43 protein-coding genes and 1 pseudogene (2 of these 44 only partly in view) are annotated in these 46,303 nt (G+C 44.7%); 3 read left to right on the top strand and 41 right to left on the bottom strand.

The genetic code is table 11. The features are described 5' to 3' along the window. From tsaD to ACIRUQ_RS15235, 7 genes are all read right to left on the bottom strand, one after another. Nucleotides 1-529 carry the 5' portion of a tRNA (adenosine(37)-N6)-threonylcarbamoyltransferase complex transferase subunit TsaD gene (tsaD, locus tag ACIRUQ_RS15265; RefSeq protein ID WP_055290327.1) on the bottom strand. Its footprint begins 497 nt before the window's first position, so only the first 529 of its 1,026 coding nucleotides appear in the window; the start codon lies at nucleotides 527-529; its stop codon lies off the left edge, out of view. Nucleotides 530-627: 98 nt separating this feature from the next. Further along, nucleotides 628-1,539, bottom strand: a complete 912-nt coding sequence (locus tag ACIRUQ_RS15260; protein ID WP_055290328.1) for a ribonuclease Z — start codon at nucleotides 1,537-1,539, stop codon at nucleotides 628-630. Then, nucleotides 1,533-1,763 carry a hypothetical protein gene (locus ACIRUQ_RS15255; RefSeq protein ID WP_021740678.1) on the bottom strand — a complete coding sequence of 77 codons (231 nt, stop codon included), beginning with the start codon at nucleotides 1,761-1,763 and terminating at the stop codon, nucleotides 1,533-1,535. Before ACIRUQ_RS15255 ends, ACIRUQ_RS15260 begins: the two co-directional genes overlap by 7 nt. Further along, nucleotides 1,760-2,311 carry a ribosomal protein S18-alanine N-acetyltransferase gene (gene rimI / locus ACIRUQ_RS15250; RefSeq protein ID WP_242853607.1) on the bottom strand — a complete coding sequence of 184 codons (552 nt, stop codon included), beginning with the start codon at nucleotides 2,309-2,311 and terminating at the stop codon, nucleotides 1,760-1,762. Before rimI ends, ACIRUQ_RS15255 begins: the two co-directional genes overlap by 4 nt. 1 nt (nucleotide 2,312) lies before the next feature. Beyond that, nucleotides 2,313-3,032, bottom strand: a complete 720-nt coding sequence (gene tsaB, locus ACIRUQ_RS15245) for a tRNA (adenosine(37)-N6)-threonylcarbamoyltransferase complex dimerization subunit type 1 TsaB (RefSeq protein WP_055290329.1) — start codon at nucleotides 3,030-3,032, stop codon at nucleotides 2,313-2,315. Continuing rightward, nucleotides 3,029-3,463, bottom strand: coding sequence for a tRNA (adenosine(37)-N6)-threonylcarbamoyltransferase complex ATPase subunit type 1 TsaE (gene tsaE, locus ACIRUQ_RS15240; protein WP_021740675.1), 435 nt, complete (start codon nucleotides 3,461-3,463; stop codon nucleotides 3,029-3,031). The genes tsaB and tsaE overlap by 4 nt, the downstream gene beginning before the upstream one ends. Nucleotides 3,464-3,484: 21 nt before the next feature. Beyond that, the gene (locus tag ACIRUQ_RS15235) at nucleotides 3,485-5,638 is read right to left on the bottom strand and encodes a Tex family protein (RefSeq protein WP_021740674.1); all 2,154 of its coding nucleotides are present in this window, start codon (nucleotides 5,636-5,638) and stop codon (nucleotides 3,485-3,487) included. Nucleotides 5,639-5,744: 106 nt separating this feature from the next. Between ACIRUQ_RS15235 and ACIRUQ_RS15230 the strand changes: the two genes are divergently transcribed. Continuing rightward, a complete protein-coding gene (locus tag ACIRUQ_RS15230) occupies nucleotides 5,745-6,227 on the top strand; it encodes a DUF4190 domain-containing protein (protein WP_021740673.1) in 483 nt (160 codons plus the stop codon). Here ACIRUQ_RS15230 and ACIRUQ_RS15225 read toward each other — a convergent pair. Further along, nucleotides 6,222-6,659, bottom strand: a complete 438-nt coding sequence (locus tag ACIRUQ_RS15225; protein ID WP_070103966.1) for a DUF2752 domain-containing protein — start codon at nucleotides 6,657-6,659, stop codon at nucleotides 6,222-6,224. The two genes, ACIRUQ_RS15230 and ACIRUQ_RS15225, sit on opposite strands and share 6 nt — an antisense overlap. Before the next feature lie 55 nt (nucleotides 6,660-6,714). On the opposite strand from ACIRUQ_RS15225, the gene ACIRUQ_RS15220 reads away from it, so the two are divergent. Then, nucleotides 6,715-7,452: a DUF975 family protein gene (locus ACIRUQ_RS15220; RefSeq protein WP_021740671.1), complete on the top strand. Its 738-nt coding sequence runs from the start codon at nucleotides 6,715-6,717 to the stop codon at nucleotides 7,450-7,452. Between the two features lie 160 nt (nucleotides 7,453-7,612). Here the strand turns inward: ACIRUQ_RS15220 and ACIRUQ_RS15215 are convergent, their stop codons facing one another. The 31 genes from ACIRUQ_RS15215 to ACIRUQ_RS15065 form a co-directional block, all read right to left on the bottom strand. Continuing rightward, nucleotides 7,613-8,818 carry an aspartate kinase gene (locus ACIRUQ_RS15215; RefSeq protein ID WP_022035981.1) on the bottom strand — a complete coding sequence of 402 codons (1,206 nt, stop codon included), beginning with the start codon at nucleotides 8,816-8,818 and terminating at the stop codon, nucleotides 7,613-7,615. Further along, nucleotides 8,812-10,023 (bottom strand): cofactor-independent phosphoglycerate mutase, encoded by a 1,212-nt coding sequence (locus ACIRUQ_RS15210; RefSeq protein ID WP_021740669.1) that lies wholly within the window; start codon nucleotides 10,021-10,023, stop codon nucleotides 8,812-8,814. Before ACIRUQ_RS15210 ends, ACIRUQ_RS15215 begins: the two co-directional genes overlap by 7 nt. 84 nt (nucleotides 10,024-10,107) lie before the next feature. Continuing rightward, nucleotides 10,108-11,310: a homoserine dehydrogenase gene (locus ACIRUQ_RS15205; RefSeq protein WP_022035982.1), complete on the bottom strand. Its 1,203-nt coding sequence runs from the start codon at nucleotides 11,308-11,310 to the stop codon at nucleotides 10,108-10,110. A gap of 6 nt (nucleotides 11,311-11,316) precedes the next feature. Further along, nucleotides 11,317-11,760: an ACT domain-containing protein gene (locus tag ACIRUQ_RS15200; protein ID WP_021740667.1), complete on the bottom strand. Its 444-nt coding sequence runs from the start codon at nucleotides 11,758-11,760 to the stop codon at nucleotides 11,317-11,319. Nucleotides 11,761-11,988: 228 nt separating this feature from the next. Further along, nucleotides 11,989-12,831 (bottom strand): TPM domain-containing protein, encoded by an 843-nt coding sequence (locus ACIRUQ_RS15195; protein WP_055290330.1) that lies wholly within the window; start codon nucleotides 12,829-12,831, stop codon nucleotides 11,989-11,991. A 21-nt stretch (nucleotides 12,832-12,852) separates the two neighbouring features. Beyond that, nucleotides 12,853-13,941: a TFIIB-type zinc ribbon-containing protein gene (locus ACIRUQ_RS15190; protein ID WP_055290331.1), complete on the bottom strand. Its 1,089-nt coding sequence runs from the start codon at nucleotides 13,939-13,941 to the stop codon at nucleotides 12,853-12,855. Between the two features lie 10 nt (nucleotides 13,942-13,951). Continuing rightward, nucleotides 13,952-15,211 (bottom strand): SPFH domain-containing protein, encoded by a 1,260-nt coding sequence (locus tag ACIRUQ_RS15185; RefSeq protein WP_022035985.1) that lies wholly within the window; start codon nucleotides 15,209-15,211, stop codon nucleotides 13,952-13,954. A 15-nt stretch (nucleotides 15,212-15,226) separates the two neighbouring features. Then, a protein-coding gene (gene prfB, locus ACIRUQ_RS15180) for a peptide chain release factor 2 (protein WP_129900300.1) occupies nucleotides 15,227-16,352 on the bottom strand; the annotation gives its coding sequence in 2 pieces (ribosomal slippage) (nucleotides 15,227-16,276 and nucleotides 16,278-16,352; 1,125 coding nt in all). Between the two features lie 114 nt (nucleotides 16,353-16,466). Next, complete coding sequence (gene glmM / locus ACIRUQ_RS15175) at nucleotides 16,467-17,837, bottom strand: phosphoglucosamine mutase (RefSeq protein ID WP_022035986.1); 1,371 nt, start codon at nucleotides 17,835-17,837, stop codon at nucleotides 16,467-16,469. A 53-nt stretch (nucleotides 17,838-17,890) separates the two neighbouring features. After that, nucleotides 17,891-19,714, bottom strand: a complete 1,824-nt coding sequence (gene cysC / locus ACIRUQ_RS15170) for an adenylyl-sulfate kinase (protein ID WP_022035987.1) — start codon at nucleotides 19,712-19,714, stop codon at nucleotides 17,891-17,893. A 1-nt stretch (nucleotide 19,715) separates the two neighbouring features. Beyond that, on the bottom strand, nucleotides 19,716-20,609 hold the full coding sequence (gene cysD, locus ACIRUQ_RS15165) for a sulfate adenylyltransferase subunit CysD (protein WP_021740658.1): 894 nt from the start codon (nucleotides 20,607-20,609) through the stop codon (nucleotides 19,716-19,718). 20 nt (nucleotides 20,610-20,629) lie between these two features. Beyond that, nucleotides 20,630-20,893: an HPr family phosphocarrier protein gene (locus ACIRUQ_RS15160; protein ID WP_021740657.1), complete on the bottom strand. Its 264-nt coding sequence runs from the start codon at nucleotides 20,891-20,893 to the stop codon at nucleotides 20,630-20,632. 48 nt (nucleotides 20,894-20,941) lie between these two features. Next, nucleotides 20,942-22,237, bottom strand: coding sequence for a YbbR-like domain-containing protein (locus tag ACIRUQ_RS15155; RefSeq protein ID WP_022035988.1), 1,296 nt, complete (start codon nucleotides 22,235-22,237; stop codon nucleotides 20,942-20,944). Continuing rightward, on the bottom strand, nucleotides 22,203-23,111 hold the full coding sequence (cdaA, locus tag ACIRUQ_RS15150; RefSeq protein WP_022035989.1) for a diadenylate cyclase CdaA: 909 nt from the start codon (nucleotides 23,109-23,111) through the stop codon (nucleotides 22,203-22,205). Before cdaA ends, ACIRUQ_RS15155 begins: the two co-directional genes overlap by 35 nt. 41 nt (nucleotides 23,112-23,152) lie before the next feature. Further along, complete coding sequence (locus tag ACIRUQ_RS15145; RefSeq protein ID WP_022035990.1) at nucleotides 23,153-24,196, bottom strand: hypothetical protein; 1,044 nt, start codon at nucleotides 24,194-24,196, stop codon at nucleotides 23,153-23,155. An 18-nt stretch (nucleotides 24,197-24,214) separates the two neighbouring features. Then, nucleotides 24,215-24,595 carry a hypothetical protein gene (locus ACIRUQ_RS15140; RefSeq protein ID WP_404856507.1) on the bottom strand — a complete coding sequence of 127 codons (381 nt, stop codon included), beginning with the start codon at nucleotides 24,593-24,595 and terminating at the stop codon, nucleotides 24,215-24,217. A gap of 163 nt (nucleotides 24,596-24,758) precedes the next feature. After that, complete coding sequence (locus tag ACIRUQ_RS15135; protein WP_055290333.1) at nucleotides 24,759-25,454, bottom strand: ComF family protein; 696 nt, start codon at nucleotides 25,452-25,454, stop codon at nucleotides 24,759-24,761. Nucleotides 25,455-25,457: 3 nt separating this feature from the next. Continuing rightward, on the bottom strand, nucleotides 25,458-27,662 hold the full coding sequence (locus tag ACIRUQ_RS15130; protein WP_022035993.1) for an ATP-dependent RecD-like DNA helicase: 2,205 nt from the start codon (nucleotides 27,660-27,662) through the stop codon (nucleotides 25,458-25,460). Nucleotides 27,663-27,715: 53 nt separating this feature from the next. Then, a complete protein-coding gene (locus ACIRUQ_RS15125) occupies nucleotides 27,716-28,711 on the bottom strand; it encodes a rod shape-determining protein (RefSeq protein ID WP_021740650.1) in 996 nt (331 codons plus the stop codon). A gap of 556 nt (nucleotides 28,712-29,267) precedes the next feature. After that, a complete protein-coding gene (gene uvrA, locus ACIRUQ_RS15120) occupies nucleotides 29,268-32,090 on the bottom strand; it encodes an excinuclease ABC subunit UvrA (RefSeq protein ID WP_055290335.1) in 2,823 nt (940 codons plus the stop codon). Between the two features lie 44 nt (nucleotides 32,091-32,134). Further along, nucleotides 32,135-34,123: an excinuclease ABC subunit UvrB gene (gene uvrB, locus ACIRUQ_RS15115; protein ID WP_055290336.1), complete on the bottom strand. Its 1,989-nt coding sequence runs from the start codon at nucleotides 34,121-34,123 to the stop codon at nucleotides 32,135-32,137. Between the two features lie 335 nt (nucleotides 34,124-34,458). Continuing rightward, complete coding sequence (locus tag ACIRUQ_RS15110; RefSeq protein WP_021739056.1) at nucleotides 34,459-35,751, bottom strand: site-specific integrase; 1,293 nt, start codon at nucleotides 35,749-35,751, stop codon at nucleotides 34,459-34,461. Nucleotides 35,752-35,753: 2 nt separating this feature from the next. Beyond that, nucleotides 35,754-36,971 (bottom strand): site-specific integrase, encoded by a 1,218-nt coding sequence (locus ACIRUQ_RS15105; protein WP_055290337.1) that lies wholly within the window; start codon nucleotides 36,969-36,971, stop codon nucleotides 35,754-35,756. Beyond that, nucleotides 36,968-37,195, bottom strand: a complete 228-nt coding sequence (locus tag ACIRUQ_RS15100; protein WP_055290338.1) for a helix-turn-helix domain-containing protein — start codon at nucleotides 37,193-37,195, stop codon at nucleotides 36,968-36,970. Before ACIRUQ_RS15100 ends, ACIRUQ_RS15105 begins: the two co-directional genes overlap by 4 nt. A gap of 150 nt (nucleotides 37,196-37,345) precedes the next feature. Continuing rightward, a complete protein-coding gene (locus ACIRUQ_RS15095) occupies nucleotides 37,346-37,867 on the bottom strand; it encodes a type II toxin-antitoxin system PemK/MazF family toxin (protein ID WP_055290339.1) in 522 nt (173 codons plus the stop codon). 593 nt (nucleotides 37,868-38,460) lie between these two features. Next, nucleotides 38,461-38,931, bottom strand: a complete 471-nt coding sequence (locus ACIRUQ_RS15090) for an RNA polymerase sigma factor (protein ID WP_055290340.1) — start codon at nucleotides 38,929-38,931, stop codon at nucleotides 38,461-38,463. A gap of 420 nt (nucleotides 38,932-39,351) precedes the next feature. Beyond that, the gene (locus ACIRUQ_RS15085) at nucleotides 39,352-41,832 is read right to left on the bottom strand and encodes an ABC transporter permease (protein WP_055290341.1); all 2,481 of its coding nucleotides are present in this window, start codon (nucleotides 41,830-41,832) and stop codon (nucleotides 39,352-39,354) included. Then, complete coding sequence (locus tag ACIRUQ_RS15080) at nucleotides 41,829-42,503, bottom strand: ABC transporter ATP-binding protein (protein WP_055290342.1); 675 nt, start codon at nucleotides 42,501-42,503, stop codon at nucleotides 41,829-41,831. Before ACIRUQ_RS15080 ends, ACIRUQ_RS15085 begins: the two co-directional genes overlap by 4 nt. 67 nt (nucleotides 42,504-42,570) lie before the next feature. Continuing rightward, the gene (locus ACIRUQ_RS15075; protein ID WP_055290343.1) at nucleotides 42,571-43,704 is read right to left on the bottom strand and encodes a HAMP domain-containing sensor histidine kinase; all 1,134 of its coding nucleotides are present in this window, start codon (nucleotides 43,702-43,704) and stop codon (nucleotides 42,571-42,573) included. After that, a complete protein-coding gene (locus ACIRUQ_RS15070) occupies nucleotides 43,692-44,366 on the bottom strand; it encodes a response regulator transcription factor (protein WP_055290344.1) in 675 nt (224 codons plus the stop codon). Before ACIRUQ_RS15070 ends, ACIRUQ_RS15075 begins: the two co-directional genes overlap by 13 nt. A 45-nt stretch (nucleotides 44,367-44,411) precedes the next feature. Continuing rightward, nucleotides 44,412-44,594: a helix-turn-helix domain-containing protein gene (locus ACIRUQ_RS15065; RefSeq protein ID WP_055290345.1), complete on the bottom strand. Its 183-nt coding sequence runs from the start codon at nucleotides 44,592-44,594 to the stop codon at nucleotides 44,412-44,414. A gap of 104 nt (nucleotides 44,595-44,698) precedes the next feature. On the opposite strand from ACIRUQ_RS15065, the pseudogene ACIRUQ_RS15060 reads away from it, so the two are divergent. Continuing rightward, a pseudogene (locus tag ACIRUQ_RS15060) lies at nucleotides 44,699-44,872 on the top strand (multiprotein-bridging factor 1 family protein); the annotation flags it as partial. Between the two features lie 438 nt (nucleotides 44,873-45,310). Here the strand turns inward: ACIRUQ_RS15060 and ACIRUQ_RS15055 are convergent. Together ACIRUQ_RS15055 and ACIRUQ_RS15050 are read right to left on the bottom strand one after the other, a co-directional pair. After that, nucleotides 45,311-45,727, bottom strand: a complete 417-nt coding sequence (locus ACIRUQ_RS15055) for a sigma factor-like helix-turn-helix DNA-binding protein (RefSeq protein WP_055290346.1) — start codon at nucleotides 45,725-45,727, stop codon at nucleotides 45,311-45,313. Nucleotides 45,728-46,191: 464 nt separating this feature from the next. Further along, on the bottom strand, nucleotides 46,192-46,303 hold the end of the coding sequence (locus ACIRUQ_RS15050) for an ABC transporter permease subunit (protein ID WP_055290347.1). 1,130 nt of this gene lie beyond the right edge of the window; 112 of the gene's 1,242 nt are visible here — the last part of the coding sequence; its start codon lies off the right edge, out of view — the gene reads right to left on this strand; its stop codon occupies nucleotides 46,192-46,194.

The following is a 46,303-nucleotide window of genomic DNA, read 5'->3' as shown; positions in this document are numbered from 1 at the left end:
CACGGGCCACTTTGTCAAAAGCCTCTCCGGCCGCATCATCTCTGGTTCTGCCAAGAATCTCATATTTACCATAATCTGATACTTTTACAAGGTGGGTATGACCGCCGGATACCACCAAACACAAAAATGGCGGCTCCAGATCTTTATTTTCTATATAATTGGCACTGATATGTCCCTCAATGTGATGAACACCAACCAGTGGGATTTTTTTCGCATAGCTGATTGCCTTTGCTGCCGCCACACCTACCAGAAGAGCCCCCACCAGCCCTGGTCCATAGGTGACACCGATAGCATCAATGTCATCCAGGCTCACATGTGCTTCATCCAGTGCTTCCTGAATGACCTGATTAATCTTTTCAATGTGCTTTCTGGATGCAATCTCCGGAACTACACCTCCATATAATGTATGTAATGCAATCTGTGATGAAATCACATTGGACAATACTTCTCTGCCATTTTTGACTACAGCAGCCGCTGTCTCATCACAGGAGCTTTCTATTGCAAGAATCAAAATATCTTTTTCTGCCATAATATTCTCCCATCTGCCGCATCTGATACGACACTTTTATCTGTTTATCCTTTTATCTGTTTATCTAACAGACGCCCTGTCTCTCCATCTGACCATGATCAGTTTTCTTCAAATTCCAGTTCTATGCTGCGGCCGTCTTTTCCAAGGGATGCCTCCGGAAAAATTTTGCGCACTTCGTCCATATAGCTTTCTGCTTTCGTCAGGGATGGGCTGAAATGGGTCAGCCACATAGCTCTGGCTTCTGCACTTTTTGCCAGATTTGCAGCCTCATAAAAAGTCATATGCTTGTACTGACGAGCCTTTGCCTCTTTCTCTTTCTCTGCATACATGCCCTCACAGATAAAGAGATCCGCCTGCTTCGCACATTCTGCGATTACCGGTACCGGGCGCGTATCGGTACAGTACGTCAGCTTGATTCCTTTTCGCTGCGGACCAAGAACCATATCCGGTGTCAAGACGCGGCCTCCATCCTCAATCACCTCACCCTTCTGCAGACGGCTCCAGTATTTCTGCGGAATCTCCTGGTCACGGGCGCGTTCTACATCAAATCTGCCCTGCCGTTTGATCTCCAGCGTATAACCATAACAAAGTACATTATGGTTTACCCGGAACGCATGGATGCAGTATCCATTCATCTCAAAATCCTGTTCACGCTCCGTAATCTCATGATATTCGATTGAGAACGGCAGTTCCGGTGCGATGATCCGCAATGCGTTTACCACACGTTCCAATCCTTTCGGACCGATCATGTGAACCGGTCTGGTACGCTCTGCATTTCCAAGGGTCAGCAAAAGACCCGGCAGTCCGCTGATATGGTCTGCATGATAATGAGTAAAACAGATCACATCCAGGTCATGTACACTCCAGCCTTTTTCCCGGATTGCCACCTGCGTGCCCTCACCGCAGTCAATGAGCAGATTACTTCCATTATATCGCGTCATCAACGCAGTTAATTTTCGGTACGGAAGCGGCATCATACCACCGGTACCAAGTAAACATACATCTAACATTCAAATATTTCCGTCCTTTCCACGGTTTGCGGCGGAATCCGAAACTGTGCGATCCACTGTTCCATGCAAAATTCACAGATATCCGCCGTCTGCCTGGTTCCATCTTTGCCGGAAAAATATCCCCAGGTCTTCTCAAAGTGAAAAAAGTCTTCCGTTTCCCGGCTATATCCCTCCGGAATCTTTTTTCCACAGCAATTACAATATAATATACCTGCCTCTCTCACGCTTTTATCCTCCGTGTCAGATCACAACACATGACAATGGCATGCTCTGTCGGTTTTCGATAAAAATTCTTGCGAAGCCCACAGGACTCAAATCCATGTTTCTCATACAGCTGCTGTGCGGGAATGTTGCTCTGTCGCACTTCCAGATAGATTTTCTCTGCTCCACGCTTCTGTGCTTCCATAAAAACAGTATCTAAAATAGCATCTGCAATCCCTTGTTTTCGACACTCCGGCCGCACAGCCACATTTGTAATCTCTCCTTCATCCAGAGACAGATAAATGCCACAATATCCCACCGGAACCTGCTGTGTATCCTCTGCCACCATCATCAATGCCTCCGGCTGTTTCAGAGCATCTGAAAATGCCTGCTCACTCCACGGTTCTGAGAAACATTCCGCTTCGAGAAGTGCCACCGAAGGAACATCCTCCGGCCGCATCTCACGAACTATCCGTTTTTCTTCTCCAGTCTTCATACTTTTGGAAACGTCCTCATCACATTTCAACGTATTTTCTTCGCATTTTTCCATATTTTTCAAAATGTTACTCATACTATGCCCCGGTATGCTGCTTTTCTAACATTTCCTGACGTTCCCGCTCTGCCTGGGACAGACGCAGATAGTCCGGACAGTGTTCTGCCGCTGTCTCAAATCTGCCTTCTTTTGCATACTGAAGGCCCAGCCATGCCACAGCACCCGCACGCTGCTTGTTCATATGTGCCGGTGCATAATCATGCTGCACCTGACAGTTTTCTTCTATATAGTCGCGGAATACCGCCACACCGTCACCCAAAAAGATCACCGGTTTTCCGATCTCATTAATCTGTGCCACGATATCGCTGATGCCGACGGCACATTGCTGCTGAATGGTCTGCAGCTCTCCGTTTTTAAATTTATAAATACCGGTATAGGTCTGCCGGCGTCTCGCATCCATCAATGGACAGATCAGTGCCTGATGTCCCCAAAGGTTGCAGGCAAGGGCGTCCACAGTCGGAATATGGATCAGTGGTTTATCCAAGGCCAGCCCCAGCCCTTTGGCAGTTGCAGAACCGATACGAAGTCCGGTAAAAGATCCCGGTCCTGCTGCTACTGCAATGGCATCAATGCTGTTCAGATCCAGATCGATCATTTTTGCCACTTCATCCAACATCGGAAGCAGTGTCTGTGAATGCGTTTTTTTATAATTTACCGTATACTCGCCCAGCATGTTGTCATCTTCCACAAGAGCCACACTGGCTACGAGTCCGGAACTGTCTAAGGCTAAAATTTTCATGCGCGATGCACCTCCCTGATGGTTATTGTACGATAGTCAAAGCCTTTTTCCAGATCTTTTTCAATCTGTACTTCCTGGTAATCCTGTGGCAGAATCTCTTCGATCAGGTTCGCCCACTCGATCATGGTGACACCGCTGCCATAGAAATAATCCTCATAACCGATCTCATCCATCTCCTCGATATCACCAATCCGATATACATCAAAATGATAAAACGGAAGTCTTCCTTCCTCATACACCTGCACAATGGTAAAGGTCGGGCTGCTGATGGGTTCTGTAATCCCGAGTCCATCTGCAAATCCCTGGGTAAATACCGTTTTTCCCACACCGAGATCACCGATCAATGTCAGAACATCCCCCGGTTTTGCTTCACTGCCCAGCTTTTTTCCCAATGCATAGGTCTCTTCTGCTGAAAATGTCTCTATCTTCATATATCTGTTTCCTCGTCTGATTTATTTATCTGCTTTTATCTTCATAGTCAGTGCAATCCGTTTCTTTGCCACATCCACGCTAATCACCTGAACATCTACGATATCACCGACGGATACTGCTTCCAGCGGATGTTTGATAAAACGGTCACAGATCTGTGAAATATGCACCAGACCGTCCTGATGAACACCTATATCTACGAATGCGCCAAAATCAATGACATTCCGCACCGTTCCCTTTAAGATCATTCCCGGTTTCAGGTCTTTCATCTCAAGGACATCCGTGCGCAGGATTGGTTTTGGCATGTCCTCACGCGGATCTCTGCCTGGTTTTTCCAGTTCCCCGACAATATCCCGCAGAGTCAGTTCACCGGTTCCAAGCTCCTCCGCCAGTTTTTTATAATCACGGATTTTTTTATGCAGTCCCGGAACTGCACCTTTTTTCAGTTCATCTTTCGAGTAACCAAGCTGTTTTAACAATGCTTCTGCCACTCCATAGCTCTCCGGATGGACGCTTGTGGCATCCAGCGGCTGCGTGCTCTCACTGATGCGCAGGAATCCCGCACACTGCTCAAAAGCCTTCGGTCCCAGTTTTGCTACTTTCAACAATTCTTTTCGATTCTTAAATATACCATTTTCTTCCCGGTATGCAACAATATTTTTTGCAATTGTTTTGTTAATGCCGGATACATGCTCCAACAATGGCACAGATGCAGTGTTCAGATCCACACCTACTTTATTGACACAGTCTTCCACAACGCCTTCCAGTGCCTCACTCAGACGCTTCTGGTTCATATCATGCTGATACTGGCCAACACCAATGGATTTTGGATCGATCTTTACCAATTCTGCCAGCGGATCCTGCAGTCTCCGGGCAATAGATGCGGCACTTCGCTGTCCTACGTCAAAATTCGGAAATTCTTCCGTAGCAAGCTTGCTGGCTGAATATACGCTGGCCCCTGCCTCATTTACGATCACATACTGTACCGGAGTTGAGAGTTCCTTCAACAGTTCCACAATCACCTGCTCTGATTCTCTGGAAGCAGTTCCGTTTCCTACCGAAATCAGGGTAATATGATATTTTGCGATCAGTTTTTTCAAAACAGCCTTCGCCTCTGCAACTTTGTTCTGTGGTGCTGTCGGGAAGATCACTACGGTGTCCAGCACTTTTCCCGTGGCATCTACCACAGCAAGTTTACACCCGGTACGGAACGCCGGATCCCAGCCAAGTACTACCTGACCGCGGATTGGCGGCTGCATCAGCAGCTGCTCCAGATTTTTTCCAAAGACACGGATCGCACCCTCCTGTGCGGACTCTGTCAGTGCATTGCGGATTTCCCGTTCAATAGCCGGTGCGATCAGTCGCTCATAACTGTCTGCCACAGCCGCTTTTAAATATGGTGTTGTATATGGATTATCCCTGTGCAGCGTTTTTTTCTCCAGATAACGGATGATCTCATCCTCCGGAGCCTCCAGTTTTACCGTCAGCACTTTTTCCTTTTCTCCACGATTTAATGCCAGAATCCGATGTCCGGCCAGTTTTGCCACAGGCTCTTCAAAATCATAATACATCTCGTATACAGATTCTGTCTCTTTATCCTTCGCACCGGAAGTCAGAGTACCTTTTTTCATAGTTTTCTCACGGATATAGCTCCGATAATCTGCCTCATCCGCGATAGCCTCCGCTACAATGTCCATGGCTCCCTGAAGTGCATCCTCCGCCGTCGCCACACCTTTTTCCTCTGAAATGTAGCCTGCGGCCTCTTCCAGCGCCGGATGATCCAGCTGCTGCAGTAACAATACGTTCGCCAGCGGTTCCAGTCCACGCTCCTTGGCAATGGTGGCACGAGTGCGGCGTTTCGGGCGATACGGGCGATACAGATCATCCACTGCCACCAGTGTCTCCGCTGCCAGAATTTGCTGTTTTAATGCATCCGTCAGCTTACCCTGTTCCTCAATGGAAGAAATGACCTGTTCCTTCTTTTCCTCCAGGTTTCGCAGGTAATTCAACCGTTCATATAGATTTCTGAGCACTTCATCGTTCAGTGCTCCGGTTGCTTCCTTTCGATAACGGGAAATAAACGGAATCGTATTACCCTCATCGATTAATTTGACAGCTGCCTGTGCCTGTCCCGGTCGTATCTGTAATTCTTCTGCAAGTTTTCTGATAATATCCATATATCTAACTTTCCTTTCTTAAACGGCTATAGTGTATCATACATTCTTCCGGTTGTCATTTTCTGATGCACATGTTAGAATCATTGTCTAAAGGAGGCACAAAAACATGTATGAACAAAATGAAAATCCATGGAACGATCCTCAAGATTCGCAGAGTCAGCAGGAAATGTACCATCGCAATCCCGAACCGGGAAATGCATCCAACGGTTTGGCTGTCGCTGCCCTGATCTGTTCCGTTCTCAGTATTGTATCTGTTTGTTGTCTGTACGGTGCATTTGTCTTTGGCGGTCTTGCAATCATTTTTGCACTGCTTTCCAGAGGCGCCCGAAAAAAGACATACGGAGCTGCACACACCGCCCTGCTCATAGGAACTGCCGGTGTCCTGATCAGCGTAGTCATCACCATCGGAAGTTTCATTACTGTCAGCCGTCAGTATGGTGGTTTTGACAAATTTCTGGAGCGTTATACTTACACTCTGGAACAAAATTTCGGTATCGACCTGAATCCAGGCAGCGATAATTCCGGGACCGACAATGGTTCCAACGGAACTTCCATCTTTGACAATAATGGTTCCGGAGACTATTTATAAAAACGGTTCCACACCTGTTTTTATATAAAACAGATTTTTTACTACAAAATGAATGACCACAATAACAAGGGCGGCATACACCCATGTGTCACGGTATTTCATGCCGATGGGAAGCCGGTGTCCGCTGATGCGGTCTATCGTCTGGCTGATCATAAACCAGGCAAATACGACTGCTGCATAAAATATCATCGGAAAATCCACCGCACTCACGAAAATTTTCCCGGAAAGCAATGCCCGAAGACTTCGGGTTCCGCCGCATCCCGGGCAAAAATAACCCGTCAGCGTATAAAATACACACGGACGCGTTCCAAAGGACAGGACAAAATGCGGAAACAGCATCTTTTTTGCAATTTTCCACACACAAAGGATGAGCAAAAAAATCCATCCACAACGATATAATCTTGTCTCCAGCATTGGTTCTGATTCTTTCATTTTTGCTTTCTCCTTGTTCTCACACTATTTTAACAGATTGGAGCATGATATCAATATGAAATCTTTTGCAGATTTAAAAGCAAATGCCAGAAGTGCTTTGCTTGGACGTTACAGTGTGCTCATTGGTGCCGGCATTCTTGCCTGGCTCATTGCCGCACTGCTTGAAATTCCATTTTCCCGCATGCTGCAGGAAGGATTTTACTATATCCACATATTCCGGGTTATCTGGGCTTATGCCGGCATGCTGTTTGTCGGCCTGATCGGAGCGCTGTTCAATATCGGCATCACTCACATGCATATGGAATCAGCCAGAGACATCCGACCACAGTTTTCAGATCTTCTGTATCCATTTCGAAACCGACCGGACAAGTTTATCGGCTGTGAGCTTATCCTTATCCTGATTTCCTTTGTCTGCACACTTCCGGGAGCTGCTGTTTCCGCGATTGCAGCATTGCGCTCAGCCGTCCTGACATCGCTGGTACTCAGTTCTCAGCTGATCACCGGATTGATTCTGCTGGCTATCGGTTTCGTTGTCCAGCTCATACTTGGTCTGGCTTTTTCCCAAGCTACCTACCTGCTCCTCGATCATCCGGATTACCGGGTATTGGAAGCACTTCGCGAAAGTTTTCGCCTGATGAAAGGTCGTAAACTGCACTATTTTCTGCTGCAGCTTTCTTTCATCGGCTGGTGGCTGCTTGGTATTCTGACACTGGGTCTTGGTTTTTTGTGGATCATTCCTTATATGCTTCAGACAAATACCCAGTTCTATCTGAATCTGAAAGAGTTCTCATAACAAAGTTCTCATTCAGAACATATGCTATCGCACAAAAAAGCAGGATTACTTCTATCCAATGAAATAATCCTGCTTTTTCTATCCAAGTCGAACGCATGTAAGGCTTGGTGCCTGATTCTGATCAGCGAAAGCTGATATAATGAATAAAATCGGAACGCTATTAGTCCTCGATAAATCTGTCATGTGCTGCACGCATTGCTTTATCTACATCTTTCTCATCTACCAGAACCGTTACACGGATCTCAGATGTTCCGATCATACGGATGTTTACACCAATGTTATACAGCGCCTCAAACATACCTGCTGCTACGCCCGGATGTGTCTGCATTCCGGCTCCGACAATAGACAATTTCGCAACGGTCGGATCTGCTTCGATTTTCTGAGCTTTGATACGTGCATGGTTCTCCTCCAATGCTTTTACAGCCTCATCCATCTGATCACGGGATACGGTAAAGGAAATATCCTTTGTGCCATCACGACCGATCGACTGTAAAATGATATCTACATTAATATTTTTCTTTGCCAGAAGATCAAAGACCTTAAATGCCATTCCCGGCTCATCCTTAATACCAATAACTGCGATTCTCGCTGCATTTTTATCTACTGCTACGCCACTAACAAGCATGCCTTCCATTTCTGTTTCCTCCTTAACAATTGTTCCCTCTGCTCTGTTTAAACTTGAACGTACAACCAACTGCACACCATATTTTTTCGCAAGTTCAACAGAACGGTTGTGAAGAACTTTCGCTCCAAGTGTTGCCAATTCAAGCATCTCATCGTATGTAATTTCTTTCAATTTTTTTGCGTTTGGAACCACACGCGGATCTGCGGTGTATACACCCTCTACGTCTGTGTAGATCTCACAGGCATCTGCATGCAGTGCTGCTGCCAGGGCTACCGCTGTGGTATCAGAACCTCCACGTCCCAGTGTTGTGATATCGTCGTATTTATTGACTCCCTGGAAACCGGTAATGATAACAATTCTTCTCTGTTCCAGTTCATTGAAAATACGCTCGGTATCAATTCGTTTGAATTTTGCATTGCTGTACGCTGATGTTGTATGCATAACTACCTGAAATGCATTCAAAGATACGGCAGAAACGCCCAGAGACTGCATAGCCATGGACATTAATGCAACAGATGTCTGCTCTCCGGTTGCCAGGAGCATATCCATCTCTCTCTTGGAAGCTTTCGGATTGATGTCGCGTGCCATCTCAATGAGACGGTCTGTTGTCTTTCCCATTGCGGACAGAACAACAACCACATCATTTCCTGCTTCATAATCTTCGATACATCTCTTTGCTACATTAAAAATTCTTTCTTTATCAGCCACAGAACTGCCGCCGAATTTTTTTACAATTAGCATGTCTTCCTCCCAAATAAGTAATCTATGATTTCATGGCCACACGCCACGTAGTTTCCACTGGCCTCACCTTCAGCTTCATTGTACTTCCAGTCATGTTGCTGAGGTTTTGTGCTGTCATATAAAAGATACGGCACACTGTCAGATGAATGCGTCCGCATGCAGATTGGCGTAGGATGATCCGGAAGAACTAACATTCGAAAATCCTCTCCCGCTGCTTCAAGTCCTTCCTTCACTGGCTTGATAATCCGTGAATCCAGATATTCAATTGCCTTCACCTTACGCTCAACGCTGCCCTGATGACCCATCTCATCCGGAGCCTCAACGTGGATATACGCAAAATCATATCCCTCTTTGGTCAATACGTCAATTGCTGCCTGCGCTTTTCCTTCATAATTTGTATTCAGACCACCGTTTGCGCCCTCTACTTCCACGACTTTCATGGATGCACCTACGGCAATTCCTTTCAACAGATCTACGGCAGAGATCATCGCACCTTTCAGCTGTGTTTTCTCTTCAAAGGAAGAAAGAGCCGGCTTTGTACCCGCACCCCAGAACCAGCAGGAGTTTGCCGGATTCAGGCCGTTCTTCTTCCGTTCTACATTAATCGGATGGTTTACGAGAATATCATAACTTTTCCTCATCATCTCACGAAGTACAGCATCCTCCGGAAGATACTGTCCGATTGTCTGCCCCAGCACATCATGTGGCTGTGTCAGTTCAACCACTTCTCCCTTATCCCAGATCAACAAATGGCGGTAGCTGGTTCCCACATAAAACTTGTAAGTTTCATTCTCCAGCCCTTCCCGAACTGCATCTAACAAAACTGCTGCATCTGCAGTGCTGATCTCACCGGAACTGTGATCGATAATCGTACGTTCCTCATAATTCTCCTCTTCCTCAGACAAAGTCACCAGATTGCAGCGAAGTGCAATATCCGTATCCTTCATGTCAACGCCAATACTCAACGCTTCCAGTGGAGAACGTCCGGAATAATAAATTCTCGGATTATATCCAAGCACTGACAGGTTCGCGGTATCACTGCCCGGCTTCATGCCCTCCGGAATCGTATGAACCATTCCGATTTCTGATACTGCTGCCAGCTGATCCATCTCCGGCGTGTCTGCATAGGAAAGCGGGGTCTGATCACCAAGTTCCGCAATCGGACGGTCTGCCATTCCATCTCCTAAAACCACCACGTATTTCATCACTTTTTACCTCTGTTTACTTTTTTATTTTCTTATCAACAAACAATCTATCATCTCTGCATCTTTTTACGCAGTAATGATTCTTTATTTTACACGAATGGACTGAAGCACAGCACCGATCTGCCCCTCTGCTTTATCATATGCAGCCCCATCCATCTCGGCTGTTATAAATGCACACTCTCCGGTAACACCTTCTGCCTGTACATATTCCACTGCACCAAAAGCCTGCTCAATAGCAGCTTTCTCTGCTGTAGTACGGACAAAATATCTGTTTTTCAACTGTTTGTAATCAGCAAGTTCCAGTTTTTCCTCACGCCATTCCACCGGAATATTTTCATCCAGATGTCTTGCAATCTCAACAATATCACCCACAACAGCACTTGCGGTCGGAAGTTTGCCTGCTCCACTTCCGTAAAACATTGCATCGCCCAGTACATTGCCATGTACAAACACTGCATTGAATACATCATTGACATTGTACAGCGGATGTTCCGGTGCCAACATAAACGGTGCTACCAGTGCACAGTAACTGTCTCCGGTCTTGTAGCTGGAAGCAAGAAGTTTGATACTTCTTCCCAATGCTTTCGCATATTTGATATCGGTTGCTGTAATCTTTGTGATTCCTTCTGTATGGATGTCCTGGAAATCAACCTGCTGCCCACATACCAGAGATGTGAGAATCGCAATCTTTCTGCAGGCATCATGTCCCTCGATATCAGCGGTCGGATCTGCTTCTGCATATCCTTTCTGCTGTGCATCTTTCAGTACATCTTCGAACTCAGAACCTTCTGAAGACATTTTTGTCATCATATAGTTGGTTGTTCCGTTCAGAATGCCGGATACTTCCTCAATCACATCTGCTGTCAGGCAGGAATTTAACGGACGGATGATTGGAATACCGCCACCTACACTTGCCTCAAACATACAGTTCACATTTTTTTCCTTTGCAATGCGGATGAGCTCTGCACCTTTCTCTGCAATCAGTGCCTTGTTAGAAGTAGCAAAATGTTTACCACTCTCCAGCGCCTGTTTCGCAAATGTGTATGCCGGCTCCACACCACCCATGGCTTCCACCACGATTGCGATCTCCGGATCGTTTTTGATAACCGCATAATCATGTACGATCTTATCTTCCATCGGATCTCCCGGAAATTCACGCAGATCCAGGATATACTTGATAGATATTTCGTCTCCTACGCGCTTTGTGATACTCTCTTTGTTTACTTTTAATACTTCCGCCACACCGGAACCAATCGTACCGTAACCTAATACTGCAATCTGAATCATCGTTTGTCACTCCCTTGCTAATATTTTTAAATAATGAATGCCCTGTTGCTGCTCAATGGTATCTACCATCTGCGAGATATCACCAGTTTCATTTAACACATCCACGCTCAGTGTCAGTGAAGCAATTCCGTTGACCGGAATACTCTGATGAATCGTCAGGATATTGGCATGATAATCTGCCACGATCCGCAATACTACGGACAACAGTCCCGGTTCATCATCCAACTGAATCACCATGGTGATTGTCTTTCCCTTTGCATTATCATGAAATGGGAAAATATCATCTTTGTATTTATAAAAAGAACTCCGGCTGATGCCGACATTCTCTGCTGCCTCCTGTACGGAAACTGCCTTGCCTGAATCCAGCAAACGTTTTGCCTCTACTACCTTCAGTAAAACCTCCGGCACTGCTTTCTGCTTCAGAACAAAATATTTTGTTTTTTCTGCCATTGTGTCCCCCTTATGTGTGTTTCACAGAAATACATCTGTTTTCACAGTAAAGATATAGTATCATAATCAAATCTTGTATGCAACCCTGTTTTTTGTGTTTTTCAAGATACCAACGATGTCAGCACACGAAAAACTGCTCTTTTTTGATAAAAAATCCAACTTGATCATACAGATTGCTCCGTGCTTTGCACTCCCACAATCCTTCTGATAAAAAAAGACCGGGGATTCTTAAAATCCCCGGCCGCCGCCACCAAATGTGCGTCCGCCCGCACCCTGATGAACCGTGCTTGTATTTCCGCCATCACCATTTTTCGGTGGATCTTTCGGAATTTTTCTGCGCGTCACATATTGACGCACAAAATGATCTTCATTTGTACGCAGCTTTACTGTCGCATGTTCTCTGGCATTGTACCGGTATCTTCCAAATTTCAACCGGTATTTTCCGGTGATAAACAGGCAGAACCCCGCGCACACCACTCCTCCGATAACAATTGCCAGCAGGATATCCTTCAAATCCAGCAGCCGCACATTACTGCCGGATACATCCCGATAGATTCCCTGATCGGCATCATATACAGAAGAATGATCCGGCTTTCCTTCCTGATAAAAAGTCACAGTATCATTCAACATTGCAATCATCGCCTGATAATAATCTCCGTCTCCAGCATATACCGTGGCATCATCCAGTAATTCATTCAAACGTGTATCGCCGACATACTCATAAGCTTCGCCGCCAGTTGCAATATAAAACAAACGTGCATTCATATCCAGTACAAAAGCAATTCCGTTGTCTTTTTCTGTGTATTCATTAAATTTTTCTTCCGCATAACTCTGCGTCGATCCTACAGAACTGTCATTTACCGTCAAAAGCATAAGATCCCATCCGGTTTCTTCCTCTGCCACATTAACAGCTGCTGTAAGCTCTGAAATCTCACTGTCGGAAAACAATCCCGCATCATCATATACCTGACGCCCTGCTGCCTGTGCAGAAACTGCCGCACCCACGCTGAGCATAAGACATACTACGATTCCTGCCAGCCAGAGCAGCCACTGCTCTCTTCTTTTTGTCATTCTCATTTTCCTCTCCCAGAATCAGAATATAAAGTAGCCAAGCAACAGCATGATCACCAGTGCTATACCGCCACACAACGCACCAAACAGAAATACTTTTTTCCGGTCAACCGGAAGTTCTCCATACGTTTTTCCATTCTGACCATTCATGGAGTAATAATACATCTTCCCATTCATCCCTTTATAAGTCACAGTCCACACCGGAAGCAGCGTGTACTTCCACTGTTCCCGGATCGGTCTGATATGATCTGAAAGTATATGTACGCCGTTATATCCGTGAATCGTATCTTCCAGCAGATCTCTGGTGCAATTTTCCACTTCGCGATGTACTTCCTCCTCCAGTTCTTTCCGTTCAATATCACGTTTTTCCGCATAGAAACCGGACAGATATCCCATCCGGAATTCTGCTGCTTTGGAAAAATCATAAGGAAGTACACCTTCCGCCAGTAAATTATCGGTTTTTTTCAGTGCATGCTTGGTGATTTCCCGCAGTGACACATGGCCTTCCCGTTCCATACGATAAATTCTTGTCTCCGTAAATTCCTCATCTCCGGAAACCCACACCCGCACTTTATTTCCTTCTGCTGTCAGGCTTCCTTCCACCTCTGCATCACAGACCCAATATGGGAAATAAATGCCTGTCAGTTTTTCAATCTGATTTTTCTGAAAAAATGCATTCGGCACAAATTTCTTTTTCTGTACAAAATCAAGGAAATGTTCCTCTGCCTGTTTCCGGTCAATCTCAAATGGAATGATCTGATCCGGATGAAATGCTCCTGATAATTGTTCTGAGAGCAATACCGGATTGTGACAGTAATAACAAAATGTTGCTGCTGTCGTCTGATCGGTCACGATCTGTGCCCCACAGCTCGGACAGGTATACAGCACTGCCGCATCTTCAGCACCTGCTGTTCTTTGCTGTGTGTGATTGTCAGCGGTATCTTCACGCTCCTGCACCACATCGGATACCGCCTGTGTCGCTGCCTCTTCGGTACTGATCTCATCCAGAGCAAAATCAGAACCGCAATATTCACATTTATATTTCTGACTTTTCGGGTCAAAAATCAATTCGCCCCCACAATTCGGGCATTTCATACTGACTGTCGCCATATTCATCCTCTTATGCTTTCGGTTTTCCACATTCTGCACAGAATTTTCCGGTATTTACGGCTCCACAGGAACAGGTCCACGGTGCCGCCGGTGCCGGTTTTCCACATTCCGTACAGAATTTTCCGGTATTTTCTGTCCCACAGGAACAGGTCCACGCAGTCGGCATCGGTTTTCCACATTCCGCACAGAATTTTCCGGTATTTTCTGTTCCACAGGAACAGATCCATGTAGCAGCTGCCATGTCAGCCGTCCCGGCCGCCTGCGCATGCTGACGGTTCATCTCCATCTGACGGAGGTTTGCCTCAGAAGCTGCCCCCATTACACCGGATCCACCCTGCATACTCATCCCCATGCCCATAAAACCGGACACAGATCCTGCTGCATTGGAACCTGCTGCCTCCATGCCACGAGCCACAGATCCCTGCACATAACCTTCCCGTATTGTCGGATCAGAAAGCATAGCTCCCTGATTTCTCATATTGATGAGCTTAGTGGATTCCTCATCATAGGAAATGCTCGCAATTCCTACAGATGCAATCTCCACACCACGGTTCTGCTTCCACTCCTCATCCAGAATATCCGCCATGTATTTGCCAAGTTCCCGCCCTTTGGATGTAACAAAGGAAATCCGGATACCATCTGCAGACATCTGATTAATGGCAGACTGCAAGGCTTCCAGAAATTCATCCAGAAACTGCTCATTTACATCAGACACTTCCACCTGATCCATATTTCTCGGAATAACTTCCGCATAAAATCTCAATGGATCGGTAATACGAATAGAATAGGTTCCATGCGTCCGCAGAAACAGCTCTGCATTATAAAAGTTATCAAAATAGTTGATCGGATTTCTTGTACCGAATTTAATACCCTTGATTTCCTGCAAATTCAGGTAATACACCTTCTGCTCTGTAGGGGACTGACCACCATACTTCACACGCTCAAATGTCGCCTGCATCGCGCCGGAAAAATCTCCGTTAAACAGAGACGGTTCTGCAGCATTGTTCACTTCAAAGTAACCTGGCTCTGCGGTGTAATCAATGATTTTCCCTCCATCGGTCAGAACCATAAGCTGATTATCATATACATGGATCACTGATCCGTCAGAAATCACATGTCTGCTTCCTTTGCGGTTCTGTGATTTTCGATTCACCATAATGCCCGGTGTCATCAAGGTCTGTGCACCCATATCAGAAGGCTCAATGACTTCCAGCCACTGATCTGCCAACCCTGAACTGAGACTTTTTGCTGCTGCTCTGATAATACCCATGGTAATTTCTCCTCTTTATGCCTCCTGATCTTTTTTGCTCAATGTAATCCATTTCAGATATGCATTGATAAAAAGATCAATATTTCCATCCATGACACTGTCTACGTTTCCTGTCTCCGCATTGGTACGATGATCTTTCACCATTGTATACGGCTGCATAACGTAAGACCGGATCTGATTGCCCCAGCCGATCTCTGTGACATCGCCGCGAATGTCAGCTGCTTTCTCCGCATTTTCCTGCTGTTTCAACAGATACAGTTTTGCTTTCAACATCTGCATTGCCTTATCTTTATTCATATGCTGGGAACGCTCATTCTGGCACTGAACTACGATACCTGTCGGCAGATGCGTAATACGAATTGCAGATGAAGTCTTATTGATATGCTGTCCACCGGCTCCACTGGATCGGTAGGTATCGATGCGCAGATCATCTTCGTTGATCTCCACTTCCACATCTTCCTCGATATCCGGCATAACATCACAGGATACAAAGGATGTCTGCCGTTTTCCAGCCGCATTGAACGGGGAAATACGCACCAGTCTGTGGACCCCTTTCTCGGACTTCAGATAACCATAGGCATTCTCTCCGTGCACCTGGAATGTAACAGACTTAATGCCTGCTTCCTCACCGTCCAGATAATCCAGCACTTCCACTTCAAATCCTTTGGCAGATGCCCATCTGGTGTACATACGATACAGCATACTTGCCCAGTCACAGGACTCTGTTCCACCGGCACCTGCATGCAGGGTCACAATGGCATCGTCTCTGTCGTATTCACCGGACAACAATGTTTTCATACGAATATTTTCAAAACTTGCTTCAAACTCATCCAACAATTCCTGGATCTCCGGAATCACTTCCGGATCATTTTCCTCATATCCCATCTCGATCATAAGTTCCATATCTTCCATCTGGGATGTGAGCCGATGATAAATTTCCACATCATCTTTCTTACTTTTAAGCTCTTTCATAAGCTCCTGGGAACGCTCCGGATTGTTCCAAAAATCCGGCTCCTCCATTTTCCGCTCTAATTCCTGAATCCTCTGCTCTTTATTAGCGAGGTCAAAGTGAATCCCTTACTTCCTGGAGCGGGTGTCTGTATGCGTTCAATGTTGTTTTGAACTGGTCTAATTCAACCACCTGATCACCTCTTTCTCTTATTTTTTACGGAATACTACCGCACTTTTTTGTAAAATACACGCTCTGTTATATCTCACATTTTTCTTCTGTGCATTTCACATCCGGTATTCTTTTTTAAGCTATATGCCCCTTGGATTTGATCACATCGATCACCTGATCCACATATTTTTCACAGAGGCTTTCTGTCTCAGCTTCTACCATGACACGGATCACCGGCTCTGTGCCACTCTCACGAACCAGAATTCTTCCGGTATCACCAAGCATTTCTGCCACTTTTGCCACAGCCTCCTGTACATCCAGATCATTCTGCGCTTCCGGTTTGCTCTTTACTCTTACATTTTTGAGCACCTGCGGATAAATGGTAACAGGCTCTGCCAGCTTGCTCAGCGGCAGCTTCTTTGCCAGTATTACTTCCATCATCTTCATAGAAGTCAGGATACCATCACCGGTTGTTGCATATTTGCTGAAAATAATATGTCCAGACTGCTCACCACCGATACGATGACCGTTCTGAACCATATTTTCATAGACATATTTGTCTCCAACAGCTGTCTTCTCGTAGTTAATACCTGCTTCATCAAAAGCTTTGTACAGACCAAAATTGGACATGATCGTGGTAACGACGGTATTGTTTAATAATTTTCCTCTCTCTTTCATATATTTTCCATAAATATACAAAATCAGATCTCCATCAACAACATTTCCTTTTTCATCCACTGCAATACAACGGTCTGCATCGCCATCATATGCGAATCCAACATCCAGATTATTGTCTTTTACAAATTTCTGAAGCACTTCAATATGAGTAGAACCTGCATGGTTATTGATATTCGTTCCGTCCGGCTCTGCATTGATGACATAGGTCTTTGCTCCCAGTGCATCAAACACGCTCTTTGCGATCATCCAGGAACTTCCGTTTGCACAGTCCAGTCCCACACGCATATTTTTATAAGAATAAGTTGCCAGTGAGATCAGATATCCCACATAGCGGTTTCTTCCTGCTGCATAATCAACGGTGCATCCGATTTCTTCGCGGACTGCAAACGGTACATCTGTCATCTCTTCCCCGAACAGATTCAATTTGCCATCAATGTAATCCTCAATATAGGAGATCGTCTTCTCATCCATCTTCTCGCCGTTTCCATTGATCAGCTTGATGCCATTATCATAGAACGGATTGTGGCTGGCAGAAATCATAATACCGCAGTCAAAATCCTCGGTTCTTGTCACATAAGAAACAGATGGTGTAGTCGTTACATGAAGCAGATATGCATCTGCCCCGGATGCTGTCAGACCAGCTACCAAAGAATATTCAAACATGTAGCTGGAACGTCTGGTATCTTTTCCGATTACCACTTTACATTTTTTTCCTGTCATCTGATGATAGTACCATCCGATAAAACGACCCACTTTGTATGCATGTTCCACTGTTAAATTTTTGTTGGCCTCACCACGGAAACCATCAGTTCCAAAATATCTTCCCATTTTAATTCCTTTCCATTTTGGGTTCACTTCATGATTATATCATTTTATATAAGTTACAGCTGATTTTTCAGCTGTTCCAAAATCTGATCCACGCAAGCTTCCACACTGAATTTGCTGGTGTCGATCACGACATCGGCATGCTGTGGTACTTCATACGGACTGGTCACACCGGTAAAATGATCCAGTTCCCCTTTCCGGGCCTTTTTATATAATCCCTTGACATCTCTGCGCTCACATTCTTCCATCGGAGTGCTTACGTATACTTCCATAAATGCATCTCCGATGATTTCACGGGCATTCTGGCGATCCTGTGCAAAAGGTGAGATAAAAGAAGTCAGCACGATCAGACCAGCATCATTCATCAGCTTGGACACTTCTGCAATCCGACGGATATTCTCAATCCGGTCAGCCTCACGAAAACCAAGATTTCTGTTCAATCCCATCCGGACATTGTCACCATCCAGCAGCATCGTATGTTTGCCCATAGCAGCCAGACGTTTCTCCAATTCATTTGCCAGCGTAGATTTTCCAGAACCTGACAGACCGGTAAACCAGATTGTTTTTGCAGTCTGCCCCAGCTGTTCCTCCCTGAAACTCCGTGTAATATCCATATTGTGCCAGGTCAGCTGATTCTCTCTGTTCAATGTATGTTCCACGATTCCACAGGCCGACGTCATATGGGACACACGGTCAATCAGAATCAGAGAACCCAGTGCATTATTTTTTTCAAATTCATCAAATACCAGCTTGGATGCCGTGGAAATCTCACACAACGCAATCTCATTTTTGTAAATCGCATCCGCATATACTTCTTCTCCGGTGTTGACATCAATCTTATACCGGATCTTCATAATAGTCGCCGGAACACTCTGTGTGGCAAGCTTTAACAGGAAATTTCTGCCTGGCAGCAATTTCACATCATCCATCCACAACAGAGTCGCGGCAAACATGGAATTTACGTTCAATGAAGTATCTCTGATCAGTACACAGCCTCTGGAGACGTCAATCTCCGTATCCAGCTGAATAGTGACTGCATGTCCTGTGGCACTGGTCTGCACTTCTTTATCGCCTTCATAAATCAACGTCACTTTCGCAGATTCACCGCTTGGCAGTACCTTAATGGCATCTCCCACAGAAACGCTCCCGCTCTCAATCTGTCCCTGAAATCCGCGGAACGTATGATTCGGCCTGCAGACACGCTGTACCGGCATGGTAAACCCTGTTTCTGCCGGATTCTCTTTTACATTAATGGTTTCCAGATAATCCAACAATGTCTTTCCCGTATACCATGGCATATGCACAGAACGTTTTGTAATGTTATCTCCTTCGGTTGCAGATACCGGGATCATCTGCGCAGTGCTGTACTCAAACTCTGCCAGCAGCACTTTTATATCCTTCTGGATCTTCTGAAATTTTTCCTGTTCAAAATCGATCAGATCCATTTTGTTTACGGCAAATACAAAATGCTTAATTCCCATCAGGGAACAGATTCTGGTATGGCGTCTGGTCTGTGTCAACACACCCTGGCTTGCATCTACAAGAATAACCGCCAGATCGGCAAAGGAAGCTCCTACTGCCATATTTCGCGTATATTCTTCATGTCCCGGTGTGTCAGCCACAATAAAAGAACGGCGCTCTGTCGTAAAATAACGGTAAGCAACATCAATGGTAATTCCCTGCTCCCGCTCCGCCATCAGCCCGTCCAGCAAAAGACTGTAATCTATTTCACCACCTCTGGATCCCACTTTGGAATCCAGCTCAAGCGCGCGTTCCTGATCCGCAAAAAGCAGTTTTGCATCATAGAGCATATGTCCGATCAGTGTAGATTTTCCATCATCCACACTTCCACATGTGATAAATTTTAATAACGCATTCATCCTAGAAATAGCCCTCCCTTTTCCGTTTCTCCATACTGGCCGCTCCACCATCCTTGTCAATAACACGGCTGGTACGCTCAGAAGATACCGCACTTAATGTTTCCTGAATAATGGCATCCAGGGTATCGGCATCCGACTCCACCCCGCCGGAAAGCGGATAACAGCCGAGTGTACGGAAACGTACTTTCTTCATCATGGGCTTTTCCCCCGGAAGCAGACGCATACGTTCATCATCTACCATGATCAAATTACCATCACGTTCAACCACCGGCCGCTCTGCCGCAAAATACAGCGGGACAATATCGATATTTTCCCGCTTAATATACTGCCAGATATCTTTCTCTGTCCAGTTGGAGATAGGAAATACCCGGATGCTCTCACCCTTGTTGATCTCTGTATTATACAGTTTCCACATCTCCGGTCGCTGATTTTTCGGATCCCAGGCATGCTCCGCATTACGGAAAGAAAAAATACGTTCTTTCGCACGGCTCTTTTCCTCATCTCTTCTGCCGCCACCAAAAGCTGCAGTAAATCCATATTTATTTAATGCCTGTTTCAGAGCCTGCGTCTTCATGATATCCGTGTAGGCTGCGCCATGATCAAATGGATTGATCCCCTGGCGTACACCTTCCTCATTGATATACTCCAGCATTTCAATACCATATTGTTCAGCTACTTTATCACGAAATGCAATCATTTCCTTAAATTTCCATGTAGTATTTACATGTAAAAACGGAAATGGCGGTTTTTCCGGATAAAATGCTTTCAGGGCAAGATGCAGCATCACAGATGAATCTTTTCCAATAGAATAAAGCATCACCGGCTTTTCACACTGTGCTGCCACCTCCCGCATGATGTATATTGCTTCTGCTTCCAGTTCATCCAAATGGTCCATACGATTTTCCTCTTTTCCTGTTATTCCCCCAAACCGTTCTGTATCACTAATACAATTCCTGCCAGCGCTTCTTCTTCATCTTCTCCCTCACAGACAAATTCAATCTCATCATTGTACTTAATGCCTGCCGCCAGCACACTCAAAAGGCTCTTTACATTTGTAATCATTGTTCCTCTCTGAAAAGAAATCTTTGATTTGTATTTGATCGCCTCGTCGCATAATTTTCCCGCAGGACGCAGATGCAGTCCCGCAGGATTTTTAATTTTTACTTTCTGACAAACCATCTTGTATCCCCTCCAAATACATCTTAGGTGTTTCTTCTTATCCTTATTTTACTGTGAAGAGCTGTTTGCTCCTTCTGAATTACTGTCACTTCCACTGTTTCCGGAAGATGATTTTTCCGTCACGGTAACAGCCGTATATATGGTCTCACTGACACTGTAATTTCCATCCAGCTTTACTTCCGCTGCCAGAACTCCGGTGTTAAATCCGGAAGCATCAATAGTTCCTGTGATAGATTCCGGATTGATATCTGCAAAATCCTCAGCAAATCCCAGAATGTTCACCGTCACGGTATCTGCATTAAATTGCATGGACAGATTTGACGGTAGATTCTTCACTGTGATATTCTTCACCGGAACAGCAAAAGCCTTTGCCGTTTTTCCTTCTATAACCAGTGTCACATTGATCTGTTTTTGCTGATCTGATGCCAGTTCCACTCCATCCGGCAGGAATTTCGTCAGATCTACACCGGCAGTCACATCTGATGTCGCCCCCGCAATACTCATCTGTGACCCGGAGATTTCCAATTCACTGATACCGGCAAGTGCTTCACTGCTGCCCACCAGCTTAACGCTGGAAACGCTGCATTCTGCTTTTTCATACCGATATCCGTCTGCCGGGGTTCCATTTGTAGTAAATTTCAATGGCACCGATTTTCCCATTGTAATTTTCACATCTACCGCCACCGACGTACGGTTCAATGTCAGACGATCCTGAGGAATCTCATTTCCGGCTTCATCCAGCAGAACAACCTTGCTGTTTGTTGCCATATCTTCCCCGACACCACTGACATCCACGATTGTTTCCACAGTTGCAATCTGACTCAGAACGGATTCCGGACCGGTGATGGTCACTTTTTTAGGATCCGCGGTCGCAGTCTCCACATAACAATATGCCGCCGGGGTACCCTTAGTCACAACTTTCACCGCATATTTCTCAGTTTTAAGATTCTCCACACTGATTTTTAACGTTGCATCCCGCTTATTGATCTCAATCTGCCCCGAATAACGGGAAGCAGCCACACTGACCGGAACGGTGGTCAGTTCATCATTCACATTCTCCATATTTGCCACTGCGGTAAAATCAGAATCTGATAATTCTTCAATGATTGAGCGTTTACCGGTAACTGTAAAGGAAATCTTGTCTGAATTGTTCAGAATATCATATGTCTTTCCCATATCAGTAAGGTAGTCACTGTTCTCTATTGTTACCGGGATTGTAAATCCCTTTGTTTTTTCCGGATCTTCAATATTTACAACTACCAACCAGATGACAATTGCAAATACAACTGCCAGCACTTTGAGACCGAAATTATTTGTAATCCGCTTTGTCAGTTTGCGCAACATGTTTCAGCCTCCTTTTCAGTTTTGTCAGATACGGTTCGGTGTCCTTCGAAAGTTTTGCTGCAAATCTCAGCTTACTTTTCAGGAAATTCGTATCAATATTACGATACAGAGTACCTTCCACGGCCAAGGAAACAGCTCCTGTCTCTTCTGATACAACAATAGTCATAGAATCACTGACCTCGCTGATACCAACAGCGGCACGATGACGGGTTCCCAGTTCTTTACTAAGTTCCATATTATCCGATAAGGGCAGATAGCAGGTCGCAGACACGATCCTGTCTCCCCGCACAATGATTGCACCGTCATGCAACGGTGTGTTATGTTCAAAAATATTGATCAGAAGCTGGCTGGAAACCAGAGAATCCAGAGGTATTCCGGTGCGGATATACTCGTTCAGCATCACATCACGTTCAATAACAATCAACGCACCTGTTTTCACCTTGCCCATCTCATAACAGGCTTTCGCAATCTCGTTGATCGTCTTCTCGGAAAAACGCACCGGATTTGACTTCTGAAAATCAAAATTAAAAAACGCGGTAAGAAAATTCTTCCTGCCCAGCCGTTCCAGTGCATTTCGCAACTCCGGCTGAAAAATAATGACCAGTGCGATCGCTGCAACATTTACAACTTTTCCCGACAGCCACAGGATCGTGTTCATCTGGAACAACGCTGCCAGCAAAAGGAATATCAGGATCACGATAATTCCTTTAAACAGCATCCATGCCCGTGTATTTTTCACCCATACCATAACATGATACAGTACAAAAGCAATAATAATGATCTCTATAATATCTGTCGGTCCTATCTTCGGTTTATCAATCCAGGAAAGATATTTATCCATAAATGCATATAATGCTGATCCAATCTCCCGCATTTTTTCACTTCCTCTCCTTGCTCATTATCCCTGCGTTTATTCTATTTATCATGCAGTTCTTTCAGAACTTGTTCCTCCAGTTCATCTCCGATTTCTTTCTCGGTATTCACATGAACAGAGTTTACTTTTTTTCCACGGGTACTCTTCCGCTTCTTTGTCCGTTTAGCATTGATATGCTTGACCTGCTTATCCTCCACTGATACAAAAGCCTTCGGAACGGCTCTGACATAGTAATAATATTCATCATCTTCAAACTGTGTATGCTCCACCCGGCTATAATCCACACTGAGGATCATAAAATCAAGCACCAGTGCAATAACCAGCGATACCATACAGCCCAGGATTACCCGCACGATCCGACCTGTCTCACCAAGATAAATCTCACCGCTGCAAATCACGCCAAGCTGCACGGCAATACCGAGGACGATTGCAATCGTTCTTGCATGATCCACACTAAGTCTTCTGACACAGGAAACGATAACTGCCGCTGCTGCAAATGCTGCCAGATAGAAATACATCTCTTTATCGGTAAAAATCTGCAGCACGGCAAGTGTCACCACACTTTTCTTTGTAATAGTCTCTTTGGCTGAAAAAAGTGCTGCATTCTGATTCACACTTTTTAACAGAAAGTATACAAACTCTCCACATACAACTGCTACTACCGTATATATCCGGTCAAGAATTCCTGCTGCCACCGGCATTACATAGGGAATACCTGCAATTCCAAGTACTGAAGTCAGTACCGTATAAATGCCTTTTTTGCTGGTAAAACGATAATAAATGCAAAAAAGAGCCACAAAGATCAATGCCACAATACCGCATAACTCCAGTGACAGTGCATAACAGTTCAGCAATATGAGCAGTGCACCGAAAAACAGCATCATGCCGGAAGGCAAAAATGAACACAATAATGCACAGAGCAGTGCAATCGGATACTCTTTTAAAATGTCCATATAACCAATCTGATGATTGATCAGCGAAAATGCCAGAAAAGCAACCAGAAACCGAAAGACTGCCATTGCATAGATCTCATATTTTCCGATAAAACGATAGATGTGTTCTTTTATTTTCAAAAGTTGAACCATTGTTTCCTCCTGACAATCCTACTCTTCCCCTGCTTTTTCCTCAGCAAGATAGGATTTATTCAATCGGTGCAGAAAATGCAGATACAGATTGCGTCGCTCCCGACACACCTTATGCCGGTGAATTGCCACGGCAACACAGATTACCAGATATACTGCCATAAATATTCCATAAAAAATCAATAACTGCTTTAACAGTGTCCCATAATGAATATCTGAAAGCCACTGGTTAAATATGTCCCATCTGGAACAGCCCCAAAGCAGCAACACAGTACAAAAACAGATTGTTCCAAAGAAAAATCCTTTGACCATCTCAAAAATCACATAATCACTCCGCCGATATGTGCTGATTTTCAATTCTCGTTCGCCAACCCCACTCTCCAGAATGGACGATCTGGTCATTTCCCGGACTCTATCCTGATTGATCATATTCTTCACCCATTTTTACTCATTCAAGAATGCCCTCGGCATTCTTGCTACTCACCACCTATAAAGGTGGGAGTCATCTCACATCTGATATACTTTATGACGAGTATAACATAAATCGCCATGCAAGAAAAGTTTTTTATCCCCCGATTGCAACCGCTGCCACATACACCTTACACTCCCCCGCTGCTTGCAGACATCGGGCTGCTTCATCCACGGTGCTTCCGGTAGTATAAATATCATCCACCAGTAAAATACAGGCATTCGGCGGCAATGCACATTTTACAGAAAAAGCCCCTTGCAAATTCTGCTTTCTCTCGATGTCATTCAGTTTTTTCTGCGGTTTTGTCCGCCGCACCCGGTACAAAGTGTGCGTATCCACCGGAATATGCAATACATCCGATATCCCTTTTGCAAGCCATTCCGCCTGATTATATCCGCGTTTCCGTTTTCTCGACGGATGCAGCGGAACCGGAATGATCAGCCCGATACCGCACTGACAGATCCACGGTCCCAGTCTGTGTGCCATGGTCTGTCCATACACCCTCGCGTATTCTCTCCGATTGCCATATTTCATACGATACAGCGATAATTTTACCGGACCACGGTAGGACAGCAGTGCTCTTCCACGGACAAAAGCATGCTGCCGTCTGCTGCAGTCCCTGCAGTATTCTGTTTCTGCTGCTTCCAGAGGCTTACCGCATTTCATACAGTAATGCTCTTTCACAAAAAAAAGTTTCTTTGTGCACACCGGACAGATACCATCGGAACTGATTTCACCACACACCGGACAACGGGGTGGATATAAATAGTCTAAGCATTTCCAGAATTTCAAACTTTATAATTCCTCCAGGCGGTCTCTCAGACCACTATAACGTTTCTGTTCATTTACATTTGCTTCCATATTGTAAAAGGCTTTCTCGTCTCCCACCAGCGTTACACATTTACGGGCTCTGGTCACTGCGGTATAAAGCAGATTGCGGTTCATAAGCATCCGAGGCCCCGTCAGTAACGGGATAATGACTGCCGGATATTCACTTCCCTGGGATTTATGTATCGTAATGGCATAAGCCAGATCCAGCTGATCAAGTTCTTTAAAAGGATATTCCACCATCCGGCGTTCTTCATATTCTACGGTCAGTGTCTCAGAAAAACTGTTGATTTCCCGAACGATTCCCATATCACCGTTGAACACACCCAGACCTTTTTCAATTGGAATATTATAACGACTCCGGATTTCCCACTCTGCCTGATAATTATTTTTAATCTGCATAACCTTGTCGCCCACACGGAAAATTGTCTGCCCATGTTCCCGCTCTGCCTTTTTTCCATCCGGCGGATTCAGATACTGCTGCAAAATCGTATTCAGACGTTCTACTCCCAGCAGCCCCTTCCGCATCGGAGTCAGCACCTGGATATCAAATGGCGATGCGTTTACATACTTTGGCAGTTTCTGCCGGATCAGCTGAATACAGATACTGATGATCACGTTGGCATCATACCGTTTCAGGAAAAAGAAATCCCTGCTTTTATTATCCAGAGAAACCGGTTCCCCCCGATTGATCTTGTGGGCATTGACAATAATATCACTCTCCGATGCCTGTCGGAAAATCCGGTTCAGCCGCACCACATTGCATGCATGGGAATCGATGATATCTTTCAGCACACAGCCCGGACCGACACTCGGAAGTTGGTTCACATCCCCCACAAGGATCAGACGGGTTCCTGCCACAACAGCTTTTAGCAGATTATGCATCAGCGTGATATCTACCATAGACATCTCATCGATGATAATGACGTCTGTCTCCAATGGGTTCTGTTCATTCCGCTCGAAACCTGCATGTTCATCCATGCCGCCAGACAGCTCCAGCAGCCGGTGAATTGTTTTTGCCTCGTAACCGGTGGTCTCACTCATCCGCTTCGCTGCACGGCCGGTAGGCGCTGCCAATGCAATATCCATGCCTTCTGATTCAAAATACTGAATGATCGTATTAATCGTCGTAGTCTTTCCGGTACCAGGTCCTCCGGTGATAACTAACAGTCCGCTCCGTACCGCTTCCTTTACAGCGGTGCGCTGCATCTCATCTAATTCCAGTTCCGATAATTGCTCGATTTTACGGATTCTCTGCTCCACCGCAGTTTCCGAAAAATCGTATTTTACATTCAGTTCCCGCAGCATCACTGCCACATTAAGTTCCATATAATAAAATGTGGACGCATAAATCTGTACTTCTGCTTCCGACTGCTTCAGGATCAGTTTCCGATCAATGGCCATATCCATATAATGCTTTTCCACCCCGGAAGCATCCACTCCAAGGAGTTCACATGCCCTGCGGGTGAGCAATTCTTCCGGCAGATACGTGTGTCCTTCCAGCGAAGCCTGCTGAAGCACATACATGATCCCACTGCGAATACGGAAATCCGAGTCCAGATGGATCCCTACCCGATGGGCAATCTCATCCGCAATTTTAAAACCAACGCCAGTCACATCCTCCGCCATCCGGTAAGGATTTTCCTGAATGATCCGATACATATCCAACTGATATGTCTGGTATATTTTTACCGCCAGTGACAATGATATCCCGTAATTCTGTAAAAAGATCATTGCCTGACGTAATTCTCGCTTTTCTTCTGTCTGCTGTGCGATCTCCTGCGCTTTTCGTTCACTGATGCCCTTGATCTCTGCCAGACGCTCCGGCTCTTCCTCAATAATACGGAACGTATCCTCTTTGAACTTCCGCACAATCCGTGCTGCCAGCGCTGCTCCGACACCTTTGATCGCTCCCGATCCCAGATATCGTTCAATCGAAGCAATATCCTCCGGTGCTTTGATACTGTATTGCTGCACTTTGAACTGCGGACCATAGGAAGGATGTACCGTATATTCCCCGGTCAACTCCAGACTTTCTCCTTCGCTGATCATCTGAAACACACCCACGCAGGTAACCTCATCCTCTTCATTGGATGCCAAATTTAAAACTGTATATCCATTCTCTTCATTCCGATATACGATATGTTCTACAAATCCGGTGATTGTTTCCATAATTCTCCCTGTTTAAGCAAAAGAGACAGCCTGATGACTGTCTCTCTCATTACTTACTGCTCATCTCTTTTTCCGGAAAGGAATTCTACATATTTTCCGGTTCCAATGGCAACACAGGTCATCGGATCCTCTGCTGTCATGGTATTGATTCCGGTATGTGACTCGATCAGTTCTTCCAGTCCACGAAGCAGTGCTCCGCCTCCGGTAAGAACGATTCCACGGTCTGCCACATCGGCTGCCAGCTCTGGCGGTGTCTTCTCCAGGACACTGTGTACGGCATCTACAATCTGCATGGTCGCCTCTCGCAGCGCTTCTTCTGTCTCCTCGGAAGAAACGGTCACGGTCTTCGGCAGTCCGGTTACCAGGTTTCGTCCTCTGACATCCAGTGTCATCGGCTCCGGCAACGGATAACATGTACCAATCTTAATCTTGATATCCTCTGCGGTACGCTCACCGATCAGAAGATTATGTTTCTTTCTCATGTAACGTACCAGTGCTTCATCAAAATCGTCTCCAGCAATTTTGATGGATGTACTTACTACGGTACCTCCCAGTGAAATAACAGCGATATCTGCCGTACCACCACCGATATCTACGATCATATTTCCACATGGTCTGGAAATATCAATACCAGCTCCGATTGCTGCTGCAATCGGCTCCTCGATGATTTTTACATCTCTGGCTCCAGCCTGGAATGTCGCATCTTCTACAGCTTTTTTTTCAACCTCTGTAACACCACTCGGCACACAGACACTGATCAGCGGTTTACGGAAGCTTTTTTTGCCAACGGCCTTCTGAATGAAATATTTCATCATTTTTTCAGTTACCGTATAATCAGAAATAACACCCTGACGCAGCGGTCGTACTGCCACGATATTTCCCGGTGTTCTTCCAAGCATCAGTCTTGCTTCCTCACCAATTGCTTTTATTTTATTTGTATCACGGTCAAATGCTACAACAGACGGCTCTTTTAATACAACGCCTTTGCCTTTGACATAAACAAGAATACTTGCTGTTCCTAAATCAATTCCAATATCAGTTGAAATCATCTCATTTTCTCCTTTCCTATCTTATGCTTCTATTTTTACTGCTCATGCTTCTAATACATTTATCAATCTTACTTAAAATTCATTTTCGCCGAACTCTTTTCAGAAGATGAATCGGCATACGCGTTTTTATTATATACAAATAATTGCATTTTTCAAAGTGTTTTTTTTCTTTTCAGAGAAATCGACGATGATTTAACCATTTCTTAATATTTTTTTAGGAAAAGTAATTCTTTTTTTCCAAAATGTTCGCATTTTTATCACAGAATGGACACATTCTCTTTTTATACTAACACTCGTAATCGATTATAAAAGGCTTACGCTTTTTATAATAAATTTTTCATAACTCAAGCTTCCCGGATCCCCCAAGTCCGGGAAGTACTCCCCGAATATTCAGGCACCGCGGATGCGGTGCCTTTTGTTATTAATACTTCTTCAGAGCCATTCGAAAAACATCTTTTCCATGCTCTATTCTTCTCATGCCTGGCTTCCCGCCAAACAGATTGGTATCCAAAAGTGTTCATTCCTGCAAGCATGATTCACACTTTTCCCGGAAGAATTACAGATATTTCTTCACATATTTTCCGGTATAGGAAATCGGATTCTCCGCCACCTGTTCGGGTGTACCTTCTGCGATCACCGTTCCGCCGCCATCGCCACCTTCCGGCCCCATATCAATGATATAATCCGCAGTCTTGATAACATCCAGATTGTGTTCGATAACAACCACCGTATTTCCACCATCTGCCAGTCGGTGCAGAATTTCGATCAGTTTATGCACATCCGCAAAATGCAGTCCCGTCGTAGGCTCATCCAGAATATAGATAGTTTTTCCGGTGCTCCGTTTACTCAGCTCGGTTGCCAGTTTGATACGCTGTGCTTCTCCGCCGGACAGTGTTGTGGAAGGCTGACCGAGCCGTACATAAGACAGTCCCACATCGTACAGTGTCTGAATCTTCCGTTGAACAGACGGCACATTTTCAAAAAAGGTCAATGCCTCCTCAACAGTCATGTCCAGCACATCATATATGCTTTTTCCTTTATATTTGATCTCCAGTGTTTCACGGTTATACCGTTTTCCCTGACATACTTCACAAGGTACATACACATCCGGCAGAAAATGCATTTCAATCTTCAGGATGCCATCACCGGAACATGCCTCGCAGCGTCCCCCTTTGACATTGAAGCTGAAACGCCCTTTTTTGTAGCCCCGTGCTTTCGCATCCGGCGTTGCTGCAAACAGATCACGGATCTGATCAAACACACCGGTATAAGTCGCAGGATTGGAACGCGGTGTTCTTCCGATTGGCGACTGATCAATACAGATGACTTTATCCAACTGCTCCAGGCCATCAATACCTCTGTGTTTACCCGGAATACAACGTGCACGGTTCAGTGTCCGCGCCAGATGCTTGTACAAAATCTCATTGACCAGAGAACTTTTTCCGGAGCCTGACACTCCTGTCACACAGGTCATGACTCCCAATGGGATCTTCACATCCACATTTTTCAGATTGTTCTCCTTAGCACCGCGGACGGTAATAAACCCGGTCGGCTCTTTTCGCTGCTCCGGTACCGGAATGATCCGTCTGCCACTCAGATATGCACCTGTCAGTGATTTTTCACATGCCATGATATCCTCGACGGTGCCGGCCGCCACGACTTCTCCACCATGTTCTCCGGCTCCCGGTCCGATATCCACGATATAATCCGCTGCACGCATAGTATCTTCATCATGTTCCACAACGATCAGTGTATTGCCCAGATCTTTCAGATTCTTTAATGCCGCAAGAAGCTTATCATTATCACGCTGGTGCAGACCGATGCTTGGCTCATCCAGAATATAGGCAACGCCCACCAGACCGGAACCGATCTGTGTCGCCAGGCGGATACGCTGGGCTTCTCCTCCGGACAATGTTCCCGTTGACCGGGACAACGTCAGATATTCCAGACCCACTTCTTTTAGAAAGCCCACACGGGCACGGATCTCTTTTAAAATCTGATCACCGATCAGATGTTGTTGTGGTGTCAGTTCCAGATCTTCCAGAAAGACACACAGATCCTTTACTGACATGGATGTGATCTCATGAATATTTTTATCCGCAATGGTAACCGCAAGAGATTCTTTTTTCAGTCGCTGCCCATGGCAGGCTTTACACGGCGTGATCCGCATAAATGTCTCATATTCCTGCTTCGTCATATCCGACCCTGTCTCACGATAACGACGCTCCACATTGCGGATCAGCCCCTCAAATGCTACGTCGTAAACACCGACACCACGCTGACCACAATAATGTACCACCACTTTTCTGCCATCTGTTCCATGAAGGATCACATCCCTCACTGCTTCCGGCAGTTCCTCATATGGTGTATTCAAATCGAAATCATACTCCTCTGCCAAAGCCTTCAAAATCGCATAAGTGTAGCTGGATGGATCACGGGAAGACTGCCAGCCCATAACCTGGATTGCTCCCTCTGCCAGAGACAGACGCTTATCCGGGATCATCAGATCCTCATCAAATTCCATTTTGTAACCAAGGCCGAAACACTCCGGACAGGCACCAAAAGGATTATTAAACGAAAAGCTTCTTGGCTCAATCTCATCAATGCTGATACCGCAGTCCGGACAGGAAAAACTCTGGGAAAACTGTATCTGTTCCCCGCCAATGACATCCACCGTCATCAGACCGTCTGCCAGTTCCAGAACATTTTCAATGGAATCCACCAGACGTTTTTCAATGCCTTCCTTTACCACCAGACGATCAACCACCACTTCAATGTTGTGTTTTTTATTTTTATCCAGGCTGATCTCCTCGGTCAGTTCATACACACTTCCATCAATCTGTACACGGACATAACCGCTGCGCTTGATGCTGTCCAGCAGCTTTTGATGGGTCCCCTTTCTGCCCCGCACCACCGGTGCCAGCAGCTGGATCTTCGTCCGTTCCGGAAGCTGCATGATCTGATCTGCCATCTGATCTACTGTCTGTTTTTTGATCTCTTTCCCACATTTCGGGCAATGCGAGATACCGATCCGGGCATACAGCAGACGGAAATAATCATAAATTTCTGTCACGGTTCCCACGGTAGAACGTGGGTTGCGGTTTGTGGATTTCTGGTCAATAGAAATCGCCGGAGACAGTCCCTCAATCTTCTCCACATTCGGTTTTTCCATCTGTCCAAGAAACTGCCGGGCATAGGATGATAAAGATTCCATATAACGGCGCTGTCCTTCCGCATAAATGGTATCAAAGGCCAATGAGGACTTTCCGGAACCGGACAGGCCGGTCAGCACGATAAATTTATCCCTTGGAAGGGTCACATCGATATTTTTCAGATTGTGCTCATTGGCTCCTTTAATTTTAATATATTGTTGTGCCATATCTGTTACTCTCTCTTCTTTCACTGTGTTAGTTCTGTTGCAGTCTATGAATCAATTTTTTGCAGCATTTTCTTCAGTTCCACCATCTGGTCACGCAGCTGGGCTGCTGACTCGAAATTCAGTTCCGCCGCAGCTTTCTTCATCTTTTTCTCCACATCCTGAATAAGCTTCTCCAGTTCTTTCTTACTCATAGATTCCGGATCTTTCTTCAGCTGCATCTCCTCCCTCGCAACCTTCTTGGAAATACTGATCAGATCCCGGACAGATTTCCGGATCGTCTTCGGTGTAATACCATGTTCCTCATTATATGCCATCTGAATTGCACGGCGGCGCTCCGTCTCATCCAATGCCAGACGCATGGAATCCGTAATCGTATCTGCATACATGATAACATGACCTTCACTGTTTCGCGCCGCACGTCCGATGGTCTGAATCAGAGAAGTTTCAGAACGAAGAAATCCTTCCTTGTCCGCATCCAGAATCGCCACCAGAGTAATCTCCGGAATATCCAGCCCCTCTCGCAGAAGGTTGATTCCAACCAGTACATCAAACACATCCAGACGCAGGTCCCGGATAATTTCTGCACGCTCCAGCGTATCAATATCAGAATGCAGATATTTGACCCGAATACCGATCTCACGCATATAATCGGTCAGATCTTCTGCCATTTTCTTTGTCAGTGTCGTAATCAGAACTTTATGACCGCCAGATGTTTCTTTATTAACTTCGCCGATCAGGTCATCAATCTGCCCTTCCACCGGACGCACTTCCACATACGGATCCAGCAGACCTGTCGGCCGGATGATCTGCTCTGCACGCAGTAGTTCATGCTCCTGCTCATACACATTCGGTGTCGCAGACACAAACAGCATCTGATCGATCTTGCTTTCAAATTCTTCAAAATTTAACGGTCGGTTATCCTTTGCAGAAGGCAGGCGGAAGCCATAATCAACCAGTGTCGATTTTCTTGACTGATCTCCGGCATACATGCCCCGCACCTGCGGGATGGTGATATGAGACTCATCCACAATGATCAGGAACTCATCCGGAAAATAGTCCATCAACGTGTAAGGCGGAACCCCGGGTTCCAGTCCTGCCAGATGTCTCGAATAATTTTCAATACCGCTGCAAAAACCGGTTTCACGCAACATCTCAATATCAAAATTCGTGCGCTCTGCAATACGCTGTGCTTCGATCAGTTTATCTTCACTTTTAAAATAACGCACACGCTCTTCCATCTCTTTTTCGATCTCTTTCGTGGCCTCATTGATTTTTTCCTGCGGAACAACATAATGAGAAGCCGGAAAGATCGCACAATGCTCCAGACGGCTCTTGATCTCACCTGTCAGCACGTCAATCTCCGTAATCCGGTCAATCTCATCACCGAAAAACTCCACACGCACTGCCGTATCTGTATTATTTGCCGGAAAAATTTCCAGTACATCACCGCGCACCCGGAAAGTACCTCGATGAAAATCCATATCGTTTCTCATGTACTGGATATCAATAAGTTGCCGGATCACATCATCCCGGTCACGTTCCATGCCCGGTCGCAGAGAAACCATCATATTCTGATAATCCACCGGACTTCCCAGACCATAGATACAGGAAACACTGGATACAATGATAACATCACTGCGTTCTGTCAGTGCCGCAGTTGCGGAAAGACGCAGTTTGTCAATCTCCTCGTTGATGGCGGAATCCTTCGCAATGTAGGTGTCTGTCGACGGTACGTATGCTTCCGGTTGATAATAATCGTAATAGGAGACAAAATATTCTACTGCGTTATCGGGGAACATCTCCTTGAATTCTCCGTAGAGCTGTGCAGCAAGTGTTTTATTATGAGCGATGACCAGTGTCGGCTTTTGTAATTGCTGGATCACGTTTGCCATCGTAAAAGTCTTTCCAGAACCCGTAACCCCCAGTAAAGTCTGGCATTGGTTGCCTTCCTTGAAGCCTTTCACAAGCTCTGTAATCGCCTGTGGCTGGTCTCCGGTTGGCTCATATGGGGCTTTCAATTTGAACTCATTCATGGTAAATCCCTCCATTTGTGACTTTTACTATGACCAATATCAGCCAAAAATTCGTATCCGGATTCGTAACGAAAAGCTCATTTTTATGGTGAATAGATGTTGTTTTCACCTCGTTACGAATAAAAGTCACAAAACTGATTTTTGCGGATAAAACAGCACTCGGAAATACCTGATGATACCAGGCTCCGGTTCTGTCATATTTTTACTGTTTGTTCTTGTAACAGTCCCTATTATATCAGACATTTTTTTGAAAGTATATAGATGAAAGCAAGAAAAAAGTACAAATGTTCGATTCTCATTTGTACTTTTCTATCTTACTACTATTCTATTTTTTATCATGCTGCGTTGAAATATTCCTCCAGAATTAAGTCTATTTCAATCACTTCTGAATAATCATAATACTGATTTTTCCGCTCTTTTGGAATAACTTCTTCAATAAATGGTTCCAATACATCCAGACAGTCTTCTATGATTTCCTGCGTATCTCCATAGACATCTACTGATATGATTTCCTTAGCATGTCCCAATAAATGCGAAACACCTTTTGAATTAAAGCTATTCTTCAGCAAAATAGTTGCATAGGTATTTCTCAACTGGTGAAAATGAATATCAGGCAAATCCAAGGATTTCAACAAGTCTTTATAGTATTTCTGATGAAAACCTTTACTCCTTGGATTCCCATATGTAGAAGAACAAATATAATTCCAGTCCCGGAACTCTTTTGGTCTGCGTCTGCGGTTCTTCTCATAGGTTTTCCGTTCTTCCAGAATGGCTTCAAATACATAATCCGGTATTGGAAGTTCACGCACACCAGCAGGTGTTTTTGTTTTTATTTCCTGCTTTGTCAGCATCTTAGGTGCACAGTCTTCTGCTTTACTGTTTGGCTTCTTTCCCAACTGACGCTCGACTCTCAACGTCCTGTGAATGTAATCGACATCACTGTATTTCAGACCATTTATTTCACTTCTTCTAAGTCCCATCAATACCGCAAACAGAATTTGCATATGAATCGGTGTCTCCTTGCTTGCCTCGATCAACCGAAGCACCTGCGGAAGTGTCAATGTTTTCTTCTCGTCAATTTTCAGGACACGATACTCTGTCTTTTTTATTTTTTTCGGTAAATTGATTCCCTTCGCTGGATTTGTTGCCAGTACATTTTTGTTAAATGCATACTCCAATGATGTTTTCATGATCGTCCTGACATTTTTCGCAACTGATTCGTACTTTTCTGCAACTGTATTATATAATTTTCTGATATAACCCTGATTCAGTGTAGACATATACATTTTTCCAAGCTGTGGAACAATATAATTCCTAATGGCACTTTTGTAAGTTGTATATGTGTCGTCTGTTATTCGGGGACGCATAATATCTTCCAGCCAGAAGATCATAAACTCCTCTACCCGGATTTTCCCATACACAATATAGGTTCCGGTATGTAGCTGTCCAATGACTTCATCACGAAATGCATTGGCTTCTCTTTTGGTCGTGAATCCCGCATGTTGCTGCGTCTTTGTACTTTCGTCTGCAAACGTCAGCAACACACGAAATCCATATCCCTTTTTGATTGTTGTCACCGAATAGACCTTATATTCTACATATTTCTTAAAATCAAAGGTCTTATGCATGGCTATCCCTCCGTTCCGGTTTGTTGTGGTACAAACGTATTATTTACAAACGCAATAATCTTATCCTGCTCGTCCATAATCTCACAATAGTATTCATAAGTTGTATGAACGGAACTATGTCCTAACAGACCAGATATTTTAAACAAAGGAACTCCAAGCTCGATCAAAATGGTCGCAAACATGTGTCTGAGTCCATGTACAGTGATATTAGGCAATCCATTTCTTTTACAGATTTTTGTGAGTGCCTGATTCATTGCTGTCAGCGAACGTGGTTCACCGTTTTCCTGACAAGATACATAATCATAATCCTTGTACGCTACCCCCATATCTGCTTTACGCTTATCAATTAACTGTTGTCTGTGTTTCACTTCCCGCATCACTACTTTCGGAACTCTTAATATCCGATAACTGTTCTCGGTCTTTGGATTCCGTTCAATAACTGCATATTCCGTAACCGTAAATTCTTTTTCTTTCAGTTTCAGGTTTCCAACAAGCTGTCTGCTGATTCTGACGGTCTGTTTTTCAAAATCAAAATCCTGAAATTTCAATCCAAGAATTTCTCCTTTTCGTAATCCACAAAACAGTCCCAGTAAAATTTCCAGATACCAAGGATTCTTGCTGGCAGCTTCAAGAAAAACCTTCAATTTTTCTTTGCTTAATACCCTTACCTTTGGTTTTGCTCTCGGATATGGCTTTGTCTCAGGCACTGGATTATAGCTTATGAACTTATCTCCTGCTGCATCTTTCATGGCGATACTCAGAAGTTCCCGCCCCTTATTTCCTGCTGAAGGACAGATTTTTGCAACACGTTCCAGTAGAGCATCTAAATACTCTACTGAAATGTATTTTAATTTGATATCTGCTTCCATACTCGGAAGAATCAGATTATATAACGTATATGCTCCAACCATCCTCGTGGTTGTCTCAATTCTCGGACTAAAAATATTTTCAAACCAATATTCCAGATAATCTCCAAGCATTACATCTGTCTTTTGCATTTTTGCAATCTGGAGATCTCTCTGCTTCTTCTGGTATCTTTTTTCATATTCCCAGTAACTTTTCTCTGCTTCTTCCGGCGTTTCAAAGCCACCTTTTTTCCCATATTTTGTCGTCAGATCGTCCTGCAGCTCTTTGGTTCTGTGATACCATGATTTTCCTTCAAAAAAGACAACTCTCTTTTCCTTTGACATTGTCTCCTGCTGCGTTTCTTTCTGTTTCATTCTGCTCTCACTCTTTCTCTCTCCTCGTCTCCATTCAGCCACTTATCAAAAGAATTGCATGGGATACGATACGATCTGCCAATCTTCAACACCCGGAATGGTTTTCTGTCATAATAAACATTTTCTATAAATTCATATGCCTTGGAGCATCCCAGCCCAAGCAAATTTTGAACATCTTCTACTTTATATACTTTCTTTTCCATTTCATTCTCTATCATTGCCATGACGTTATCCTCCTCGTCCTAATCTTTGCGCTTTACTACCGGTAGTTTTTAGCTGTGTAACATCTAAAAACGGTACACCACTAAGATATCCATTTTCGTCTACATCGTCCAATGTGCGAATTTTCAAATCGCACACTTGACTTTTGCGTGTTACTTGTTCTTTCTTCCTATATAATAGTCGTACCCATTCCGGACATTGCAGAACATACATAATTCCTTATATCGCTGCTCCGGATTCACCCGCCGGATATAATGTCCCGGCACCTCATAAAAATTGCCTGCACATACTCTACACAAGCTCACGACTAACGGTTTTTCAATTATCTTCGGTATCCCGGTACTTCTTCGGATTGCTTTATTGATTTTCTCCATTTCAGTACGATCTAAGGTACACACATAATTTTCCAACCGTCTTTTATCTAAAGTTCTAAGCTGCTCCAACAGCACTACAGAATCCTTTTCCAAACCTTCCATTTCCGGGACTGCAATGTGTGTCGGCAGTTTCATTTTTTCTTTACTAGTAATTGCTGCCACGATCACTGTCGGACTGTATTTATTTCCTATATTATTCTGAATCACCAGCACCGGACGATAACCGCCCTGTTCACTTCCAAATACAGGATCGAGGTCGGCGTGATAAATATCCCCACGCCTGACGTTTCTATCTTCCATCTTTGCTTTATCTCCTCTCGACTTTCTAACTGTTGTTATCCCTAAATATGTAAAATACAAGCCTATTTGTCCGCGACGTCCCGACTTGTAATTGGGAAATCATCAGACGGCTGACTGCTAATCAGCTCCACAGGATTTTATTTAAAATAAATATATGGGATTGGGATTTTTCCTCTCCAGGGATCTCCTGAAGCTGCCCTCACTTGTTGCGGCATCAAAGAAATATTTTGTATACACGACTTTATGACCGGACAGGAGTATCATTATGCCTGTTGTCTGTCATCGCCCTGTCAGAAGCAATCTGACAATTATAACCAAATATTTTTCGCTCAACAGTCTGGACAATACAACCTGAAACCAAAAGGAAGTATACGGGTGGGATTTCGCTGTCTTTACCCAGCCTGTGTTATGGCGTATTTGTTAATGTGGCTTACGCTCATCACGATAACAACAGGAATGTGCCTGATGAATGTATATGAATTTGTCAAGGTTCTTCCCGCTCCCCAGTCTTTTCGTGACAAAAGAAGAAACAGGTGGATCAAAATATTTCTCTTTCCACCTGTTTCCTCACTTAAACGCTATTTTTCAACCCACTATCTCAAAATCTTTTTCAAATTTCTGATTGCTGCTTTTACAGACTTTGCTACCATCTGAAAAGAGCAGCCTTCTTCCTGTGCAATCTGCTCATAATTCTTATCTTCAAAATAATACTTCATCAATCGTCTTCTCTGAATTTCCGACAACTGCTGAATTGCACTATGTAAACGTTCCGCTTCCAGTTTATTCAGAACAGTATCCTCTACACCTTCCTCTTTCTGAAATACCCGTTCATATAAACTGGAATCCCAGATTTCTGACTGTTCCAAATGCCTGTCCACAACATTCATATGCGACACATCCTGCAATTCAAACGCATTAAAAGCTTCATATACATTCTTTCCTATTTCCAAATCCTTGTACTCTTTTTCACCATTATGAAATGAAACATAATATTTTCCGTCCTTCTCATAGATTTCATATGGGTTATATTTATCTTTTCTTCTTTTTGGCTGTCTGCCTTCCATGTCCTTTCCTCCAATCTGAATTTTTTTAAATTCAGATCAGTAGGCGGGGCACGACATCGATATATTGTCCGAGTATTTTCTAAAAATTGGAAACAAAAAACGCCAGATTTCCGCGATGGAAAACTGGCGCGCCAAGAACAGCCATTATTATACTGAATTACATGGAACGATAATGCCGATGCAATGTTATACTTGCCAGGAGGAGGAGCAATGCTTTTTTTAGCTGATGCAGTTCACGAGAATGATGAAATAATAAAATGGACACGGTGATACCTCCTCGGATGCCGCCGTGTCCTCAAAAAAGGGCGACTTTAATACACCCTCCGTAATCCAATTTTTCAAAAGGAAAACGGCGGCCTGAAATGCAATATTTTCAAGTCGCCGTCATCTTTGCAAAGCCGGACGGCTTTTGCTCAGGTGTTATTCGATATTCTCAATTGTTTCAACAATGTTCATTTTTGCAATAGAGTGCAGCGGGATCGCCGTTGCCAGCAGACAGGCAGCAACAGAAACCACAGCAGCCTCTATAATCGCAATAACGGGAACGGCAACCAGTTGTAAGGCATCCGTCTTTGCAGCCCCGACAAAGATACAGCAGACATAGCCCAGCACTGCGCCAATCGCAGAGGCAAAGATAGCGTAATAGGCACCTTCCCACAAGAATGTTTTATAAAGGCTTGCGGCACTCATGCCAATAGCCCGCTGCATACCAATTTCATTGACACGTGTATGGATGTTGCTGTAAACGGTGTTTATGATATTCAATATGCCAATGATGCCAATAAAGATAATCAGTACCCAGCAAAGCATTTTGATTTGTTCAAAACTCTCTGCCATTTCATTGCTGCTTTCAAGGTAAGAAAGCCAGTGAGCACCCGGATATTTGCTACACCAATCATCCAATATACTTTCAAAAGAATTCGTATTTACGCCATCCTGCAATGTCAAATAGATTTCAGAATAGGTATCATCCTGCATCAGCGAGCAATATATTTCTTCGTTCACGATAAGTTGCACACCGTTGGTGAAACCTTCATTGTTGATTGTAATAGGAGTATCAATTATCCCTATCACACGAAGCGCCCTGCTGCCCAACTGGATCGTATCACCAATAGAAAGCTCCGTATGCTCCACAGGCGTATCCCCGTAAGAAAAGGGAATAGGATTTTTGACAAGGCAGCCTGTTCCATTATTTAGCGCCTGCTTATCCTGATCAGAAAGATTGGGAGCGTAGATTTCTAATAGCCCATCGTCAATATTGACAAGCTGAAAAGTTTCGTGGTTCTGCACGGACAAATCTGTTTCAAAGGGAAGTTCGTCACCAGCACCCGGCGTAAATACAGAAAGCCTGACAGTGGAAATGTCTTTTACAGTGTCGTTTGCCTCCAATGTGCTTATAGCTTCTGCCGGAATACCTGATGTTTCATTTGTAACAGCATAATCGCTGAAATACATATCCTGAATCGAACTGCTGGCATCAAGCAGCCCAGTAAAGCTCTGCAGAGCGACAAAGACGGTAATGCTCATAACAAGAGACAGTATTGTAAGAAGCGTCCTGCCACGCCCGCGTTTCAAATTGAGTCTTGCATAGTAGGCTTCAAAATTGTAGATTTTGTGATTTCTTTTTCTGCGGCGTTTGATCTTAACAGACTGGCCAGACATAGCAACTGTCGGGGATACACGCGATGCGTACCAAGCAGCTGGAAAGGCAGCCATTAGCGCAAATAAAAGTGTGACCGCAATACTTGCAAGGAGCATGGGGAATTTTACCGCACTGGCAGCGCTGATTGCTTCGTTTAATTCGGAAACACTATTTGCCATGAATATATCAGGATTGAGAACACCCGTAGCAGCAATTAGCGTAGCCTTTGCTGCTAATGTGCCAAGTACCAGCCCAATCGGAATACCGATTCCGCAAAGGATCAGGAGCTGCAAGGAAACAAGACGATAGATTTGTCCACGCTCTCCGCCGATTGCACGAAGTGTTCCATATTCTTTAATTCGTTTTGTAATGGAAATTTTTAGAATATTATAAATTACCAGTCCAGCTGCAAACAAAACCAACAAGCCTACCAAAACACACGCCACCGTCATAAAGGAAAAACCTGCACCAGCATCACTATTGGATGTCTCATCATAAGAAATACCGACAGCATCAAGAAGAATCCAGTTATATTGGATATACCGATCCTCTACATCCAAGTTCTTCGCAAGATCATAAACGATGCTCTGAAAGTTTTTCTTGTCATGAGTCTTAAAGTCAGTAGAATAAAGCAGATATTCTTCTGGTAATAGTTTTTCTGCGGTTCCGTTTCCTACAATTCCTTCAACTGTACCTGTTGAATAGCCGATATAGCTGCTTTCAAGAATACCCGTTAATATGAATTTTCCGCAATATTCAAATTCAGGAAGTGAACCATCCATAACAGATACGCGCATATCCAAAGAAACGGTATCTCCAACCGCAGCATCTAATCCAAGATACTTCAAGCTATCCTCTGATAATGCAATTTCACTTGCTTTCTCCGGCAAATTCCCCTCTTTTATCTTGCTGATTGCTGGGTACATCGCCAAAGCGTTATCATGATACTCTCTGAGATACAAGTTCAGGCTGCTATTACCAAGGGTTGTGCTGCCTACAAAGACGGTATCTCCTACATCATATACTCGATCATCCTCGTGGAGTTTCTGTGCTTGTTCCCTGCTGAGTTGATGAAATGTTACATATCGGTTTCCGTTTAGGCTCGCAGCCTGCTCTATTCTCATAGACTGCAAAATTCCAATGGACTGACCAACAACGGTTGTTATGATCGTTGACATGATAACTGCAATCAGGATTAAAGTCGCTGTAATTTTTTGCGTTTTTAGTTCTTTCCATGTAAGAGCTAAATAGGATTTCATCTTACTGTCACCTCCGAAAGCACTCCGTCAATGATGGTAAAACGACGCTCTGCCATTTCTGCAATATGAGGGTCGTGAGTAATGACAATAAGTGTCTTTTTCATTTTCGCCCGAAGATCACAGAGCATTTCCATAACCTCGCTGCCGCTTTTGGTATCAAGATTTCCTGTCGGCTCGTCGGCGAAGATGATGTCTGGCTTTGCGATCAGAGCGCGGGCGATTGCCACGCGCTGCTGCTGCCCGCCGGACAGTTCATGGGGCAGATGGTTCAAACGGCTGTCGATCCCTAAAAAGGCTGCGATCTCCTGTAAATAGGCATTGTCCGGCTGGCGCTTGTCGAGAAGCAGCGGCATGATGATATTCTCCTGCGCTGTCAGCACCGGGAGCAGATTGAATTGCTGGAAGATGAAGCCGATCTTTTGGCGGCGGAACGCCGATAACTCCTTGTCACTGCCGTGATGGATGTCGGTATCGCCATACAACACCTTGCCGGAAATTGGCGTATCCAATCCGCTGATGATGTGAAGCAGCGTACTTTTGCCACTGCCTGACGGCCCCATAATGGAGATGAAGTCACCGGAGTGGATTGTCATATTTGCATGGCACAGCGCAACGACTCTGTTCTCGCCTGTACCATAGATTTTGGAAACATCGTTTACTTGAATATCCATGAAAAAACTCTCCTTATCGTTTTGATAAGGAGAGTATAAAAGGGAAATCTCAAAAAACTCTCAAGAGTTACGAGATTTTCAAAATTGCGGATGCAACAGCCCCGGTATTGGTATTTGCAATTTTCAAAGCACCTCCGTGTTTGTGGCAAAGAAGATCACAGATATAAAGTCCCATGCCCAAATGCTCTGCTTCTTCTGTACCCTTACGGAACGGTTGAATGCCATTTTTCAAAAGATCCGTCGGAAATCCATCACCATCATCCGTAACTTCTAATATCAGATTTTCACCTTCTATGGTAAGTTTTACCGCGACATTCTCTTTTGCAAACCGCAGAGCATTTGTTGTGAGATTTTCAGCAATTTGAAACAACATTCCTTTATCCAAAGAGACAGTGCCACATACAGACAGGCCATGAAAGCGAAGCTGCTTACCATATTCGGTTATAGAAAAGCCAAGAGCTTTTTCCAAATCTGCACTCAGGGCACCGGTGTCAAAAAGAGCTTTTTTCGGCTGAACTTGCTCCAACCGTTGAACCTTGCTCATAGTTTCTACATAGCGTTCGATGCGTCCTGTATAGGCATCTATACGCTCAAGATCGTCCATAAGCTGCGGTGTGTTGCCGGTGCCTGCACAGTGTTTTGCCATTTTCACTGAGCCTTTCAGGACTGTTATCGGATTTCGGAGATCGTGGGCGAGCGCCGCATTTAACCGTTTCCGTTCTTCCGTTTGTCGCCACAACTCACGGTTGCTGTTCAAAAGTGATTGCCGCATGGTTTCAAACGTGACACAGAGCTGTCCCAGTTCGTCCTCGGACACGGCCGGAATGATAAAGTCCAAGTCATTCTGCATCATGCGATTTGCACCATCCATAAGAATAGCAAGTGGCTCTTTCAGCTTACAGCGATAGAACAGAGATGCAGTTAATATCAAAGCGACAATGAAGAATAGCATCGGCAAAACGAACTGAAAAATGGCCAACGCATTTCTAACTGCGGTTGCTCCTGCTACCGGTTCCGGAAACTCTGTCTTTATTGTGGAATCTGCTCCAACGATAATTTGCACGCCAGATGGGGCAAATACTGCACTCAATTTTGTGCAGCCCACAAAAACAACAGCCGAAAGGCTTAATGCCAGCAATAGGTTGATGAGCGTCAGCGTGAACAAGGACTTTTTCAGGCTCATATTTTTTATCCATTCCATTTGTAACCCACCCCCCAAACTGTTTCGATATAACTGTGATGCGACAAGGCAGTAAACTTGCTTCGAATTTTTCGGATATGCTCCATAATGGTATCACTGTTGCCTTCGCCATCAAGTCCCCACACAGCTTCATAAATCCGTTCCCGGTCAAATACCTGCCCGGCGTTCAGTGAAAGCAGCTCCACAATGTCAAATTCTTTTTTTGATAAGTTGACAGGCGTTCCGTTGATAAATACCTCCCGTTTGGAGTAGTCGATCACCATTTCAGAGAAAAAGCGGAGTTCGGATTGCCCCTGCTTTCTGTTTTCCCGCCGCAAGTGTGCAGCGACCCTTGCGCCTAATTCATCAATGTCAAACGGCTTTATGATATAGTCATCCGCTCCAACCTGAAACCCTTTGATCTTATCGGCGGTTTCTATTCTGGCCGTCAAAAATAAGATGGGACAAGAAATGTGGCTGCGGATTTTCTCGCATACGATAAGTCCGTCCATGCCGGGCATATTGATGTCCAGCAGCACAAGATCAGGATGGCAAGCCGCCTGTTTCAATGCTGTTTCGCCATCATACGCCGTATAGACCACAAAGCTCTGCATTTCAAAATAGCTTTTCAGAACATCAACGATGCCTTTTTCATCATCAACGATGAGTAGCTTTTCGTTCACAAATCAACGCCTCCTTTTGCAAGCATATAGTATCGCATGAAAATCTCAAAAATTTCTCAACTTTTTCGTTCTTCCATCAACAGGCTTTTCAGCGTCCTTTGGTATCAACCACATACGGCTGAATTTTGCAACACCCGGTATTCGGTTTTCTTCGCACAGCTTTTGAACCCGTCGTTCGGAAATGCCCCACTTTTTTGCCGCTTCTGGGGCAGAGATATATTCAAACATTTTGCTATCCTCCCGTAAAAAATCCTTTGTCATTATTATATACGGTTAGACGAATGATAGCAATACCGAGATATGAAATATAAAATGTATGTGGGTGATGTTGAATGGCAAAAGTGAAAGACTGCCCTGGCTTTGAAACCTTCGGTGCGGATGTAAAAGAAGCACGGAAGGCGAAGAACCTTGCACGAAAAGATTTAGCCGAAAAGGTGAACATTGATACCAGGTATCTTGCCAACATTGAAAACGAGGGCACGATCCCCAGCCTGCCTGTGATAATCTAGTTGATTAAAGTCTGCTGACTTTTCATCCCTTTCAACCCCTTACAAAAATCGGCATAATCAAGCCTATTGACCGGTATAATAACAGGTCTCCGCTGGCGCGGCTGTCATAACTCCGCAGCACCGTTCGTATCGTGCGCCGCAGGGTTCCCCCCCAAGTCTATGGCGGGCCGTGAGGAAGTATCTTTAAGCCCCCATGCAGTCATCGCGTCCCAAAGTGCCACTCCCTGGGTTCCAGGTTTACGCTAATCGCTCAAGACAGCCCTATTCATCACCTCCTTAGCTGTGTCCATCTTGGCGGCACGCCTGATTCGCTCGTACATGGGTTATGTACCAGAAATGCCGTCTATTCTCTTGTCAATGTGCCTAAGAAGGGGAAGGTTGTCCTTCTAATTACACTGACAAAAAATCAGTAAAACAGGCGTGTGCAGGAAAAACTTAGCGAAAAAGTTTAGAAAGATTTTTCAATCCTCGGCGGATGCTGTCTCGAACGCGACTGACATCCACTTTCTCGGCTTTGGCAATCTCAATCGGCGTCATTCCCAGATAGAACCGGGCATATATCCGCTTAGCCTGCTTGTCCGGCAGTGTCATTACCGCAGCATAGAGTTGATCCCGCAGCTGTTTGTCCTCCATGACTTCTTCCAGTGTCTGCGGCTTCAACAGCACCGCATTTTCAATGCCATTCTCGCAATCCAGAGAATACTGTGCTTTATAACGATACATCTTTCGCTCATACGCAGCCTCCGCACGTTCAGCTGCCCGAATAGTCTCCATTACTTCCTCTGTCACATCTACAAAAAAGTCTGTCACATAAACATCAGGATAAAGTTCCCGAAGGTTAATTTTCTTCATTATGTACCTCCATTTCGATTCACGGGTGATTGACGGGTGAATCGAATGGAGGCGGAGACCGACACCGGCAGACAACCGGGTCATCTCCGAAAAAATGGCAACAAAAAACGCCAGATTTCCGTGGGGGAAAACTGGCGCGCCAAGAACAGCCATTATTATACTGAATTACATGGAACGATAATGCCGATGCAATGTTATACTTGCCCGGAGGAGGAGCAATGCTTTTTTAACTGATGTAGATCATGTGAGCTTTGAAAAAGCAAACGAAACACGGTAAATCAACCTCCAATCGGCTACCGTGTCCCTGCAAGTCGTCATTGATTTGTGTAAACGCAAAGAAACGGCGGCTCTGGAAATCAAAGCCGCCGTTTCATAGGCGCGTGAAAATGTGTCTGCTCTGCGACGGCTTTTTTTCTTTTGCCGTCGCGCGGCAGATAACCTATTCGTTCTATTCTGAATTTCTTTTATGCTACCTGATGTCTGCAATAGGAATGAATCGCCAAGAATGTAAACACAAATAATTCAATTCCTGCCGAAATCAAAATAACATGCGGTGTCCAGAAACTCATTCCACCG

The sequence above is a fragment of the Eubacterium ramulus genome, from assembly GCF_045002895.1.
Classification (GTDB): domain Bacteria; phylum Bacillota; class Clostridia; order Lachnospirales; family Lachnospiraceae; genus Eubacterium_I; species Eubacterium_I ramulus.
This window is presented reverse-complemented; position numbering and strand designations above follow the sequence as displayed.

Coding starts and splice junctions, on each gene's coding strand:
- ACIRUQ_RS15145 (WP_022035990.1), bottom strand. CDS start 24,196: ATGGTTCAACTTTTGAAAATAAAAGAACACATCTATCGTTTTATCGGA.
- ACIRUQ_RS15195 (WP_055290330.1), bottom strand. CDS start 12,831: ATGACAAAAAGAAGAGAGCAGTGGCTGCTCTGGCTGGCAGGAATCGTA.
- ACIRUQ_RS15230 (WP_021740673.1), top strand. CDS start 5,745: ATGTATGAACAAAATGAAAATCCATGGAACGATCCTCAAGATTCGCAG.
- ACIRUQ_RS15130 (WP_022035993.1), bottom strand. CDS start 27,662: ATGGAAACAATCACCGGATTTGTAGAACATATCGTATATCGGAATGAA.
- cysC (WP_022035987.1), bottom strand. CDS start 19,714: ATGAATGCGTTATTAAAATTTATCACATGTGGAAGTGTGGATGATGGA.
- cdaA (WP_022035989.1), bottom strand. CDS start 23,111: ATGCGGGAGATTGGATCAGCATTATATGCATTTATGGATAAATATCTT.
- rimI (WP_242853607.1), bottom strand. CDS start 2,311: ATGAGTAACATTTTGAAAAATATGGAAAAATGCGAAGAAAATACGTTG.
- ACIRUQ_RS15185 (WP_022035985.1), bottom strand. CDS start 15,211: ATGGGTATTATCAGAGCAGCAGCAAAAAGTCTCAGTTCAGGGTTGGCA.
- ACIRUQ_RS15110 (WP_021739056.1), bottom strand. CDS start 35,751: ATGCATAAGACCTTTGATTTTAAGAAATATGTAGAATATAAGGTCTAT.
- ACIRUQ_RS15235 (WP_021740674.1), bottom strand. CDS start 5,638: ATGGATATTATCAGAAAACTTGCAGAAGAATTACAGATACGACCGGGA.
- ACIRUQ_RS15125 (WP_021740650.1), bottom strand. CDS start 28,711: ATGATTTCAACTGATATTGGAATTGATTTAGGAACAGCAAGTATTCTT.
- ACIRUQ_RS15105 (WP_055290337.1), bottom strand. CDS start 36,971: ATGAAACAGAAAGAAACGCAGCAGGAGACAATGTCAAAGGAAAAGAGA.
- ACIRUQ_RS15055 (WP_055290346.1), bottom strand. CDS start 45,727: ATGAAGAAAATTAACCTTCGGGAACTTTATCCTGATGTTTATGTGACA.
- tsaB (WP_055290329.1), bottom strand. CDS start 3,032: ATGAAAATTTTAGCCTTAGACAGTTCCGGACTCGTAGCCAGTGTGGCT.
- ACIRUQ_RS15260 (WP_055290328.1), bottom strand. CDS start 1,539: ATGTTAGATGTATGTTTACTTGGTACCGGTGGTATGATGCCGCTTCCG.
- ACIRUQ_RS15215 (WP_022035981.1), bottom strand. CDS start 8,818: ATGCTAATTGTAAAAAAATTCGGCGGCAGTTCTGTGGCTGATAAAGAA.
- ACIRUQ_RS15140 (WP_404856507.1), bottom strand. CDS start 24,595: ATGACCAGATCGTCCATTCTGGAGAGTGGGGTTGGCGAACGAGAATTG.
- ACIRUQ_RS15095 (WP_055290339.1), bottom strand. CDS start 37,867: ATGGAAGATAGAAACGTCAGGCGTGGGGATATTTATCACGCCGACCTC.
- tsaE (WP_021740675.1), bottom strand. CDS start 3,463: ATGAAGATAGAGACATTTTCAGCAGAAGAGACCTATGCATTGGGAAAA.
- glmM (WP_022035986.1), bottom strand. CDS start 17,837: ATGGGAAGATATTTTGGAACTGATGGTTTCCGTGGTGAGGCCAACAAA.
- ACIRUQ_RS15205 (WP_022035982.1), bottom strand. CDS start 11,310: ATGATTCAGATTGCAGTATTAGGTTACGGTACGATTGGTTCCGGTGTG.
- ACIRUQ_RS15065 (WP_055290345.1), bottom strand. CDS start 44,594: ATGTTTGAATATATCTCTGCCCCAGAAGCGGCAAAAAAGTGGGGCATT.
- ACIRUQ_RS15200 (WP_021740667.1), bottom strand. CDS start 11,760: ATGGCAGAAAAAACAAAATATTTTGTTCTGAAGCAGAAAGCAGTGCCG.
- uvrB (WP_055290336.1), bottom strand. CDS start 34,123: ATGAATGAGTTCAAATTGAAAGCCCCATATGAGCCAACCGGAGACCAG.
- cysD (WP_021740658.1), bottom strand. CDS start 20,609: ATGGACCATTTGGATGAACTGGAAGCAGAAGCAATATACATCATGCGG.
- ACIRUQ_RS15090 (WP_055290340.1), bottom strand. CDS start 38,931: ATGGAAGGCAGACAGCCAAAAAGAAGAAAAGATAAATATAACCCATAT.
- ACIRUQ_RS15220 (WP_021740671.1), top strand. CDS start 6,715: ATGAAATCTTTTGCAGATTTAAAAGCAAATGCCAGAAGTGCTTTGCTT.
- ACIRUQ_RS15085 (WP_055290341.1), bottom strand. CDS start 41,832: ATGAAATCCTATTTAGCTCTTACATGGAAAGAACTAAAAACGCAAAAA.
- ACIRUQ_RS15160 (WP_021740657.1), bottom strand. CDS start 20,893: ATGGTTTGTCAGAAAGTAAAAATTAAAAATCCTGCGGGACTGCATCTG.
- ACIRUQ_RS15080 (WP_055290342.1), bottom strand. CDS start 42,503: ATGGATATTCAAGTAAACGATGTTTCCAAAATCTATGGTACAGGCGAG.
- ACIRUQ_RS15100 (WP_055290338.1), bottom strand. CDS start 37,195: ATGGCAATGATAGAGAATGAAATGGAAAAGAAAGTATATAAAGTAGAA.
- ACIRUQ_RS15190 (WP_055290331.1), bottom strand. CDS start 13,941: ATGGCGACAGTCAGTATGAAATGCCCGAATTGTGGGGGCGAATTGATT.
- uvrA (WP_055290335.1), bottom strand. CDS start 32,090: ATGGCACAACAATATATTAAAATTAAAGGAGCCAATGAGCACAATCTG.
- ACIRUQ_RS15075 (WP_055290343.1), bottom strand. CDS start 43,704: ATGGAATGGATAAAAAATATGAGCCTGAAAAAGTCCTTGTTCACGCTG.
- ACIRUQ_RS15225 (WP_070103966.1), bottom strand. CDS start 6,659: ATGAAAGAATCAGAACCAATGCTGGAGACAAGATTATATCGTTGTGGA.
- ACIRUQ_RS15210 (WP_021740669.1), bottom strand. CDS start 10,023: ATGAAATACGTGGTGGTTTTAGGAGATGGAATGGCAGACCGTCCGATT.
- ACIRUQ_RS15155 (WP_022035988.1), bottom strand. CDS start 22,237: ATGTTGCGCAAACTGACAAAGCGGATTACAAATAATTTCGGTCTCAAA.